Source organism: Paenibacillus montaniterrae, assembly GCF_018403185.1.
Taxonomy (GTDB): domain Bacteria; phylum Bacillota; class Bacilli; order Paenibacillales; family Paenibacillaceae; genus Pristimantibacillus; species Pristimantibacillus montaniterrae.
In genome coordinates this window covers 57672-115152 of the sequence record NZ_BOSE01000004.1, presented here as the reverse complement: position 1 = coordinate 115152, position 57481 = coordinate 57672, and the positions used below count along the sequence as shown (strand labels likewise).

General features: G+C 46.0%; 56 protein-coding genes, 2 tRNA genes and 1 other annotated feature (2 of these 59 only partly in view). Of the genes, 42 read left to right on the top strand and 16 right to left on the bottom strand.

Annotation, left to right across the window (positions count from 1 at the left end; all coding sequences use genetic code 11):
* The 4 genes in view from yqeK to KJS52_RS12115 are tightly spaced (at most 55 nt apart) and all read left to right on the top strand, a layout consistent with a single transcriptional unit that may run on beyond the window.
* A protein-coding gene (gene yqeK / locus KJS52_RS12130; RefSeq protein ID WP_213515395.1) for a bis(5'-nucleosyl)-tetraphosphatase (symmetrical) YqeK crosses the window boundary here: on the top strand, window positions 1-448 show its 3' portion. It extends 119 nt beyond the left edge of the window; the window shows 448 of its 567 coding nt (coding positions 120-567); the start codon falls outside the window, past its left edge; it ends in the stop codon at window positions 446-448.
* A gap of 55 nt (window positions 449-503) precedes the next feature.
* Window positions 504-851, top strand: a complete 348-nt coding sequence (rsfS, locus tag KJS52_RS12125; RefSeq protein ID WP_213515393.1) for a ribosome silencing factor — start codon at window positions 504-506, stop codon at window positions 849-851.
* A complete protein-coding gene (locus KJS52_RS12120; protein ID WP_213515391.1) occupies window positions 848-1771 on the top strand; it encodes a CvfB family protein in 924 nt (307 codons plus the stop codon). The genes rsfS and KJS52_RS12120 overlap by 4 nt, the downstream gene beginning before the upstream one ends.
* Window positions 1768-2517, top strand: a complete 750-nt coding sequence (locus KJS52_RS12115; protein ID WP_213515389.1) for a class I SAM-dependent DNA methyltransferase — start codon at window positions 1768-1770, stop codon at window positions 2515-2517. The genes KJS52_RS12120 and KJS52_RS12115 overlap by 4 nt, the downstream gene beginning before the upstream one ends.
* Before the next feature lie 134 nt (window positions 2518-2651).
* Here KJS52_RS12115 and KJS52_RS12110 read toward each other — a convergent pair whose 3' ends face one another.
* On the bottom strand, window positions 2652-2873 hold the full coding sequence (locus tag KJS52_RS12110) for a hypothetical protein (RefSeq protein ID WP_213515387.1): 222 nt from the start codon (window positions 2871-2873) through the stop codon (window positions 2652-2654).
* A 312-nt stretch (window positions 2874-3185) separates the two neighbouring features.
* Between KJS52_RS12110 and nrdI the strand changes: the two genes are divergently transcribed.
* The 5 genes from nrdI (at window position 3186) to KJS52_RS12085 (ending at window position 8235) form a co-directional block, all read left to right on the top strand.
* The gene (gene nrdI / locus KJS52_RS12105; RefSeq protein WP_213515385.1) at window positions 3186-3545 is read left to right on the top strand and encodes a class Ib ribonucleoside-diphosphate reductase assembly flavoprotein NrdI; all 360 of its coding nucleotides are present in this window, start codon (window positions 3186-3188) and stop codon (window positions 3543-3545) included.
* On the top strand, window positions 3532-5616 hold the full coding sequence (gene nrdE, locus KJS52_RS12100; RefSeq protein WP_213515383.1) for a class 1b ribonucleoside-diphosphate reductase subunit alpha: 2085 nt from the start codon (window positions 3532-3534) through the stop codon (window positions 5614-5616). The genes nrdI and nrdE overlap by 14 nt, the downstream gene beginning before the upstream one ends.
* A 40-nt stretch (window positions 5617-5656) precedes the next feature.
* Window positions 5657-6613 carry a class 1b ribonucleoside-diphosphate reductase subunit beta gene (gene nrdF / locus KJS52_RS12095; RefSeq protein WP_213515381.1) on the top strand — a complete coding sequence of 319 codons (957 nt, stop codon included), beginning with the start codon at window positions 5657-5659 and terminating at the stop codon, window positions 6611-6613.
* 128 nt (window positions 6614-6741) lie between these two features.
* Entirely contained in the window at window positions 6742-7650 is a 909-nt protein-coding gene (gene hprK, locus KJS52_RS12090; protein ID WP_213515379.1) for an HPr(Ser) kinase/phosphatase, read from the top strand.
* Between the two features lie 129 nt (window positions 7651-7779).
* The gene (locus tag KJS52_RS12085) at window positions 7780-8235 is read left to right on the top strand and encodes an effector binding domain-containing protein (protein WP_213515377.1); all 456 of its coding nucleotides are present in this window, start codon (window positions 7780-7782) and stop codon (window positions 8233-8235) included.
* A 103-nt stretch (window positions 8236-8338) separates the two neighbouring features.
* Here KJS52_RS12085 and KJS52_RS12080 read toward each other — a convergent pair whose 3' ends face one another.
* Window positions 8339-9493 carry a GGDEF domain-containing protein gene (locus KJS52_RS12080; protein WP_213515375.1) on the bottom strand — a complete coding sequence of 385 codons (1155 nt, stop codon included), beginning with the start codon at window positions 9491-9493 and terminating at the stop codon, window positions 8339-8341.
* A 107-nt stretch (window positions 9494-9600) separates the two neighbouring features.
* On the opposite strand from KJS52_RS12080, the gene KJS52_RS12075 reads away from it, so the two are divergent.
* Window positions 9601-10728: a glycosyltransferase family 4 protein gene (locus tag KJS52_RS12075; protein WP_213515373.1), complete on the top strand. Its 1128-nt coding sequence runs from the start codon at window positions 9601-9603 to the stop codon at window positions 10726-10728.
* 103 nt (window positions 10729-10831) lie between these two features.
* On the opposite strand, the gene KJS52_RS12070 is transcribed toward KJS52_RS12075, so the two are convergent.
* The gene (locus KJS52_RS12070; RefSeq protein ID WP_213515371.1) at window positions 10832-11881 is read right to left on the bottom strand and encodes a YkvI family membrane protein; all 1050 of its coding nucleotides are present in this window, start codon (window positions 11879-11881) and stop codon (window positions 10832-10834) included.
* Window positions 11882-12083: 202 nt separating this feature from the next.
* On the opposite strand from KJS52_RS12070, the gene KJS52_RS12065 reads away from it, so the two are divergent.
* From KJS52_RS12065 to KJS52_RS12045, 5 genes are all read left to right on the top strand, one after another.
* Window positions 12084-12656 (top strand): xanthine phosphoribosyltransferase, encoded by a 573-nt coding sequence (locus tag KJS52_RS12065; RefSeq protein WP_213515369.1) that lies wholly within the window; start codon window positions 12084-12086, stop codon window positions 12654-12656.
* A 77-nt stretch (window positions 12657-12733) separates the two neighbouring features.
* The gene (locus KJS52_RS12060) at window positions 12734-13060 is read left to right on the top strand and encodes a hypothetical protein (RefSeq protein WP_213515367.1); all 327 of its coding nucleotides are present in this window, start codon (window positions 12734-12736) and stop codon (window positions 13058-13060) included.
* 77 nt (window positions 13061-13137) lie between these two features.
* Entirely contained in the window at window positions 13138-13365 is a 228-nt protein-coding gene (locus KJS52_RS12055) for a hypothetical protein (RefSeq protein WP_213515365.1), read from the top strand.
* Between the two features lie 14 nt (window positions 13366-13379).
* Window positions 13380-13757, top strand: a complete 378-nt coding sequence (locus KJS52_RS12050; RefSeq protein ID WP_213515363.1) for a TFIIB-type zinc ribbon-containing protein — start codon at window positions 13380-13382, stop codon at window positions 13755-13757.
* Between the two features lie 197 nt (window positions 13758-13954).
* The gene (locus KJS52_RS12045; RefSeq protein ID WP_213515361.1) at window positions 13955-14755 is read left to right on the top strand and encodes a divergent polysaccharide deacetylase family protein; all 801 of its coding nucleotides are present in this window, start codon (window positions 13955-13957) and stop codon (window positions 14753-14755) included.
* Here the strand turns inward: KJS52_RS12045 and KJS52_RS12040 are convergent.
* Entirely contained in the window at window positions 14732-15574 is an 843-nt protein-coding gene (locus KJS52_RS12040; RefSeq protein ID WP_246563478.1) for an N-acetylmuramoyl-L-alanine amidase family protein, read from the bottom strand. The two genes, KJS52_RS12045 and KJS52_RS12040, sit on opposite strands and share 24 nt — an antisense overlap.
* A gap of 95 nt (window positions 15575-15669) precedes the next feature.
* Here KJS52_RS12040 and KJS52_RS12035 point away from each other — a divergent pair, with 95 nt between their 5' ends.
* A complete protein-coding gene (locus tag KJS52_RS12035; protein ID WP_246563475.1) occupies window positions 15670-15858 on the top strand; it encodes a YqzE family protein in 189 nt (62 codons plus the stop codon).
* On the opposite strand, the gene KJS52_RS12030 is transcribed toward KJS52_RS12035, so the two are convergent.
* From KJS52_RS12030 to KJS52_RS12020, 3 genes are all read right to left on the bottom strand, one after another.
* Window positions 15855-16715: a hypothetical protein gene (locus KJS52_RS12030; protein ID WP_213515359.1), complete on the bottom strand. Its 861-nt coding sequence runs from the start codon at window positions 16713-16715 to the stop codon at window positions 15855-15857. The genes KJS52_RS12035 and KJS52_RS12030 overlap by 4 nt on opposite strands.
* Before the next feature lie 121 nt (window positions 16716-16836).
* A complete protein-coding gene (locus KJS52_RS12025; protein WP_213515357.1) occupies window positions 16837-17760 on the bottom strand; it encodes a YqhG family protein in 924 nt (307 codons plus the stop codon).
* Between the two features lie 12 nt (window positions 17761-17772).
* Complete coding sequence (locus tag KJS52_RS12020) at window positions 17773-19485, bottom strand: DEAD/DEAH box helicase (protein WP_213516138.1); 1713 nt, start codon at window positions 19483-19485, stop codon at window positions 17773-17775.
* Between the two features lie 239 nt (window positions 19486-19724).
* Here KJS52_RS12020 and KJS52_RS12015 point away from each other — a divergent pair, with 239 nt between their 5' ends.
* From KJS52_RS12015 to KJS52_RS11975, 9 genes are all read left to right on the top strand, one after another.
* Window positions 19725-22511, top strand: coding sequence for an adenosylcobalamin-dependent ribonucleoside-diphosphate reductase (locus KJS52_RS12015; RefSeq protein ID WP_213515355.1), 2787 nt, complete (start codon window positions 19725-19727; stop codon window positions 22509-22511).
* Window positions 22512-22808: 297 nt separating this feature from the next.
* On the top strand, window positions 22809-23462 hold the full coding sequence (locus KJS52_RS12010; RefSeq protein ID WP_213515353.1) for a hypothetical protein: 654 nt from the start codon (window positions 22809-22811) through the stop codon (window positions 23460-23462).
* Between the two features lie 156 nt (window positions 23463-23618).
* Window positions 23619-24485, top strand: a complete 867-nt coding sequence (locus KJS52_RS12005) for an alpha/beta fold hydrolase (protein ID WP_213515352.1) — start codon at window positions 23619-23621, stop codon at window positions 24483-24485.
* Between the two features lie 208 nt (window positions 24486-24693).
* Complete coding sequence (locus KJS52_RS12000; protein WP_213515350.1) at window positions 24694-25359, top strand: GntR family transcriptional regulator; 666 nt, start codon at window positions 24694-24696, stop codon at window positions 25357-25359.
* Window positions 25360-25379: 20 nt separating this feature from the next.
* Complete coding sequence (ilvD, locus tag KJS52_RS11995) at window positions 25380-27071, top strand: dihydroxy-acid dehydratase (RefSeq protein ID WP_213515348.1); 1692 nt, start codon at window positions 25380-25382, stop codon at window positions 27069-27071.
* A gap of 211 nt (window positions 27072-27282) precedes the next feature.
* The gene (locus tag KJS52_RS11990; protein ID WP_213515346.1) at window positions 27283-28836 is read left to right on the top strand and encodes a spore germination protein; all 1554 of its coding nucleotides are present in this window, start codon (window positions 27283-27285) and stop codon (window positions 28834-28836) included.
* 6 nt (window positions 28837-28842) lie between these two features.
* Window positions 28843-30045, top strand: coding sequence for a Ger(x)C family spore germination protein (locus KJS52_RS11985; RefSeq protein WP_281425592.1), 1203 nt, complete (start codon window positions 28843-28845; stop codon window positions 30043-30045).
* Between the two features lie 5 nt (window positions 30046-30050).
* Window positions 30051-30287, top strand: coding sequence for a hypothetical protein (locus KJS52_RS11980; protein ID WP_213515342.1), 237 nt, complete (start codon window positions 30051-30053; stop codon window positions 30285-30287).
* Between the two features lie 37 nt (window positions 30288-30324).
* Window positions 30325-31434, top strand: coding sequence for a GerAB/ArcD/ProY family transporter (locus KJS52_RS11975; protein ID WP_213515340.1), 1110 nt, complete (start codon window positions 30325-30327; stop codon window positions 31432-31434).
* Between the two features lie 25 nt (window positions 31435-31459).
* Here the strand turns inward: KJS52_RS11975 and KJS52_RS11970 are convergent, their stop codons facing one another.
* Window positions 31460-33007 (bottom strand): histidine kinase N-terminal 7TM domain-containing diguanylate cyclase, encoded by a 1548-nt coding sequence (locus tag KJS52_RS11970; RefSeq protein ID WP_213515337.1) that lies wholly within the window; start codon window positions 33005-33007, stop codon window positions 31460-31462.
* 128 nt (window positions 33008-33135) lie between these two features.
* Window positions 33136-33343: a binding site (T-box leader), on the top strand.
* A 64-nt stretch (window positions 33344-33407) separates the two neighbouring features.
* On the opposite strand from KJS52_RS11970, the gene tyrS reads away from it, so the two are divergent.
* The 4 genes from tyrS to KJS52_RS11950 all read left to right on the top strand — a co-directional run bounded on the left by tyrS (window position 33408) and on the right by KJS52_RS11950 (window position 37766).
* Entirely contained in the window at window positions 33408-34673 is a 1266-nt protein-coding gene (tyrS, locus tag KJS52_RS11965; RefSeq protein WP_213515335.1) for a tyrosine--tRNA ligase, read from the top strand.
* 144 nt (window positions 34674-34817) lie between these two features.
* Window positions 34818-35504 carry a response regulator transcription factor gene (locus KJS52_RS11960; protein WP_213516136.1) on the top strand — a complete coding sequence of 229 codons (687 nt, stop codon included), beginning with the start codon at window positions 34818-34820 and terminating at the stop codon, window positions 35502-35504.
* Entirely contained in the window at window positions 35504-37255 is a 1752-nt protein-coding gene (locus KJS52_RS11955) for a sensor histidine kinase (RefSeq protein WP_213515333.1), read from the top strand. Before KJS52_RS11960 ends, KJS52_RS11955 begins: the two co-directional genes overlap by 1 nt.
* The gene (locus KJS52_RS11950; RefSeq protein ID WP_213515331.1) at window positions 37239-37766 is read left to right on the top strand and encodes a hypothetical protein; all 528 of its coding nucleotides are present in this window, start codon (window positions 37239-37241) and stop codon (window positions 37764-37766) included. The genes KJS52_RS11955 and KJS52_RS11950 overlap by 17 nt, the downstream gene beginning before the upstream one ends.
* 71 nt (window positions 37767-37837) lie before the next feature.
* Here the strand turns inward: KJS52_RS11950 and KJS52_RS11945 are convergent, their stop codons facing one another.
* On the bottom strand, window positions 37838-38056 hold the full coding sequence (locus tag KJS52_RS11945; protein ID WP_213515329.1) for a DUF2536 family protein: 219 nt from the start codon (window positions 38054-38056) through the stop codon (window positions 37838-37840).
* Between the two features lie 96 nt (window positions 38057-38152).
* Between KJS52_RS11945 and KJS52_RS27715 the strand changes: the two genes are divergently transcribed.
* Window positions 38153-38287 (top strand): hypothetical protein, encoded by a 135-nt coding sequence (locus KJS52_RS27715; protein WP_281425591.1) that lies wholly within the window; start codon window positions 38153-38155, stop codon window positions 38285-38287.
* Window positions 38288-38382: 95 nt separating this feature from the next.
* Here the strand turns inward: KJS52_RS27715 and KJS52_RS11940 are convergent.
* The 3 genes from KJS52_RS11940 to KJS52_RS11930 form a co-directional block, all read right to left on the bottom strand.
* Window positions 38383-38458 (bottom strand) — tRNA-Thr (locus KJS52_RS11940).
* A gap of 22 nt (window positions 38459-38480) precedes the next feature.
* Window positions 38481-38556, bottom strand: a tRNA-Thr gene (locus KJS52_RS11935).
* A 232-nt stretch (window positions 38557-38788) separates the two neighbouring features.
* Window positions 38789-40081 carry a hemolysin family protein gene (locus KJS52_RS11930; RefSeq protein WP_246563473.1) on the bottom strand — a complete coding sequence of 431 codons (1293 nt, stop codon included), beginning with the start codon at window positions 40079-40081 and terminating at the stop codon, window positions 38789-38791.
* A gap of 375 nt (window positions 40082-40456) precedes the next feature.
* Here KJS52_RS11930 and KJS52_RS11925 point away from each other — a divergent pair, with 375 nt between their 5' ends.
* The 3 genes from KJS52_RS11925 to thiI all read left to right on the top strand — a co-directional run bounded on the left by KJS52_RS11925 (window position 40457) and on the right by thiI (window position 43665).
* On the top strand, window positions 40457-41179 hold the full coding sequence (locus tag KJS52_RS11925) for a lytic transglycosylase domain-containing protein (protein ID WP_246563470.1): 723 nt from the start codon (window positions 40457-40459) through the stop codon (window positions 41177-41179).
* A 117-nt stretch (window positions 41180-41296) separates the two neighbouring features.
* Window positions 41297-42448, top strand: a complete 1152-nt coding sequence (locus KJS52_RS11920; RefSeq protein ID WP_213515325.1) for a cysteine desulfurase family protein — start codon at window positions 41297-41299, stop codon at window positions 42446-42448.
* Window positions 42445-43665: a tRNA uracil 4-sulfurtransferase ThiI gene (gene thiI / locus KJS52_RS11915; protein ID WP_213515324.1), complete on the top strand. Its 1221-nt coding sequence runs from the start codon at window positions 42445-42447 to the stop codon at window positions 43663-43665. The genes KJS52_RS11920 and thiI overlap by 4 nt, the downstream gene beginning before the upstream one ends.
* A 577-nt stretch (window positions 43666-44242) precedes the next feature.
* Here the strand turns inward: thiI and KJS52_RS11910 are convergent.
* Window positions 44243-44944 carry a TerC family protein gene (locus KJS52_RS11910; protein ID WP_213515322.1) on the bottom strand — a complete coding sequence of 234 codons (702 nt, stop codon included), beginning with the start codon at window positions 44942-44944 and terminating at the stop codon, window positions 44243-44245.
* 818 nt (window positions 44945-45762) lie between these two features.
* Here KJS52_RS11910 and KJS52_RS11905 point away from each other — a divergent pair.
* The 5 genes from KJS52_RS11905 (at window position 45763) to KJS52_RS11885 (ending at window position 50478) form a co-directional block, all read left to right on the top strand.
* A complete protein-coding gene (locus KJS52_RS11905) occupies window positions 45763-46428 on the top strand; it encodes a TerC family protein (protein ID WP_213515320.1) in 666 nt (221 codons plus the stop codon).
* A 169-nt stretch (window positions 46429-46597) separates the two neighbouring features.
* Window positions 46598-47077: a hypothetical protein gene (locus KJS52_RS11900; protein WP_213515318.1), complete on the top strand. Its 480-nt coding sequence runs from the start codon at window positions 46598-46600 to the stop codon at window positions 47075-47077.
* Window positions 47078-47110: 33 nt separating this feature from the next.
* Window positions 47111-48952: a translational GTPase TypA gene (typA, locus tag KJS52_RS11895; RefSeq protein ID WP_213515317.1), complete on the top strand. Its 1842-nt coding sequence runs from the start codon at window positions 47111-47113 to the stop codon at window positions 48950-48952.
* A gap of 67 nt (window positions 48953-49019) precedes the next feature.
* Entirely contained in the window at window positions 49020-49307 is a 288-nt protein-coding gene (locus tag KJS52_RS11890; RefSeq protein ID WP_213515315.1) for a YlaH-like family protein, read from the top strand.
* A 67-nt stretch (window positions 49308-49374) separates the two neighbouring features.
* Entirely contained in the window at window positions 49375-50478 is a 1104-nt protein-coding gene (locus KJS52_RS11885) for an LCP family protein (RefSeq protein ID WP_213515313.1), read from the top strand.
* 194 nt (window positions 50479-50672) lie between these two features.
* Here the strand turns inward: KJS52_RS11885 and KJS52_RS11880 are convergent, their stop codons facing one another.
* Complete coding sequence (locus KJS52_RS11880) at window positions 50673-51260, bottom strand: YhcN/YlaJ family sporulation lipoprotein (RefSeq protein WP_213515311.1); 588 nt, start codon at window positions 51258-51260, stop codon at window positions 50673-50675.
* Between the two features lie 99 nt (window positions 51261-51359).
* On the opposite strand from KJS52_RS11880, the gene KJS52_RS11875 reads away from it, so the two are divergent.
* Both KJS52_RS11875 and KJS52_RS11870 read left to right on the top strand, forming a co-directional pair.
* Window positions 51360-52697, top strand: coding sequence for a PhoH family protein (locus KJS52_RS11875; protein ID WP_213515309.1), 1338 nt, complete (start codon window positions 51360-51362; stop codon window positions 52695-52697).
* Window positions 52698-52894: 197 nt separating this feature from the next.
* Window positions 52895-54256, top strand: coding sequence for a type 2 periplasmic-binding domain-containing protein (locus KJS52_RS11870; protein WP_213515307.1), 1362 nt, complete (start codon window positions 52895-52897; stop codon window positions 54254-54256).
* Window positions 54257-54351: 95 nt separating this feature from the next.
* Here KJS52_RS11870 and KJS52_RS11865 read toward each other — a convergent pair whose 3' ends face one another.
* A complete protein-coding gene (locus tag KJS52_RS11865) occupies window positions 54352-55473 on the bottom strand; it encodes a coiled-coil domain-containing protein (protein WP_213515305.1) in 1122 nt (373 codons plus the stop codon).
* A gap of 162 nt (window positions 55474-55635) precedes the next feature.
* Window positions 55636-55872, bottom strand: coding sequence for a DUF2626 domain-containing protein (locus KJS52_RS11860; protein WP_213515304.1), 237 nt, complete (start codon window positions 55870-55872; stop codon window positions 55636-55638).
* Window positions 55873-56155: 283 nt separating this feature from the next.
* On the opposite strand from KJS52_RS11860, the gene KJS52_RS11855 reads away from it, so the two are divergent.
* Both KJS52_RS11855 and KJS52_RS11850 read left to right on the top strand, forming a co-directional pair.
* Entirely contained in the window at window positions 56156-56800 is a 645-nt protein-coding gene (locus tag KJS52_RS11855) for an RsfA family transcriptional regulator (protein WP_213515302.1), read from the top strand.
* A gap of 127 nt (window positions 56801-56927) precedes the next feature.
* Window positions 56928-57481, top strand: partial view of a ketopantoate reductase family protein gene (locus tag KJS52_RS11850; protein ID WP_213515300.1) — the 5' portion only. Its footprint extends 409 nt past the window's final position; 554 of the gene's 963 nt are visible here — the first part of the coding sequence; it begins with the start codon at window positions 56928-56930; the stop codon falls past the right edge of the window.

Here is a 57481-nt window from a genome sequence, read left to right as displayed (position 1 = left end):
CGAGCGAGCAGAGCTGGCGGCCATTATCCATGATGTAGCGAAGTTTTGGCCAGTTGAGCAGCAGCGCAGCTATATTGTGGAGCATCAGCTTGATACAGAGCTGCTGCAATACAATAAGGAATTGTGGCATGCGGAGATTGGCGCGCATGTAGCATGGGCACAATATGGAGTAGAGGACCAGGGCGTACGCGATGCGATCCGTTATCATACCTCAGGTCGCGCCGGGATGAGCAAGCTGGAAAAAATCGTATGGCTTGCTGATTACATTGAGCCCAATCGCAGCTTTCCAGGTGTCGAAGAAGCGAGAAAACTTGCGGAAATTAGCTTGGAGGAAAGTATTTTATTCGGACTTAATGCAACCATAATGATATTAATAGAAAAACATCGCATCATCTATCCAGGCACGCTTGCAGCACGCAACAGCTTGCTTGCTGCCAAGCTGGATTAGTCTGTTGGTACTGGATCAAAAGCAGCATGATTATAAAAAATTTAGGAGGTATTCTATGAATGTAACGATTGAAAAAATTCTTGATGTTGTAGTGGACGCGGCGGCAGATAAAAAAGCGCATGATATTGTGGCGCTTGACCTGCGCGGTGTATCTCTGGTCGCTGATTATTTTGTCATTTGCAGCGGAAACTCGGATACTCAGGTGCTGGCGATTTCTACTGAAGTCCGCAAGCAGGCAGACAAGCTCGGCGTGAAAATTCGCGGCGTAGAAGGGGAAAATACGGCTCGCTGGGTGTTGATTGACCTTGGTGACGTTGTCGTGCATGTATTCCATAGAGAAGAGCGCGAATACTACAATATCGAAAAAATATGGTCTGATGCAAAGGTTGTGGACTTAGTATGAGCTTTGTAGCAGGTACGCTCGATACGTTAAAGGTGGCGCGCGAGGTTTCTCCCTACGGCTACTTTCTTAGCGATGGGGCAGACGAGGTGCTGCTTCCATATACTGAGCTTGTAGGCTCCAAGCCGCATGCAGGCGATATGGTAGAGGTCTTTCTTTTTTATGATTCGGAGGATCGCATCTGCGCTACGATGAAAAAGCCTTACATCACCTTAGGCGAGATGGCTCGTCTGGCTGTTGCGGACGTGCACCCGAGACTCGGCTGTTTCTTGGAGATCGGCCTTGGGCGCCAGCTTCTGCTGCCGATAAGCGAGCTGCCAGAAAAGGTGGAGTATCGACCTGTGCCTGGCGATGAAGTATTTGTCATTCTTACTCATGACAAAAGCGGACGGCAAATCGCAAGGCTTGCTCAAGAGCAGGATCTGGCGCCGCTAACCTTCCCGGCACCGGCTGCCTGGAAAAATCAGTGGGTCGAGGGCTGGGTAACAAAAAGCTTGCAAATGGGGTCATTTGTCGTTATTGACGGCGGTGTGGTCGGCTTTGGCGCTTACGGTCTTATACCTGGCTCCGAGCGGGCAACGAGCTTGCGTCTGGGACAGCGTGTGCGGGCAAGGGTGACGTTTGTGCGCGAGGATGGGCGTGTTAATCTGTCCATGCATCAGCAAAAGGAATACGGGCGGCTGGAGGACGCTGAGCGCATCCTTGAATTTTTGCAGCAGCGTCCTAACGGCGGCATGCCTTATTCCGATGAAACGGAAGCCGACCTGATTCGCAACCGTTTCGGCATTAGCAAAAGCGCATTTAAACGGGCGCTGGGCAAGCTGATGCGCGATGGACTGGTTGTGCAGCAGGGAAGCTGGACTTATTTGACAGAGCATGCGCCGAAGAAGCAGGCATCTGCGACTGAGGGTGAGGATGAGTGAGCGCATATAACGACTTTGCAGCGGTCTACGACCGCTTGATGGAGGATATGCCCTATGATCAGTGGCTGGACTTCGCCAAGCAAATTTGGGGGCGTTATGGCCAGCCTGAGCATGTGGTCGACCTCGGCTGCGGGACAGGAACGATTGCGCTAGGGCTTGCTCGTGATGGCTACCAGGTTACAGGGATAGATCTGTCTGCCGCCATGCTGCAGGTGGCTGACGCTAAGCAGCAAATGACGCTGCCGACGAGCGGATCAGTGCGCTGGCTGCAGCAAAATATGAGCAGCTGGCAAACGGATCAGCCAGCCGATTCTGTTATTTCGTTTTGTGATTGCTTTAACTATATTGTGGACGAGGATGAATTGCTCGCAGCTCTTCAAGCTACGTACAGCGGCTTGAGGCAGGGGGGCAGCTTTATTTTCGATGTCCATCCGATTTCGCGCTTTGAGCAATATGCGGAGCAAGCGCCGTTCGTATATGACGAGGACGGCATTGCGTATCTTTGGACATCCCAATATGATGAGGAAGAGCATATTATCGAGCATCAGCTTGCTATTTTCGTAGCAGAGGAGGATGGCCGCTACCGGCGAATTGACGAGTTGCATGTTCAAAGGGCCTACCATCCGATGTGGCTGCAGGGCGCGCTGCGTGAAATCGGCTTTACAGAGGTAAACATTTTCGCCGATTTTCAACTGAAGCCCTATGACGAGCAAGCAGAGCGGCTCTTTTTTGTAGCGATAAAATAAAGCCTGACAACTTGTCAGGTTTTTTACTTTGTTGCAGGGCGGAAATTGTCATCTTCTGTCAAGAGCTGCATTGACTATTGCTTTTGTCCTAGCTGTTCTATCTGCCTTAGCTGCTCTATTCAGCTCTAGTTGTTCTACTCTCGCAAAGCATCCGTCAGCTTGCTATGCATACTAGATGTTGTGGTTCCCTTTATTCCCTTGCTTGCCCGTAATTTGTGCACGGAGCGCTTCAATTGCTCGTTTTCAGCTGCCAGCTGACGCATGTAAGCAAGCAGCGATTCATCTCTTTCGTCACATTTCTGGAATAAATCCTCAACCCTTGCTAAAGCTTCCTCTAACGTTTGAATTGTTCTCATAAGATCCCTCCTGGCGATTAGCAAATGCTACTATCACATGATAGCTGATTTTTTAAAAATCGTCGAGACGAGTCAAAGCCACGCCAGTATTGGGCTCGTCGCTTTGAAAATATTTTCATAGGTTAAATTTGGTCAGATTCAATTGACTACTCCTATATCTTGATGTATTATCTTATTCAGCGACTACATCTAGTACAAAATGTAGTCCAAGCAGTAGTCAGCATGATTCGAGCTACAAGCGCATCTGCCTGTTCCTTAATGATAAGGTAGAGCGCTTTTTGATTGCTATATATGGGTGAAGGAGAGAGTGAAATGTTAGTTGTATATGATTCCAAAACGGGCAATGTAAAGCGTTTTGTGAAAAAGCTGAATATGGATGCGGTGTCCATTGATGAAATGCCGAAGGTGGACGAGCCCTATGTTTTAGTTACATATACAACAGGCTTCGGCCAGGTTCCGCCAAAGGTGTCAGACTTCTTGCAGCACAACCACAAGATGTTGAGAGGGGTATCTGCAAGCGGCAATCGCAATTGGGGGACCGGATTTGCCAAAAGCGCCGACACGATCGCTCAAACCTACAATGTACCTGTTATCCTGAAGTTCGAGCTTTCTGGAACGAATCAAGACACGCTACAATTTATCGAAAGGGTGCAATCCATTGAAGCATATTGAGTTGAACAATGAGCTAATGCAACGCGGGGCTGATGGTTTCTATCAGCTGGAGAAGGACAAGGAAGCGGTAGCCGCTTTTATGGAAGAGGTCGAGGCCAAAAGCATGAAATTTGGCTCTTTCGAGGAAAAAATAAACTATTTGATCGAGAACGACTTCTACGACAATGTCTATGAAAAGTATACATATGATCAAGTGAAAGCAATCTTCGATTTGACCGCTTCAGAAAACTTCCAGTTTCAGTCTTACATGGCAGCTTCCAAATTTTATAAGGATTATGCTCTGAAAAGCAATGACAAGAAGTACTATCTGGAGCAATATCACGAGCGTGTGGCGATCGTAGCCCTGCATTTGGGCGAAGGAGATTTTGAGCGTGCGCAGCGGATTGCCAAGGCGATGATCGAGCAGCGCTTGCAGCCTGCTACACCGACCTTCCTTAATGCGGGAAAAAGCCGTCGCGGCGAAATGGTATCCTGCTTCCTGCTAGAGATGGATGATTCGCTCAACTCTATCAACTACGTGCTGGGAACATGCATGCAGCTTTCCAAAATCGGCGGCGGCGTCGCCGTCAATCTATCAAAGCTGCGCGGCCGTGGTGAGCCGATCAAAGGCGTTGAAGGGGCTGCCAAAGGGATTATGCCTGTGCTTAAGCTGATGGAGGATGCATTCTCCTATGCTGACCAAATGGGGCAGCGCAAAGGCTCTGGAGCTGGCTACTACAACATTTTCGGCTGGGACGTTATCGAGTTCCTGGACTGTAAAAAAATTAATGCTGATGAAAAATCTCGCATTAAAACATTATCAATTGGTCTAATTATTCCTAATAAATTTTACGAGCTTGCTGCTCAAAACAAACCATTGCATGTATTTGCACCGTTTTCTGTCTATAAAGCGTATGGTCAGCATTTGGACGATATGGACCTCGATGAAATGTACGAGGAGCTTCTTGCCAATGATCAAGTAAAGAAAAAGGTTGTCATGAGCGCACGCGACATGCTTACCAAAATCGCTTCGATCCAATTGGAATCCGGCTATCCATACATTATGAACAAGAGCAATGCCAATAAAATGCATGCATTGAAAGATATCGGCTCAATCAAAATGTCGAATCTATGTACAGAGATCTTCCAATTTCAGGAAACGTCTGAAATTAACGATTACGGCTTCGACGATGTTATCCGCCGCGATATTAGCTGCAATCTTGCATCACTGAATATCGTAAACGTCATGGAACGCAAAGCGATTAAAGATTCCGTGCACGTCGGCATTGAGGCGTTGACGACGGTGAGCGACTTGTCTGAAATCGACAATGCGCCAGGCGTGCGCAAGGCCAATGACGAGCTTCATTCCGTAGGACTTGGCGCAATGAACCTTAACGGCTTTTTGGCGAAAAACAAAATCTCTTATGAGAGCGCGGAGGCGCGTGAGTTCGCTGGCGTATTCTTTATGATGATGAACTACTACTCGCTTGAGAAAAGTATGGAAATTGCCAAGGAGCGCGGCGAAACATTCAAAGATTTTGATCGCTCCGAGTATGCCAAGGGCACGTACTTTGACCGCTATCTGGAGAAGGACTTCCGTCCACAGCTGGAGCGCGTTCAGCAGCTGTTTGAAGGCATGCACATACCTGGTCCGGAGGATTGGGCACAGCTTAAAGAAAAGGTGCAGAAGCATGGCTTGTACCACGCATACCGCCTTGCTGTCGCACCAACCCAAAGCATCAGCTATATTCAAAACGCGACCTCGAGCGTAATGCCGATTGTCGAGCATATCGAGACTCGCACCTATGCGAATTCAACAACGTATTATCCGATGCCGTATTTGTCACAGGATAATTTCTTCTTCTATAAATCAGCTTACAATGTCGATCAGTTCAAACTGATAGATTTGATTGCTGAGCTTGGTCAGCATGTGGATCAGGGGGTGTCTACTGTTCTTCATGTCAATAGTAATGTATCGACGAGAGAACTGGCACGCTTCTATATCTATGCTGCGCAAAAAGGCTTGAAATCATTGTACTATACGAGAACAAAACGACTTTCGGTCGAGGAATGTACAAGCTGCGCTGTTTAAGGCGCAGCTATATTTCATCTTATAAAGGAGTATGCTGAGTATGAAAGCAGTAAACTGGAACCGTCCTGATGACGATTTTACACAAACATTCTGGCAACAAAATGTGATGCAATTTTGGACGGACGAAGAGATTCCGTTATCAGATGATAAAATGGACTGGGAATTAATGACGACTGAAGAGCGTACATTATATAAGCATGTATTGGGCGGATTAACGCTGCTTGATACTGTGCAAGGCGGCGTCGGCATGCCTAAAATTTTGGAGCATGTGGAAGGCCTTCAACGCAAGGCTGTGCTGGGCTTTATGGCGATGATGGAGCAAATTCACGCCAAATCGTACAGCAGCATTTTTACAACGCTGGCCTCCAATGAGGAAATTGATGAAATTTTCCGTTGGGTGGAAACGAACCCGCAGCTTCAGAAGAAAGCGACGATTATTGCGAACTGGTACAACAGCATTCACACGCCGCAGGATTTATATCGTGCGATGGCGGCTTCCGTGCTATTGGAAAGCTATTTGTTCTACAGCGGCTTCTTCTATCCGCTTTACTTGGCTGGACAAGGCAAAATGACAAGCAGCGGCGAAATTATCGACTTGATTTTGCGAGATGAGAGTATTCATGGCTTGTATGTAGGCGTATTGGCTCAGGAGCTAGCTTCCAGCTTCCCGCAGCAGGAGCAGGAAATGCTGGCGCAGGAAGTGCTTGATCTGCTGCTTGAGCTGTACGAGAACGAGGTTATTTATACGGATGAGCTGTATTCTCCGCTAGGCTTGCAGGATGAGGTTAAAGCTTATGTTCGCTACAATGCCAACAAAGCATTAATGAATTTGGGACTTGAGCCGCATTTCCCGGAGGAACCGATTAACCCGATCGTATTTAATGGCATTAGCACGCATACGAAGCAGCATGACTTTTTCTCGAAAAAAGGCAACGGCTATATTCGTACATTGAACGTAGAGCCATTGACAGATGACGATTTTGTCTTTAATTTTTAATATATAGGCTTGCACGTCGAAAATGATCGCTCTCGTACTTAACTACGAGAGCGTTTTTTGACCGAAGCGGAATATATAGTTTGCAGGCTTGGTAAAGGCTAGAAAAGTTTTTAGGGGGAGAACAGGCGATGAAGATGATTCAAGTTCAAGATCTGGTGCAGCGATTTGAACTGGAAGTTTTGGCAGGCGCTTCACAGCTTGATCGCAGCATTACGAAAGCGAGAGTTTATCGGCCTGGCTTGGAGTTTGTCGGATACTTCGATTATTTTCCACAGCAGCATATTCAAATTCTCGGGCGCAAGGAAATTACGTATCTGCACCGTCTGACAGAGGAAGAGCGCAATCATCATATCGGCAATATCGTTAAATACCATCCGCCTTGCTTTATCGTAACAGCAGGGCAGGATGGATTAAAATACTTGAAAAAATATTGTGAAGAGGAGCAAATTCCTCTATTGCGCACGAGCGATGATACCGCTATGTTTATCGGCAAGCTGGATCATTATTTGCTCAACATGCTGGCGCCTGAGCAATCGATTCATGGCGTCTGCATGAATGTGTCAGGCATTGGCATTATTATTCGCGGTAAATCCGGCGTTGGCAAAAGCGAAACGGCGCATACGCTTATTCGCCGCGGACACCGCCTGGTTGCTGACGATATTATTGTTTTGAAGAAGCTGAGCCAGCATACGCTGCTTGGCTCGCATAATGAGAAAACAAAGGAGTTTCTTGCCCTGCGCAGTGTCGGCCTCGTAAATGTAGTCAGGCTGTACGGCCGCAAGGCGTTTCAGGATGAGACGCGCATTACGCTCGATATTGAGCTGACGCGCTGGAAGGAAAACGAACTGAACAATGATCTTGACCTTGAGCCATGCTTTGTTGAGTATATGGGCGTCAAAATTCCACATATTGAGATTCAGCTGCAGCCTGGGCGCGACGTGGCTGGCTTGATTGAAGCTGCTTGCAACAACTGGTATTTAAAGCAGCAGGGCTATAGCGCAATGGAAGATTTTATGAAGCGACTGCAAATGGAATAATTGCGTAAAATGAGGGGGATGCTTATTAAGTAGCTTAATAGCTATCCTTTTTATGGCAGTTTATGCTACAATATTGTCCGAAGACTAGCTAGATTGATGGTACTGAAGGTATAGGAGGGGGAGTATAGCATGGAGGCTTGCTCAATTGTATATAAATCTGCTCTGCATCTTATTGGTATTCCTTATTGCGGACCGTATTCAACGTTTCCCGATGAATCGATTCGCCTGCAGTCTGATTTTCTGGCAAGACGGCATGAGTTGGATCATGTTATACAGCCTAATATCCTGTATTGCCCTTATTTCGGCAATGAAGCATTTGCGACATATTGGGCTTGCTTCGAGTGGGAATATTCCGAAGAGGCGCTGCCAGATGGATTCGTAGCGATTACAATCCCTGCGCATCGCTATGCTGTTGTTAGCATTTCCTCGCAACGAATAGGCGAAGGATATGAATTATTAAATACGTGGATTCATGATAATGGCTACAAAAAGCTTGATTTGGCCGTTTCGTTGGAAATTTTTTATTTGGAGGCTCAGCGTTGGGAAGAAGAGATGGTTGATTTGCTCATTCCTATTGCTGATTAGATCGTATGCAAAAGCTGCCTGAAGCGATTCGACTTATGACAGGCGCATGAAGCAATTATGTGCTTTATTGCGCCCAAGCGTCATCGCCAGGCAGCTTTTTTAGTTATGCTTTATTTTTGTAGGCGGCAGGTATGGAGCGATAGCTGGTTACTTTGTTTTTGCCTGTCGATTTCGAATAGTACATCGCTTCATCAGCCAGCTTCACAAGGGAAGCAAGCTCCGCACTTTCCTTCGTTGTGCAGAAGCCAACGCTAACGGTTACGATTGTTTCTTGCTCTACACGCGCTCGTATTCGCTCGGCGATCGTTTGCGGCTTAACCTTATCAATTTCAATGGCGCCGAGCAGTTCTTCTCCGCCATAGCGGCCGGCAATGCCGTGTGGGGCAACCTCATCTCTAAGGATAGAAGCAACCTGCTGCAGCGCTTGATCTGCGGCATGATGGCCTTTAGTGTCGTTCAAGCTTTTAAAATTGTCTATATCACAAAAAATAACGGCAGCTGGCTTGCGTGCAATCATCTCGGCAAGCTTTTTTTGAAAATGCCTGCGTACATAAAGACCTGTCAGCCCGTCTAAAATGGCAGATTGATAGGTTGTGAGCAAACGCTCCATAATCCATTCCAGCAGCAGATAGAAGAGCAAAAAATAATAAAGCACAGGCAAAGCCATAACAAGCGCACCCAGCCACGGCTGCGAATGCTCAAATACGTATTGGTGGAGCATAAGTGCGATCTGATAGCTGAACATGACGCATAAGCTAATAAAATAAGCAGCGGGCATTTCAATATGGCGAGTGACGACTAGCATTGTAATGATGAGAATAAACATATAGAAGTCGAGCACTGGAAAGCCGAGCGCTTTAGTGCCGCCAATCTCATATGGTGCCAGCAAGAAGCTCGCGGCAATCGCTATTGCTGCTCCCAAAGACAGCAATAGAATTGGTGCAATCCTTATGCGAATTCCGATTGCATACATTTTCATAAACACAAAATTAATGATAATGAAGGAAATCGTACCTGCAATTGTCGAAATAATATAAAGCGACTCAGGAACAGCCTGCAGCGAGCTTGCGGCATAAGCGTTCAGCAGCTGAGGAATTGCAGCAGTACCAAGGCCGCAAATAAGTATAATAAACACTTGCTTGTGCCGGTAGCGGCGCATTATTTTAATAGAGGTCAAAAGGCAAATTACCGTTACAATAAAACAGATGAAGGGTGCCAGCGTTGATAATAAATGTGGGTTGGCCGTAAAAATGGTCATATGTAAAACCTCTGAGTCGTATTTATGTTTACCGAAACATATGTTCTACTATATCATATTTTGTCGTATGATAGAACGGTTAAAACAGAATTAAGGAGCTGGTATCAGTGAATATTTTACAAGCATTGTTCTTCCCACCTGAACAGCCGGGAGGCGTCTCCTCAATGGTTCCGTATATTCAGGAGCGCTTTAATCAAATGGATTACGAAATGGAGCTTTTCTCGCTGCCGAAGCGCATCCGCAACAAGGGCAACGAGCCAGTTAGCTTCAAAACGTTCGATCATACGCCTTATCTAGGAAACACGCTAGTCGATAAATATATTCAAACCTATCGCGACTATCTGTGGTGGACACAGATGCGCATTAAAAAGAAATATGATCTTATTCATGCTCATCATCCGATTGCAGCTATGGTCATGAAGCGAGTATTTCCTGATACGAAGCTTATTCTGACGCTGCATTCCAGCTATGAGCGAGAGCTGATTTTGAACAAAAAGATCGAAGCTGGCGGGCCTGAGCATCAATTTCTAACGAGCATTTACCGCGAGCTTGAAGTAACCGCAGATCGGATATTAACGGTTTCTCATGCCTTCCAAACCTACCTGCATCATTATGTGGAGGATGCAGGGCGGATCAAGGTTATTCATAACGGCTTTGATGAGAAACGCTTTCGGCCAATCGCCCATGAAAATGAAGTGACACAGCTTATTTCAGTATGCCGTCTTGTGCCTGCCAAAGGGCTGGATGTGCTGCTGAAGGCATGCGCCCGCATTAAGGAAAAGGGCCATCCGTTCGTGCTGCATCTGATCGGCGACGGACCGATCCGCAAGGAGCTGGAAGCGATGGCGCAAAGTCTTGGCTTATATGACGATATTATTTTTTATGGCTATATGCTCCATCCCGAGGAGTTTATGCCATTTTTCGACGTGTTCGTGCTACCATCGCGCGCTGAAGCATTCGGCTCGGTGTTCGCCGAAGCGGCGCTTTGCCAGCTGGCGCTTGTTGGCACGAATGTTGGCGGAATTTCGGAGCAAATTGAGCATGGTGTTAACGGTCTGCTAGTCCCTGTAGAGGATGACGAGGCGTTGGCTGAAGCGTTGGAAACGGTCATTATTGATCCGGACTATCGCTATCAGCTTGCCCGTGCAGCCTCGGATAAGGCGAAAAAGGATTATTCGCTGGAGCGGGTTATTGCCCAGCTTAAAAAGGTGTACCGCGAGGAAAAAAGCAAATAAATTAATTGATGCCTGTCGCTGTTGTACGAACAGACAGCGCAATAACCAAATCAGCACCAGCTCCATGCGCAATATGGAGGTTGGTGCTGATTTGGTTGAGCGGTTATTTTTGAATCGGTTCTAGCCGCTTGCGGGCGATAAGGATAAACCAGCCGAGACTGATGAAGCCAAACAGCGGATAAAGCGTTGCCAGCAAGTTGCCAAAGCCGATTTGGCTCATAAAATAACAGCATACAATCGCACAAAAGATGATGAGGCTGGTTGGAAGCTTGGAGCGCTCATGCACCTGCAGAGCCAGTCCATAAATATCGGCAAGCAAGGTTGTAAAAACTTCGGCAAAAATAATGGTGACATAAATATAATAAACGGCTACACTCATATTTCGCGCGATGCCACCCATCGGGATCGCAAATTGCTGAACGCCGGGCATATGTGCTGACAGCGCAATATGGCCGACAATGAGCATAAAGCCAATGCCTAATCCGCCAAGCAGTGCGCCTCGTTTAATAATTTTCGGATTTTTGGTTTGTGCGCCAATCGGGACCAGCACGGCTTGCGCCAAAGCTAAATTAAAGGCAGTGTATAGAAAAGGTGTGCTGAGTGAAGTCCAAAGGGGATAGTCGGTCTTAATCGTGAGAAAGCTGGATGTGTTCGGCATCTGCAAGGTATCAAAAAAAATAATCAATGTGAACAGCAGCATAATCGGCACTACAATGGAGTTGACTGCAATGATCGCATGCATGCCGCGCAGCAGTAAAAAAAAGCAGGCGATCCCTGTCACAATCAAGCCCAATTGATAAGATAGGTCGAAATTTTCCTCAAAAACGGTGCCGGCGCCGGCAAGCATCACTGCTGATACGCCGAGCAGCACGACGAGCATAAACAAGCTTATAATAAAGCCTAATTTTTCACCAAACAGCGCGATGTTAAGATCCTCATACGATTTTGCCTTAATCTGATAAGCGAGCAGCATCACCTTGTAGCCAAGCCAAATAAATAAAAAGGTGGAAAATATAATCGCGTACGTTCCCCAGCTGCCGAATCTGGTGAAAAACTGCAAAATTTCCTGTCCGGTTGCAAATCCAGCCCCTACAATGGTGCCCATATAGATCGCCGCTATTTGAAATGATTTAATCCAATCCTGTAGCTTCATAGCCTTCCCTCACTTTAACTATACTATTAGCCAGTATATGAGAGCAGTCAGACAAGCATGACAAGCATATTGCAGAGATGTACACCATATTGCACCATATTGCATTAACAAGGCAAATATTTGTAGATCTGTTCACACCGCTTGCTAGATTAGCGTACATGTGGTATTTTACTGAAAAGAGCATGTAGCGGAGGGATTCGTCATGGAACAATTAAAGCAAAAAATTTTACAAGAATCTGCAATCGTATCAAACGATGTGTTGCGCATGGATTCGATCATTAATCAACAGGTTGATCCTTCGCTAATTATGGAAATTGGTAAAGAGTTCGCAGCACGCTTTAAAGCGGACAATATTACGAAGGTGTTGACAATTGAGTCCTCTGGCATACCAGCAGCGTTTGCAGCGGCTTATCTATTAAATGTGCCGCTAGTATTTGCCCGGCGCAAGCAAACAGTCATTAATGACCCAGATTCTTATGTGGAGCGTGTGCCATCCTTTACGAAAGGCATGGTATCAGATCTCGTCATCTCCAAGCAATTTCTGAACCGCGACGAGCGCATCCTGTTTATTGATGATATTATTGCCAATGGCGACGGTGCGCGCGGCGTAGTTAAAATTATTCAGGAAGCGGGCGCAGAGCTTGTCGGAATGGGCATTGTCGTGGAAAAGGCATTCCAGGCGGGAGCTAATTATTTCCGTGAGCAGGGCATCCGGGTAGAATCATTAGTGAAGATTGCTTCGCTCGATTCAGGCGAAATCGTGTTTAAAGATTAATTTCCAGCCGAATATGGTTGAGAGAACGTTCCAACTTCTTATATAATGGATGTAATTAGCGAAGGGGGGCGTAAGTAATGGAACATTTAACGGATCAATTTATGAATAGCAAAATTGCTAGTGCGAAAAACTCGTTCGAGCGTGCATTGGATTGCAAGCATACAGAGTTTGACGATTTATACCCATATATGATTGAGCACCCTCAATTTTTCTGGTATAAGCGATATGTGGCGTGGTCGGAGTTACTTACGATCGTAAAGCTGTGCGAGGAGCTTTCCATGTCATGGAAGGAGCAATTTTCCGAAAAGCAAATTGCGTACATTGAAGGACGCGTCATGTCCTCGAAAGTGTTGGATGAATGGTATGAAACAAATGACTCCAAAGAGCATGCAATAAACGAATAAAGCAAAGACAAAGTCTTAATGAATGCCTTAAGTGTTCGTTAAGACTTTTTATTACGATATAGATTCAGGAGGCAATTATGGTATCTGAGGATCAGCTCAATGCATTTCGCCTGTCGGGTGAGCTTGTCAGAGTCGTGCGCGATAGTCTTGAAAGCAATGACGTGACAGGAATAGTTGTGGCGTGGGACGATGACTCTGTTATGATTCGCAAACGAAATAAACGAGTCGTAAAGCTAAGTCGCACGTATATTTATATTGCAGCTAGTGAAGAAAGACCTAATGTAATAGATGAGGTTAATGAGTAAAGGAGATGAGGATGATGTTTTGTCCTGTTTGTGACGGCATAAGTTTGCGAGAGGTTGAAAAAAACGGAGTATTGATTGATGTTTGTCCTTCCTGCAAAGGGGTTTGGCTTGATCGCGGAGAACTGGACAAGCTGATGAAGGATGTGCATGCAGCGCATGAGGAATATGATCAGCTGCAGTCCTATGTTTCCGATCCGCGCAGAAAGCCGTACCCGTCTGCTCCGGTGCATAATCCGATGCCGCATAGTCAGCATAGCTACAATCCGGCATACCGCAAAGACTATTATGATCCGCATAAAAGCCACAAGCATTATGGCTACGACAAATATGGCAGGCCAATTAAGAAAAAGAAAAAATCGGTATTTAATGTGCTGGAGGACTTGTTTGATTAAAGGTACGACTGGCATGCTGCGATAAACAAAGAATATCGAGGAAGCAGATGGCGAGAGGGCAGAGGCTGCCGCTTTCGCTATCTGCTTTTTTGTGTTGTGTTGATGGGTAATGCCTCATTTTATGGGATTCCTTTACATAAGCGAATTGACAGTTGGACAACATAATACAATAACTTATGTTCTAAGGAGATGACACAATGAACCGCAAGCTCTTCATGCTTACACTTCTTACTCTTATCACAGCGTTTTATGCTGCGCCAACAGCTATCGCCCAGGGCGAGTTGCAAAATCAATCTCTGGCAGAGCATACGATGGCGATCGTTATTGATGATCTTGGCAACGATATGGATGGCACCCAGGCTATATTAAAGTTGGATGTGCCGTTAACGGTAGCAGTGATGCCATTTTTACCGAGCACCCAGCGCGATGCAGAGGCAGCGCATGCAGCAGGACATGAAGTGATTTTGCATTTGCCTATGCAGCCGAATAAAGGTTTGAAAAAATGGCTTGGACCAGGGGCGCTAACCTCCGATTTGACGGATGAGCAAGTACGAGAACGCGTAGAAGCAGCAATCGACCAGGTGCCGCATGCTATCGGCGTCAATAATCATATGGGCTCGAAGATAACGGCAGATGAACGAATTATGCGCATTGTTTTGCAGGTGTGCAAGGAGCGAAATTTATTTTACTTAGACAGCAGAACAACCGACAAATCTGTAGTTGGCAAAATCGCCAGTGAGCTGGGTGTTCCCTATGCGGAAAACTCCTTGTTTCTTGATGATGAATATACGGCGATGCATGTTCACAAGCAGATGAAGAAAGCGATCGCGCTTATGAAAAGCAGGCCAACAACCGTCATTATCGGACATGTTGGCATGCCAGGCAAATATACATCGAAGGAGCTTGCCAGATCGATTCCGACTTTGCTGCAGCATGGCAAGCTGGTTTATTTGAGCGAGCTTATTCGCAACAATTTAATTAACCCAGAAGTAATGTAAGATGCCGCCTGCTATCGTTTCGGCAAGTTCCGTCTGCCCAGAGGGGGAGGTAAGTCGGGCACGGTCGTTAGCATTGCTAATAAAGCCGAGCTCGACCAACACGGCTGGAGACTTTACATATTTAAGCACATAGAAGCTTTTTACAGCAATTGGACGTTTATTGGCCGCATATAGATCGTTCAATTGCTCTTGTACATGATAAGCGAGCAGGGCACTTTCTCCGTTGGGCTGATGAAGCACAAGCGGTCCGCGCGCGCTTTTGTTAGGGACAGAGTTGACGTGTAAGCTGACAAAAATAAGATGCTTGATTTCTCTGGTCAAGCCCATGCGCTGCGACAAATCCTTCAAATGACGAGAGGAAGTGCGATGCCAGCGATTATCATCGCTTAACGCATAGTCATGTGTACGGTTCAAAATCGTTGGAATGCCGCGGCTTTGCAGAATAGCATACAGCTTTTTGGCAACTGCCAAGTTTATATCCTTTTCATAAATCGTCCCGTAAAATGCGCCACCATCAATCCCGCCATGCCCTGCATCAATAATGACGGCTGTTGCCGGCAGCAATTGCTCGATATGCTCAGGAGGAGCTTGCTGACGCTCAGGCTGCTGATAGCCATACTGCTCCAGTATGCTTTTATCATATAGGTCAGCTGTTAATTCACCCGCATTAGCACTTGAAGAATTCGAAGCATAAGCGAATAAGATCAGTAAACTGCAGGCAGCAATACGTGCTGCCTTAATCCATTGAATTTGATCCATATTGACACTGCCTTTCTTGTTGTCAAATATCCCCGTAATAAGCTTAGCTTGGCTAGCCATTTGTCATTTCATACATCGATTGGATTTGGAACGATTGGGAATACTGATAGTAGGGAAGGGCAGAAACAAAAAAGTTTTAAAAGAGGTGTGTGACAATGGGAAAAATTACAGGACAGGAGTATGTGCAGTATTTAACTGAGCAGCTTGTTGAATATATGGATAAGCCTGTGGAGCAGCGCAAGCAGGCAAAAAAAGAAGCCAAAGCTCAAAAGGAGCAGTGGCTTACGCGATGGTTTGGCGTGGGTGGTACCAGCTTATATCTATGGTTAAAGAAAAAGGGCTAAAAGTCCATTGCGCTATAAAATAATCCCTGCTCCATCAATGTATCATAAGCAATATAACGAATCAGCGACTCATTGCTGTCCTGCAGGGCAAGAAAAAGATCAACCTCATTCCACTCGTGAAAGCCTGTAACGGAATAAACTGAAAAAATGGCATGGTCCCAGCTTTCTGCCGTATATTGCAGATGGCTGTCAAGCTCTAGCAGCATTTCAACCGAGGTGTCATCCTCGAACGCTTTATTCAATGGCTCGCGAGTTAGCCATGGCATCGTCTCATATGGGTCAAAGTATTGCAATGTATAGGAGCCGGTAATAAGGGCAGGCAGCTTGAAGGTGCCATGCCCTGCTTTTGCTTGCTCAGCTAGCTTCTGCTGCTGCTCGATACGCTGCACCGTAATAGGAAAAGCCTCCTGCATAAACGGCTCAATAAAGCAAGTGATCGTTTTCTTTTCTGCTTGCACAATGCTGTGGAATGGACCAAAATAGCTGAAGGATGCGACATGATCGGCTAGAAACTGCAAGGAAGCTGCGTCGCCGCTTCCATATTCGCTTAACATATATCCTCCAGCTTCTTTGGCATGGATAATCATATACCCGACAACTTCATTATTGTTTTTTACAAGCACAAGCCAGCCATGAGTTCCGGGCCCCAGTGCTGTAATTGAAAGAGTTGCTTTTTCCCAATGCTCAAAGCCTTGCTGCTTGGCCAGTTGCTGCTGCCACATTTCCGCTGCAGCAGAAAGCTCGCTTGCTTTAGCTGCATGAGCGGCTGCTGATGTAAAGCTATTGGCTGACATGAAGCCAGTGAGCAGCAAAGCAGTGAGCAGCTGTATCGCGATCAATTGCAATTGTTTTTTCATTCCATCACCTCTCTTGTATAGTAGAGGACATGCTCTGAAAAGGCTGTTGCATCTTGTCATGCCTTTTTGCGAGCAGCAGCTTCTTTTTTTGTAGACTAAGGTCGTTAACCTCAGATGTACGTCAATCAATGCCATCGAGATGAAATAATCCGCAGTTAATGACGGATGCCGTAATGCGCGGCTCGTACTGCCATCTGATTTCTTCCATCCGCTTCTGCTGCAGCTGTAAAATTTCCTGTTCCTGCTCAGCTTCGGCATGCTGCAGCAAGGGCTTATAAAAGCTGTCCAGCCGCTCCAGCTCTTCCTTCAGCCTCGCTTGAGCTTGTACTGCCCAATCATAATCGTAGCTTTTCAGCTTACGCTCAATATAGGCTTCTGCGATCGAAAGTGCTTTATTATAGGAAATGCCATTTTTCGCAAGATGAACATTGGCTGGAATGCGCGGTGACAGCCGCATTGCTTGCAGGCGATCATGAAAATGCTCCACGCAATGGCCGGTAACAAGTGAAATGCCAAGGCTGAACAACTCCTCGCGCTTGCGATCACAGCTGAGCTCGACCACATAATTGACAGCGAGCCAGGCAGTGTACGGACGCGAGGCGTAAGGATGCAAGGCGCGCTGCTGCGGCTCCTGATAAAGGCAAACAAAGCTGCCATTGCGCTGTGTCGAATCGAAAAGCTGCTGCAAACGATTGGAGCCAAAATGCAAATGCTCCTTCGGAACGCGCATAATAGGCTTGGGTGCAAACCCGAAGACGCGATCTAACGCCTTATCCTCTGCAGATAAAGCTGGAGCTGGATCGACAGACTGCTCATTGAGCATCTGATTATATTTTTCCTCGTCAAAAACGAACAAAAAGCTCATCGTTTCCGGCGTTTCATTCAAGCGGTCAATAAAGCTCCAATAGTAAGGCCGATTCGTCAGCTCTCGGTCGGCTTCAGGCGATAGCTTTACTTTAATGTGGTATGGTGATTTCTCCATAATGGTGCACTGTGTCGCTTCCAAATAACGCTGCACAAAACGTTGGACCTGCTTTGTATTCATCTTTATTCACCTCTATTGTAAACGTGCCTGCTCTTGCTGATAGGTGCTGAATCCCGCACCGATGCTATCAATTTCTTCACTTAGCTGCTGCTTGTCAGTAGCCTGCAAAATAGCTTTAGCCAGTCTTTGCTCGATTGACCCGTCGCGCGATTCCATCCGTTCAATGATATGATCGAGCTCCCCGATCACAAGCTCGAACAAATTGATCTTTTCATGCAGCAAATGCAAAATATGCTCTTCAATCGTGTTCATCGTGCATAAATTGTAAATATTTACATCCTGGGTTTGACCAAGACGATGCACGCGACCTATCCTCTGCTCTACCCGCATCGGATTCCATGGCAAATCAAAATTGATCATGTTATTGCAAAACTGCAGGTTGATGCCTTCACCGCCCGCTTCAGTAGCAATCAGCACCTTGGCCTTGCCGCGGAACAGATCCATCATCCAATCCTTTTTGCCGCGATTCATGCCGCCGCGATACGGTACGGCCTTGATCGCATGCTTATCAAAAAACTGCAGCAAATATTCCTGGGTTGCGCGATACTCGGTAAACAAAATAACTTTGTCCGGACATTGATTCACAATTTCAAGCGCTTTTTCAGCCTTCGTATTGGACGTAATCGCGCGAATGCATTCGACCAGCTCCCAAATTTTCGGCCGCAGCGGGGAATCCTCACTCGTTTTCTTGAACATATTGACCAATGTTAAAAATACGGCATCGCGGCTGCTGCATACTTCCCGCTGCAGCGTGACAAGCGACAAAATACTGCTCAAATCCATGCCGTCCTGTCTCGCTTGCTGCTGGACGAAGCTGGTTACCGCATCGTACAGATTTTGCTCCTCGGGAGAAAGCTGCAAATTAATATTGCGAACATTTCGCTTCGTAAAATGAATGCCGCCGTCGCTGCGACGATTGCGAATCATGATCGAGGACAGCACATCCTGCAGCTGATCCTCATTTTTCGGAAGCCGTTTATCGACAACGTAATTGCTGTTGAATTCACCTTGTCCGCCCAACTGACCGGGCTTCAACAAGGAAATCAAATTAAACAGCTCATCCAAGTCATTTTGAATTGGTGTTGCCGTAAGCAGCAAGCAGTATTTTTTGCTAAGCTGAACGGCAAACTGGTAATTGGTCGTTTTTTTGTTTTTTAATTTATGCGCCTCATCGATTATGATCAGGTCGTAATCCGTCGCAAGCACCAGCTCACGATGCGGTTCGCGCTTGGCAGTATCGAGCGAAGCTACGACGATTTCATTGCCCCAGCTATGCGCTTTTTTTTGTGCAACGGCTTGAATGCCGAACTTGGCATTAAGCTCACGCACCCATTGCAGGACAAGCGAGGCAGGCACGAGGATGAGCGCCTTTTTGACTAGTCCCCGCACCATATATTCTTTCAAAATCAATCCAGCCTCGATCGTTTTGCCTAGTCCCACTTCATCGGCCAAAATTGCCCGTCCGCCCATTTCATGCAGGACGCGCTTCGCCGTATCGAGCTGATGCTGCATCGGCTCGAAGGCAGGAAGGCTGCGCAGACACAGCAATTCGTCGAAGGAGCCAATTAGCGTCGATTGTCTCGCTTCGATCGCAAGCTGATACATGCTCCATTGATCCCAGGGACCATTTTGCTCGATGCGCTGCTGCAGCTCATTAAACCATTCACGCTGAAAGGTGAGTGTAACCGCGGGATGAATTGCTTTTTGCACATCCAGCTGAGTCATTGCAGGATTAGGTATAATTCGATTATTCATAGCTGCTCCTTTATTAAGGCGTCCTCGGAGTTCTTAGACACGCCCTAGTAATACTTAGCTCTATTATTGCCCAAACGCTGGTAAACATAATCTTGTGATTTAGGGAAAGCTAAGCAACGAAATCGTTCTAAAGTAATCTTTGAAATCTATATGTAGTATGTTAAAATTAATTTATATACTATATATTGAATTTGGTGAGGAGTGAGCTGATGAGTACGTTGCAGGGCTTAAGCGAAAAAATATTTTTGGATCGATATGCGCGCAAAAATGCGGATGCCTCGAAAGTATTGCCTGGCGATACCGTATTGGTGTTGCTCAAGGATGATCTTTCATTTCCGGTGAAGGAGGCAGGCGAGGTAATCGCACGCCGTGGCGATGAGGTCGAAGTGAAAATGCGCAGCGGTGAAATCGTCACAACTACAATCACGAAGCTTACCCATACCGTAGAGAATGATCCGGAGCAAATGTGGGATCGACTGGCAGCGGCAATGGCTTCTGTAGAGTCAGAGCAACAGCAAGCGCTATGGCAGGACCGTTTTCGATATATACTGGATGACTGGAAGCTTGTGCCTGGCGGAAGAATCGCAGCGGGTGCCGGTGCAAGTGATGAATTAACGCTGTTTAACTGCTATGTTATCCCGTCGCCGCATGATAGTCGCGGCGGCATTATGGCTACCTTGGCAGAAATGACGGAAATTATGGCGCGAGGCGGCGGGGTTGGAATTAATCTGTCCTCGCTTCGGCCGAAGCGAACGATTGTCGCAGGAGTAAATGGCTCATCGAGCGGTGCCGTTTCCTGGGGCGGTCTGTTCAGCTATACGACGGGCTTGATCGAGCAAGGAGGCAGCCGACGCGGCGCGCTTATGCTGATGATCAACGATTGGCATCCTGATTTGCTTGATTTTATTACGGTAAAGCAAACGATGGGACAGATTACGAATGCGAATTTGTCAGTATGCGTGAGCGATAGCTTTATGGAGGCGGTGAAGCAGGATAAGGAATGGCAGCTCGTATTTCCTGATACAACCGATCCGCAATATGATGAGCTGTGGAAGGGCGATCTTGAAGAATGGCGCAAGCTGGACAAGCCAATTATCGTACACAGCACGGTCAAGGCGAGAGAGATATGGCATACAATTATTGAATCGGCCTGGAAGTCGGCTGAGCCTGGCGTTGTCTTTATGGAGCGCTACAACAATATGTCCAACAGCTGGTATTTTAACCCGATCATTTGCACCAATCCTTGCGGCGAGCAAGGGCTGCCTGCCTGGGGCGTATGCAATCTGTCGGCGCTTAACCTGTCCAAGTTTTATGATGACGAGCAGCACGATGTCGCTTGGAACGAGCTTGCCAAAGTAACGCGCTGGTCGGTGCGCTTCCTGGATAATGTGATCGATCGCACACCGTATCATTTCGCAGAAAATGAACAAAACCAGAAGAAGGAGCGCAGAATTGGCCTCGGCTCAATGGGACTTGCCGAGCTGATGATCAAGCTGAACATTCGCTATGGCTCGCCACAATCATTGCAGTTTCTCGATAAGCTGTACGGCTTTATTGCAAGGGAAGCCTATTTAGCGTCAGCTGAAATTGCCGGAGAGAAAGGAAGCTTTCAAGCGTTTGATGCGGATCTATTTCTGCAAAGCGGCTTTATGAAAAATATGATTGCCCAGTTTCCAGAAGTAGAGCAGGCGATTCGCGCTGCAGGGATGCGCAATGTGACGGTTATTACGCAAGCGCCAACTGGCTCTACGGGCACTATGGTCGGCACCTCGACCGGCATTGAGCCGTACTTTGCCTTCCAATATTTCCGCCAAAGTCGGCTTGGTTATGACGCGCAATATGTGCCGATTGCCCAGCAGTGGCTCGATGCGCATCCGGGCGAGGAGCTGCCGGACTATTTTGTTACAGCAATGAGCTTGACTGCCGAGGAGCATATTCGGGTGCAAGCTGCAATTCAGCGCTGGGTCGACAGCTCCATTTCCAAAACAGCCAACTGCCCAAGCGATTTTACAATCGAAGAAACAGAGAAGCTTTATGAGCTCGCTTATGAGTTGGGCTGTAAAGGGGTAACGATTTATCGTGACGGCAGCCGCGACGTGCAAGTATTGTCCACCGCTCCGCAAAAGAAAGCGACAGATGCGCCGCTGAAGGAAGAGCAAGGTGATCAGGCTGAATATTTGCAAGATGCGCTAGAGGAGGCGCAGCAAAATGCGCATGAGGGGCAACAACAGCAAGGTGCACAGGAGGAGCTGCAGCAAGGTGTGCAGACGGAACAACAGCAAGGTGCACAGGCGGGGCAGCAGCTGGCAATCGGCACAGATGATGCAAGCTCAAGCCGTCAGCCAGCAGTCGGCACAGTGGATGCAAACTCAAGCCATCAGCCAGCCGTTCAGTCAAGTGCGGCTGACCGCCAATACAAGCGCCGCCCGCAGGTGCTGCAAGGTGCAACCTATCGGATGAATACGCCGCTCGGTATGGCCTACATTACAATCAATGATCTCAACGATGTGCCGTCAGAAATATTTCTGATCGTAGGCAAGGCTGGTTCGGATGTATTTGCAATGGCTGAAGCGCTTGGGCGCGTATGCTCCTTGTTTTTGCGTTATGGCGATCACGGCAACAAAGTGCAGCTATTAATTAAGCATTTGAAGGGCATTGGCGGAACAGGCGCAATCGGTTTTGGGCATAATCGCGTCGAGTCGATTGCCGACGCAGTAGCAAAAGCGCTGGAAATGCATGTGCAGGCGAAGGGAGATGCACATCAATCTGTGCAGCAGTCTGTGCATCAATCTGCTCAGCAGCCTGTAGAGCAGTCCAGTAGCCCATTAGCAGTGACCGGGTATGCAGCACCAGCACCTGTCGAGCAAGCTGCTGCCGCCGAACGAGCAATTGTGCACCGTGAAAGCATCGATCTATGCCCGTCCTGCGGCTCAGCCAGTCTAATCAACACGGAAGGCTGCAAGCAGTGCGCTAACTGCGGCTATAGTAAATGCTAAGCTAAAGCTTTCTACCATTAAAAGGTACATCTTGTAATTTAGATGTGCCTTTTTTTTGCTAATCAATTGCATTATGAGTTGATTAAATGAATGATGAAGTGATACGATAAAAATGGTTGTTTCCAAAAATTTCAAGGCAAGGATGCTCTAGAGCTTCGAGAAAGTAAATCCTGTTTCCGAAGGTGATTCAATATGAAGACTATAAAGATGATTATGATTTCTGTAATAATCGTTATCATCATATGTAGTATCACCATTACCTTTTTGACGAGTATATATATTTGGTGGTCAAAGAACTTGAAAGAGCAGTCTAAACTCTCAAATCTTGCATTTTCTTACTTGCGTGCTGCCGAGATTGATCCCCAAGAGATGACAAACGACATTATGAAAGCAATTGGTCAGCCTAATGCTATACCGATTGTATCGATTGAAGACAGCTTTAGGGTTGTATTATATAACAGCCCTAAAGAGATTAATTTAGAATTACATTCCTTTACAGGAAGATTTAGATTTCTTGTCCCAGGGACGGATACAGTAAAAGACTATCAATTTAAATACCATACTCAAAGCAAAGAATATGTAATTATTGATGTTACCGGGTCTAGAGGTCAACTCTCAATTGATCAAGCAACTAGTTTCAGGCTTGTCGACTTATTCAGTGCTATACGAGACTTTCCAATAGAGTCGTACCGGGAGTTTACCAAATTTGGAAATGAAAAAACTGACCTATACGGAATAACTTTTAATGATGGCCTGAAAAATGCCGAAGATTTCTTCTATGACAAAAATGGTTATGTTCAAAAGAATGAAAATAAAAATGAAATACCATTCATAATAATCCATCTTAAGTGGGGGGAAATACGCGATCATACTCTTAATTATAACGATCCTGATCGTTATTCCGGTTTTGGTGGAGAAGGTAGGACGAACTTGTTTTATATCCCGGAGTGAACATCCCTCTTTAACTCTCCTTAAAGTAAAACCTTCAAGTGCTACAACAACATAATGTACACGCCACTCCTGATAGATAAAGGCCATGAAGTAAATATCCGAAAGCTTGCATCAATGTCATATGATAGTTATAGAAATCTTTTAGGAGTGGTGAGCATGGAGAGGAACATCAAGCTTCAAGATGGAACAGAAATAAAGGTTGGTTTAGTAGGGAATCCCGACTCGAAAACGATCATGCTTCCAGTTGCCAAGGAAGCGGTATATGGACAAGAAGCTGAAAGCTTAAGGCTATGGGGAGTAGATCCCGAATCAGGTAAACATTTTGTTGAGGGGTTAGTGGACGAGTTTCAGCTAATCTATTTCGACTACGAAGGACACCGTTTGCGGCATTCGAATCCGGACCATCTTACGCCTGAAAACATCGTAAAAGATCTATTAACGATTGCTGATGCAATGAACGTTAGCAAATTCAGTTACTACGGCTATTCTTGGCTGGCTTTGGTTGGCTTGCAATTAGCGATTCGGACTGACCGATTAGAAAGCTTGATTATGGGTGGTTTCCCGCCAATAGACGGTCCATATAAAGAAATGATGGTTGTAACAAGTAAAACGTACGAGCTAGCTTTACGTAATCAAAACTCTTCTGACAGTGAAGAACAAAGCGATGTCAGCCCTGAAAAGGTTGATTGGGATCAAATATCGGTAAAAATCAATACCGATCAAACGAGGCAGTTTGTTACGATGTACGAGCATTTGATGGAATTTGATGATCGGAAAATTCAACATCACATCGTGATCCCGCGACTGGCGTTTGCCGGGGAACAAGACACGATTGTTTATGGACAAAACTTCGGTAATGTAACCGTTGATATTGTTGGTATTCTGCAAAAAAACAGACAACTATTAGAACAGCTTGGTTGGCAGGTCGAAATTTTAGAAGGATTAGATATGGACCATGCCAAAGCTATGCAGCCTGCAACGGTATTACCGTTGATCAAGCCTTGGTTGATCAACAATTTATAAAGAGTCTATTGGATAACAAGCTATTGACGATAACTTTGCGCTCCCCTTATTTCTGAGCATCAGAAATAAGGGGATTTTTTTATGGTAAGACTAAACAGTCGATTCAGTCGCGCTTTCCGTTTACCGAAAATGTGATTAAAAAGCACTTGTATTTTATATATGTATGCGATATATTGGATACAAATATTACGATACAAGGATGATGATGATGCCAGTACCAAAAAATTTTGTGACGCCGGTCAGGATGACTGCCAAGGAAAGAGCCTACTCGCAAATTCAGCGCTGGATTATTGACGGCACCTTGCAGCCAGGGGAAAAGCTGATTGATGCTGAATTGGCAGAGTCGCTTGGCGTCAGCCGCACGCCTATTCGCGAAGCGTTTCAGCTGCTTGAAGTGCAGGGACTCGTCGCCACTCACCCGGGAAAGGAAACAAAGGTAACGGAAATCGGCAAGGAGGATATTTTTAAGCTGTATACGACAATGGCAGCCTTGCAGGCTGTTGCAGCAGAGGTTGCGGCTAACGTCATTATTCCGGAGCAAATTGAGCAGCTGCGCGCGATCAATCTGGAATTTGCGCAGGCGATCAATAGCGGCCTGGCCTATCAAGCGATGGAGGTGGATGAGCAGTTCCATAATCTTGTCGTGGAGCTTGCAGACAATCCTTATATCGCATCGTTTACTGCTTCGCTGCAAATTCATATTCGGCGCTTTAAATACGCATTCTTAAATCAAGCGATCACAACAACTCAAGCTTCAGTCGAGGAGCATGCCGCTATCATTGAAGCGTTTGAGCAGAAGGATAGTGCTCGAGCAAAAGCGTTGATGGAGCAAAATTTTATCCGCCCGATGCAGGAGCTTAATGGGTTATTCTAAACGAGAAGGGAGCAAGAACGATGACAAATTCTAAAGATTTGCGGATTCGCAGTAAAGTAATAAGCGAGGGCGCCAACCGCATGCCCAACCGGGCAATGCTGCGCGCAGTAGGCTTTACCGATGAGGATTTCAAAAAGCCGATGATCGGCATCGCCAGCACCTGGAGTGAGGTCACGCCATGCAATATGCATATTAATGATTTAGCGGTGCATGCAAAGCAAGGAGCGGGCAGCAATGGCGGAGCTCCGCTTATTTTCAACACGATTACAGTGTCAGACGGCATTTCGATGGGGCATGATGGCATGAAGTTTTCGCTGCCAAGTCGCGAAGCGATAGCAGATTCAATCGAAATTGTAGCGGGTGCCGAGCGCTTTGACGGAGTCGTTGCGATCGGCGGCTGTGATAAAAATACACCAGCTTGCTTAATGGCAATCGGTCGCATGAACATCCCTGCTGTATATGTGTACGGTGGAACGATTCAGCCGGGCAAGCTGGATGGGCAAAATGTGGATATCGTAACTGCTTTCGAAGCGGTCGGACAATATCATGATGGAAAAATTAACGAGGAGCAGCTTCATAAAGTGGAATGCAGCGTTTGCCCGGGACCAGGCTCTTGCGGCGGCATGTATACAGCTAATACGATGGCGGCGGCAGCAGAGGCAATGGGTATGAGCCTGCCGGGTTCTTCTTCTACTCCGGCCATAGCGCCAGAAAAAGCTGTCGAATGCGCTGCAGCAGGCAAGCAGGTTATTGCGCTGCTCGAGCAAGGGATCTATCCGAAAGACATTATGACGAAAAAAGCGTTTGAAAATGCGATTACAGTCGTGATGGCGTTAGGCGGATCAACTAATGCATTTTTGCATCTGCTCGCAATTGCACATTCGGTCGGGGTAGATTTAACTTTAGATGATTTTGAGCAAATTCGTCTGCGCGTTCCGCATCTGGCAGATCTGAAGCCAAGCGGTCGTTACGCGATGCAGGATTTGAACGATATTGGCGGTGTGCCGGGTGTGATGAAGCTGCTGCTTGCCGAAGGACTGCTGCATGGCGACTGTTTGACCGTAACAGGCAAAACATTGGCGGAAAACTTAAGCGAGGCAGCTCCACTTCAGAATGAGCAGCAAATTATTCGCCCGTTGGATAACCCGCTAAAGCCGAATGGACCATTGGTTGTGCTGAAAGGCAATCTCGCGCCTGAAGGAGCCGTTGCCAAAATGTCGGGGATGAAAAAGCTGCGCTTTGTCGGTCCAGCCAAAGTATTTGACAGCGAAGAGGAAGCAACGGAAGCGATTGTACGCGATGAGATTAAAAAAGGAGATGTTCTGGTTATTCGCTATTGTGGACCAAAGGGAGGACCAGGCATGCCGGAAATGCTGTCCGTAACGGCATTAATTGTCGGCAAGGGGCTCGGGGGCGAGGTTGCGCTTATTACGGATGGTCGTTTCTCGGGCGGCTCGCATGGCTTCGTAGTTGGCCATGTTTCGCCTGAAGCGCAGGTAGGCGGACCGATTGCGCTATTAAAGAGCGGGGACATCGTTACAATCGATAGTGAAACCCAGCAAATAATGTTTGATGTAACGGAAGGTGAGCTTGCCGCTCGGGCGCAAGCATGGTCAGCTCCTCCGCTTAAAGTTAAGTCAGGTGCCTTGGTCAAGTATGCCAAGCTCGTTTCCTCAGCTTCGAAGGGTGCAGTAACAGACAGCTTCGATTAACTTAAAAGTGTAAAATAGGTGACCACAAAGCGGGTTATTCAGATTGTCAGCTCACTGACTTTTTGGATAGCCCGTTTTGCTATATAGAAAATAAAAAGCTTGCAAGTGAGCTTTTAGGTTTTCATATTTTCAAGAATATTTAACAGTCAAGCTGGTTAAGTTAACCGTACCCGATTTCTAAAATTTCACATGAATAATTGGAGTGAAAGCGATGGAACGTGTAACGGATAGCATAAACGAGAATGCAGAACACTCCGGCATTCAGCAGAAACAGAAGCAGCCACTGCAAAGCGAGCTGCAGGCTAATATTGATTTGCTGCTAGGCTATGCTGGCTATAGCGATGATATTGTCATACGCCGTTTCGGAGGAGATCATGGGATAAAAGAAGCAGTTATTCTTTATGTGGAAGGCCTTACGGATCGAGATACATTAATGAATAATATTATTAAGCCCTTGCAATTCCGCAAGCCGTTCGCCAGCTCGGTCATTGACGAGCTAAAGCAGTTGGTATCTGCTTCTGATCTGAAGGAGGCTGCGGATACTGATTATATCCTGCAAGCACTTTTCAGCGGCGATACGATTATTTTAATGCATGGTGAAGCAAGCGCACTTGTCGCAAGCTCTAAAGGCGGAGAAAAGCGACCTGTATCCGAGCCGGCCACACAAACGATTATTCGCGGCCCGCGTGAATCATTTACTGAAAATTTGTCTACCAATACCGCTTTAATTCGCAGAAAGGTGAAGGATGCAAATTTATGGCTGGAAACGATGCAAATCGGCAGAGTAACCAAAACGAAGGTTGGCATCATGTACATACAAGGATTGGTCCAGCCATCCATTATTACTGAAATAAAGCAGCGGCTCAATCAAATCGACATTGATGGCATTTTAGAAGGCGGATATGTGGAGGAGTTTATTCAAGATAAAACATTTACGCCATTTCCTACAATTCAAAATACAGACCGCCCAGATTCATCGGCTGCAGCCTTGCTGGAAGGAAGAGTTGTTATTATTATTGATGGCTCGCCGTTTGTCCTGTTAGCGCCGGCCTTATTCGTGCAATTTTTTCAGGCAAGCGAGGATTATTATCATCGCTGGGATATTTCAACCTTGATCCGTGGCTTGCGTTTTTTATCGTTTGCGATTGCATTGCTTGCTCCTTCGTTATATGTGGCCGTTACGACGTATCACCAGGAGCTGATCCCGTCCTCACTGTTGTTTGCCCTTGCTTCTCAACGCGAAGGGGCGCCTTTTCCCGCTTTTATTGAGGCCTTCATTATGGAGATTATGTTTGAAGTACTTCGTGAAGCAGGGATACGCATGGGAAGAGCAGTTGGCTCCTCTGTTTCAATTGTCGGCACATTAGTGATCGGGCAAGCTGCAGTTGAAGCTGGCCTGGTCACAGCGGCAATGGTCATAGTCGTATCTTCGACGGCTATTGCCAATTTTGTTTCTCCTTCCTTTAATATGGGGATCTCGACGCGTCTGCTGCGCTTCGGCTTTATGGCGCTCGCTGCTTCGCTCGGCTTGTATGGCATTACGATTGGATTAATTATACTGGCGCTGCATCTATGTCATTTAACTTCATTCGGAATTCCCTACATGAGCTCATTAGCGCCGTATTATAGCAATGATCAAAAGGATGCTTTGTTTCGTTTTCCTCATTGGCTAATGAAGAAACGTCCACAGCGGTTAAGTAATTGGAACGAGGAGCGTGAACAAACCGTCTCAGTACAGCAACATCAGATGAGAGATAAGGATTGATTGTATATGCGGTATGCAATACGATGGCTGGTCTTGCTTTTTTGCATTATGATCCTGACCAGCTGCTGGGATCGCCAAGAGCTGAATGAAATCGCAATCGTCGTCGGTATGGGGGTCGATAAAATAGATGATGATATTTTGTTGTCTGTGCAAATTGTCAACCCTGGCAATGTTGCTGCACAAACAGCAGGGAGTTTGGAAAGTGCTCCTGTCATAACCTACACACAACGCGGTAAATCCATTTTTGAAGCAATTCGCAAGCTGACCAAGCTGTCTTCGCGCAAGCTATATTATTCTCATTTGCGAATTGTAGTGTTTAGTGAACAGGTTGCTAAAGAGGGAATTTCTCCACTGCTCGATTTTTTGGCGCGCGATCATGAATTAAGAACCGATTATTATGTTTTAATAAGCCGTAATACTGAGGCTCAGCATATTTTAGAAATTACGACGTTAATGGATCGCATTCCTGCCAACAAGCTGTTTTCCTCTTTGGAAACTTCACATTGGGCGTGGGCGGCCACCGGCAAAGTGACGATTGACAGGCTTATTGAACTGATTGCCATGGAAGGAGATGAAGCTGTCCTTACTGGCATAATCATAAAGGGAGATATGCAAGAAGGAGAAACAATGGAAAATACACATCGGCTTGCGCTGCGCACTCTGCTGCAATATGATGGCATGGCGTTTTTCAAAAAGGATAAGCTGGTAGGCTGGCTAAACGAGGATGCTAGCAAAGTGTACAACTACATAAAAAATAGTGTAATAAGCAGTGTTGGCGTATATGCTTGTCCCGAGCAAGAAGGGGAAATGACGGTTGAGGTAACTGACGCGAAAAGTCGGGTAAAGGGCATGGTGCGCAATAACCAGCCAAAAGTGAAGGTGAGCTTGAATATAGAGGTCAATGTAGGCGAATTGGAATGCAGCATGGATTTAACGCAGGAGCATACGCTGCAGCAAATCGAGCTGACGCTGGAGGAATCATTCAAAAAAGTGGTGGAGGATACAATAGCCGAAATGCAAACGAAATATCAAATCGATATATTCGGATTCGGAGAGGCCATTCATCGCGCCAACCCTTCATATTGGCTGGAGCATAAGGAGGAGTGGAGCGAGCTGTTTGCCAAGCTTGATGTTCAGGTCGACATGGATTTCCATGTTCGAGCAATTGGCGGATTCAATCGCTCGGTTCCGATGCAAAAGGAGGAGTAGTGTTTATGCTAGGCTCTATATCCATGATCGCTGTTGCTTTGCTAATTGCTGTTGCGACATTCCCTGCGCTATGGAAAGCGAAGCAGCGGAAGGAAATCGTTGTAGCTTCTATTATTTTGATAGTTGCAGTGATTTCGGGCGTAGGTTATCTCAATAAGCTCGTTATATTCAATCCCATATTCATCATCCGCTCCACTTTTGAACCGATCGGGCGTGCTATATCCGATCTTTTTCAAGCTTAAAAGGGATTTGGCTTAAATAAGATTTAGGTGGTTTAATATGAGGCATATTCACCCAAGACAATATATGATTCTAACGGTTCTCTATACGATTGGCACATCGCTGCTTATCATCCCTTCTTTGCTGGCTACAGCGGTTGAGCATGATGCCTGGCTTGGAGCGGTATTTACAGCGGTGTTTAATATGCTGTACGTTTTCGTTTATGTGCTGCTACTGCAGCGATTTCCAGGCCTAAGCCTGGTGCAAATCGCAGAAAAGTTGCTCGGCAAATGGCTCGGCTCGGTAGTAGCGTGGCTCTATATCAGCTTCTTTCTGCTGCTCGCAGTATTGCTGCTGCAATTTCTTGGTCAATTTATTCATACTTCGATTTTGCCGTCTACGCCAGTGTGGTTTATTTACTTCACATTTATGATTGTGATCGTCATCGGGCTAGCCTATGGAGTTGAGGCATATGGCCGATCTGCAGAGCTGTTTTTTCCAATTGTGCTTTTATTTCTTGGCTTGATCATGATCGCGCTTGTATTTGAAATTGACGTGTCGCGCATGAGGCCAATCGGCGAGCGCGGCATGTCCCCGATCCTCTTATCGGGCTTAAAAATGTCAACGTTTCAGGAGCAGATTTGCTTAATGATGCTTGCTCCGTTAGTTGCCAATAAAGGCAAGCAAACGGCTGCCCGCGCGCTGGTAGTTGGAACTGCGATTGGTCTCTTGGTGCTAATTGCGATAACATTGCTAACCATTTTAATACTTGGCAGCTATAATACAGCTCATTTTGTTTACCCGGTATATGTGCTAGTTAAAAAAATCAGCATTGGTGATTTTTTTCAGCGGATTGAAATATTGATGATTGCAATATGGTTCCTCACCGTATTTGTTAAAATAGTCGTTACGATGCATGCTGGCTTAATCGGAATGACTCAAACATTGAATTTGAAAAGCTGCAAGCCGCTTATTCTTCCAGTTGGGCTGCTTATTGCGATCTATGCGATGATCGTATTTCCTAATACAGCCACATTTTTTGAGTTCGGTCGAGAAAGCTGGTTTTCATATGCGCTATCGTTCATTTTTGTTCTTCCAGTAAGTTTTCTTATTGTTGATATTGTTAAACGTTTTGTCGGGAGCCTGTTCAAGCATGAGGTGTCGGAGTAAAGCTTGGAGCAGCTGAGCCTGCTTCCTACTTTACAGCAACCTGATTGCGGCCATTGCGCTTGGCACTGTAAAGAGCTTGATCCGCTTCTATCAGGAGCGCCTGCAAGGTTTGCCCATTGCCGGGTTGCAAATGTGCAATACCGAAGCTCGCCGTAGCATTCAGCTTGAGATTGTTGACATATAGCGGCTGACTGGCAATATGCAGCCGAGCTGCATCGGCAAGCTGTCTAACCTGATCCGAGCTGTATTCCCATAGCGCAACTATAAATTCTTCTCCGCCATAACGAGCGAGCAGTGCGTCTTCTGGCAGTATATGTTTGCAGCATTGCACGACATGAATGAGCAGTTGATCTCCCACATCATGCCCGTAGCTGTCATTTACAAGTTTAAACCGGTCAATATCGAATAAAATGAGTGAAAACGGCTGCTTTTTTGCTTGTGCTTGCTGAAGGAGCTGGCTGGAAATTTTGAAAAATTGAGTACGATTATATATTCTCGTCAATCCATCATAATAGGCCTGGTGCTCCAATTCCTGCTGCAGCTGTTTTAATTCCGTCATATCAATCATCATAATTAGACTGCCAGCGCTGGCTCTCTTGCCTTGCTGAAGCTGAGAGGTACGAGCTTGGAAATAGCTGATGCCATAGCCATTGTCCAAAGAAAAATCAAAGGAAGCCTGCTCTTTGAGAGGAGATAGTGGGAAATTCATGTCTGTCAACTGCTTCCACACCCTATCCAGCTGAAGACCTATCATAGAATGCTGCATAGCTGGAAACATCTTTTTAGCGGCTGCATTAAAGTCAATAAGCCGCTGCTGTGAATCAAGCACAATAACGCCTTCGCTCATATTGTCAAATATCGTTTCCTTCGCGATAGGCAGCAAGGATAGCATATTCACTGATAAAATCGCCCAGATATAAAGTCCGGAAGAAATGCACATCACAATTGGTACAGGATCGATTCCAGCAGGCGTAGCGCCAATTAAATAGAGAAAGGCTGTAGCCATCGGGACAAGATGACCGCACATTAACACGAGATGCTGGGCTCGATAGGCACTTTTTATATGTTTCAGGCGAACTAACAGCAGAATAAAGGCATAAAACATACAGCTGAAAGTGAAAATGCCCTGCACAACATACCAAGGTCCGATTTCGATATCAAGTAGGGGGAGGCCGTATTCAGCATGTGGCTGAATGGATTTATAGTATAGATGGTGAGAATCATTGGTCGCAACGAGCAGCAATGTGATGGCAGGCAAAATAAAAAGGGAGGCAATTTGCTTACGATTCCATTGTTTGCCTAAAAATTGCAGGACGATAACTAGGCCTAATGAGGCTGCTGCCGGCATTCCGATATATTGTATCGTAGTCCAGAACATAATTTGCTCCATGGAGCTGCTGGTCAAGCCGATTGCATAGGAAAAGCAATAGATGGTTAGAGCGAGCGTATACAGCATGAAGGAGGTTGCGCCTTGAAAGCGCTCTTTGCGTGAAAATGCATAAACAAACAGAAAAAAATTAAGCACGCCCGACACGCAAATGAGTGCGATATAGGCTGTTACGGTTGACTCCATTAAATTCAGCTCCATTAGACAAATATATACGTTCCTATATTACCACATATAGCAAGCACAAATAAGCAGCTCCTTTGCAGTTGACAACTATTTTATGTTTGGCTATACTGACTGTAATCTTATAGTTGAACTTTACGATGAAAGAGCGCAGTAGCAGCTTTGTCTCTGTTCCAGAAAGTCAGGGGTGATGCAACCTGATACATGCAAAGCTGGCGAAATACACTCTGGAGTAACTTGGGTAATGCCAAGCGGCACTAGCGACCGATATCTCGCAAAGAGCGGCGCAGCTTCAGCTGCGCAATATGGGTGGTAACGCGGTTAATGATCGTCCCTTTGTCTGCACTGCAGATGAAGGGACGTTTTTTTATTTTTGTAAAAGATGAAACAGGGGTGCTATGAAATGAATATTATTGATGAATTGGAATGGCGCGAAGCTATCAACCAGCAGACAGATGCTGAAGGGCTGCGCAAATTAACGAGTGAAAAGTCCGTATCGCTATACTGCGGGGTCGACCCGACAGGCGATAGTATGCATATTGGTCATCTCATTCCATTTATTATGCTGAAAAGGTTCCAGCTCGCAGGTCATCGCCCGGTCATTTTGATCGGCGGCGCTACAGGAACGATTGGCGACCCGAGCGGCCGTACCTCCGAGCGTTCCTTGCAAACGCTGGAGCAGGTGCAAGCCAATGTCGAGGCGCTTACGGCACAAATGAAAAAGCTGTTTGTGACAGATGGCGACAATCAGGTGCGCCTCGTAAATAACTATGACTGGATTTCAAAAATTAACGTCATCGAGTTTTTGCGCGACTTCGGCAAAAACTTTAGCATCAATACGATGCTGGCGAAGGATGTTGTATCGAGCCGTCTTGACAGCGGCATCTCCTTTACCGAATTTTCGTACCAAATTTTGCAGTCGCTCGATTACCTTCATCTGTACCAGCATGAGGATGTGCAGCTGCAAATTGGCGGCTCTGACCAATGGGGCAATATTACGTCGGGGCTTGACCTGATCCGCAAAAAGGAAGGCGCGGAAGCGAAAGCATTTGGCTTGACGATTCCGCTTATGCTGAAGGCGGACGGCACGAAATTCGGCAAAACAGCTGGCGGCGCAGTTTGGCTTGATCCGAATAAAACGACTCCATTTGAATTTTACCAATTTTGGGCCAATACAGATGACCGCGATGTCGTCAAATATTTGAAATACTTCACCTTCCTCAGCAAGGAAGAAATCGATGCGTTGGCGGAAAAGGTAGCAACCGAGCCTCATAAGCGTGATGCGCAAAAAGCGCTTGCGGAAGAAATGACGCGCTTTGTACACGGCGAAGCAGCGCTGGAGCAGGCGAAGCGGATTACTGCTGCATTGTTTAGCGGCGATATTCGCTCCTTGACTGCCGAGGAGATTGAGCAGGGCTTTAAGGAAATGCCAACCTATACAGCTAATCGTGAGGAGAAAAATTTGGTTGATTGGCTGGTGGAGCTTGGCATTGAGCCATCTAAGCGTCAAGCACGCGAGGATGTAAGCAAGGGCGCAATTACATTGAATGGTGAAAAAGTGACCGATCTTGCCTTTACGGTAACCGCTGATCAAGCGATCGGCGAAAAATTTATCATTATTCGCAAAGGCAAAAAAAGCTACAGCCTCGTTCGCCTAGAGCAAAATTAAGAGATATAAGATGTGTACACATTGCGTACACATCTTTTTTTTATAATCGTGATACAGCAAGAAAGGAGCTGGTTGCGCGATTATGGAATGATATTGATAGAGGCGTACAATAATAAGATGAGAGATGCGTTTGGAGTGAAGCTTATGAATCGAACCCTTCTACTTGTAGAAGATGACGTGCATTTGAGAGAAATTATCCATGATTATTTTGCTGTGGATCACTGGGAGGTTGTTGAAGCGGACAACGGCGCAGCCGCGCTGGAAAAGTTTGATGATCAACAAGGTCAGCCCTTTGATTTAGTTATTCTCGATATTATGATGCCGTTGCTGGACGGATTTGCAGTATGCCGTTATATTCGCAAGCGTTCGGATGTCCCGATTATTATGATTACAGCAAGGGAAGCAGATGATGATCAGGTGCATGGCTATGAGCTTGGAGCAGATGAATATGTAACCAAACCATTAAGTCCCAAAGTACTGGTTGCGAGAGCCAATGCTTTAATCAAACGGGCAGAAGGAACTGTGGGAGCTGAAGATCATCGCTTAACGTTCGGGGAGCTGTCGATTCAGCTGCAAGCTCATCAAGTGAAGGTGCAGGATCAAGAAATATACTTGTCTCCCAAGGAATATGAGCTGCTCGTATACATGGCTAAGCATAATGGAAAGGTACTCAGCCGCGAGCAGCTGCTGACTGCGATATGGGGCTTTGATTATGACGGAGATGATCGAACGGTTGATACCCATATTAAAAAGCTGAGAGCCAAGCTTGGCGCAGAAGGACGTTTCATTAAAACTGTCATTCGCACGGGCTATAAATTCGATACAGCATGATGAGACGACATTCATTAGCGCGCAAGCTATTTATGATCACCTCACTCATTATTATTGGCTTGCTAGCCATTGTGCTCGTTTTTGAAAGCTTGTTTTTTGAACGCTTTTACCGATCAGTCAAGCAGCATGAGCAGGAGAAAGCGATTCATAAGCTTATCGAGCAAGTAGAACCACTGCAGGCGGATGAACAGGCAATTGCCTATGCGATCGGCTCTGCCATGAACGAATATGATGCCAGTATTGCGCTATTAAATGAAGAGTATAGTATAAAGCCGCTGGATATTTATGTGATCCATATGCAGGCTGGCGAGCATGAGATCGAAATCGTTATCAATGAAGAAGGAATACAATACGATGAGCTGCCTAAAAAACTGGCTCCGGGCGAAGAGCTCGTTGTAGACGGCATCTATATGGATCAACACGACACCGTTTTGCATCCGGTCTATTTTTATCCTGAAACGGTAAAGCCGGAGACTGGCTTGGTGCGCGTTCAAGGCACCATTACGAAGCTTTTGCTGCCAGAGCAGCGTTCCTTCAATCCCATGTATCAGGATATGCTCATTGCCGATATGCTGCAAGCCTGGAGACCATGGGAGCTTCCAGAGTTAAATGAAGACAGCTACGCTTACGCGACGACGCAGTGGCGCGATTCATGGAGCGGGGTGCCATATATTGCGACGCTTGGCAAGCTGCAGCATTCCAGCTCCTTCATCGTAATGATGTCATCACTGCAGCCTGTAAATGAGGCGATTTCCATGCTTCGCAAGTATGTGCTCGTTTTATTTCCTTTCATCGTTATAATCGTCATCGTACTGGCGGTGGTGTACTCGCGCTATATTGCAAAGCCGCTAGTCAAAATAAATGCATTTGCTGAAAAGCTCGCGCAGCTGCAATTTTCTGCGGAACCGCCGATCCAGACACGCGATGAATACGGGCAGCTATCTCGGCATCTCGTAACGTTATCGCAAAATTTGCAAAGGGCACTAGAGGAGCTAACAGAGAGAAATGAACAGCTTCAAGTGGAAATAGCAACGAAAATACGCTTGGAGGAGCTGCGCAAGGAGCTGGTTGCCAATATCGCCCATGAGCTGAAAACACCGCTTGCAGTAATGAAAGGGTATGCGGAAGGGCTGCAGGACGGAATAGCCGACCATAAGCGAGAGGCTTATCTGACACATATCGTCCGTGAGGCGGATGTGATGAATGAGCTGATTATGGACCTGCTGGAGCTTTCCAAATATGAAGTGAATGCGATAACGCTGAAGCTAACGCATTTTGATATTGTAAGGCTGGTGCAGGATGAAGTGGGTACCTTTGCCATTCAGCTAGCAGACAAAGCATTACAGGTCGAGCTAATTACAGATGAGCTTAGTCAGCCATTTGTGATCGGAGATAAAAAGCGAATAAAGCAGGTTATTGTAAATTTGTTAAGCAATGCGGTGCGTCATGCCGAACCAGGCTCGCAGCTTATCCTTACCATAAAACCTGTCGCGTATAAAAAGGTAGAAATAGAACTATACAACGAAGGCCGTCCGATTCCACAGCAGCATTTGCCGCGAATATGGGACAAGTTTTATCGTGTCGAGCAAGCACGGGATCGACGCTCGGGCGGTACAGGGCTTGGACTTACAATCGCCAAACATATTTTGCAGCTGCATCATAGTCAGTTCGCAGCAGTTAACAAAAAAAATGGTGTAGCATTTTATTTTACACTAACAGAAGGAAGTGCAGAGAATGAACATGAAAACTAAAAGCTTAATTGGCTTTATCGCCTTGGCAATTATGCTGAGTGGGTGCGGCACGCCTAATAATGAGGCAAACGGAGGTACTCCAAGCGCTCCAAGCACTCCAAGCACACCGTCGGCAAATGAGTCGCAGCTGCCAGCGAATGAGGACAAGGCAGAGCCAACGATGGAGCCAGCAGCGAGCAGCGATGATATTCATATTGTCATTGATCAAACTGAAAAACCGATTGAAGGCGACCGGAACAGCTTTGACTTTTCTGTGCAAAAACGCCCCGATGGCTATGCTTTAACGTCAATGGAATGGAGCTCGGCTAATCTTTCTGTTGTAAACAGCTTACAGGAAGCGATAGAGCACGGTGCCAACGGCGAGAATGGCTTTTATATTAGTGGAAATGGTCAGTTTATGGGCTTTTTCTACGATAAAGCATTAGCCGGTGAAACCGGGAAAGTCAGCTTTACCTTTACTGATGAACAAGGGAATGAGTTAATCTGGAGTAAAGAGGTTACGCTGCTTTAATACACCTATTTAAAAGCGCTCAGTTTGGTCATCATAATGACGATACTGAGCGCTTCATTATATAGAGGTAATTATGAGCGGCTTGATCGCAATTTATAATGTACGCACGCGGTATACAGCATCTTTTCATGCAGCGGATGAAAAACGGCTTGATGCTGAACTGCGGCAGGCTCAAGCATAAGCGCTTTATTGTTGTCAATTTGCTGGGCGATTTTGGCCTCCAGCTCTTGTAGTGTAAAAGCTTCATAAAATTCAATTTTGGTTTCCAGCAAATCAAGTCTGAATTCCATATCAATTCTCCTTCGTTCGAAAATTGTTCAAATTTCCATATAATTTCGTTGGCGATTTCGTGTACACTGACAGTAGATGAGAAAGGAGGGGGAGCAATGGCTGATGTACCGGGTTCAGTTTGGTTTTTTAGTATTGTCATTATAGCCCTAATTACCTGGATCACGCTTTGGGTTACGAAAAAGGCCTATTCTAAAAAATGGGATGAAACGGATAAAGAAGAAATTCACTAACTGTCGCTTTGCGCGGCAGTTTTTTATTTGTCTCACTGGTGGTCAAGATGCAAAAAAACTTCTTCGCCAGCGGCAGAAGAAGCATTCGTCGTAAATGGTGCCGCCTAGAGGACTTGAACCCCCAACCTACTGATTACAAGTCAGTTGCTCTACCAATTGAGCTAAAGCGGCGCAGCGATATGTAGTTTGCGAATGGTGCCGCCTAGAGGACTTGAACCCCCAACCTACTGATTACAAGTCAGTTGCTCTACCAATTGAGCTAAAGCGGCACAACAAATTCGTCGAACACAAAAGGTATTATCACATAGAAAATAAAAGAAATCAAGACCTCTTTGCAAAGATTAAATTTTCCGAAAATTTAATACAAACTGCATATTCAAATAGCTCTACTATTTTGCTCCTCCGCTTATAAAAAAGCTATGCACACCCAGCTTTTTATAGCATGGTATGCATAGCTAACATGATTTCAATATGATTTAATATGATTGCAATATGCCTTCATTAGGCAGTTTCTTCACTTGTCGCTTCTGTTCGCTCATTAATTTGCATCTCAATTTTACGAATGCGGTTTTTGCTCGTTTCGCGTACGATAAACGTTAAGTGCTCATATTCCAGCTTTTTGCCTGGCTTTGGCTCCTGCAGGTTGCTGTAAATCCAGCCGCCAATCGTTTCAACTTCCTCTTCCTCGAAGGAAACACCGGTTAGAGCATGCAGCTCATTAAGCAGAACCTTGCCGTCCAGCAAATAACAATTTTCATCCAGCAGCTCAATTTCCTTACGCTCGTCAGTGTCAAATTCGTCGCGAATTTCACCAACGATTTCTTCTATAATATCTTCTATCGTGATAAGACCTGAAGTTCCGCCGTATTCATCGACTAGGATTGCAATATGCACCCTTTCCAGCTGCATCCGCTTAAGCAGCGTTTTGACTGGAGTAACCTCTGATACGCTCAATACAGGATGGATCAGTGACTTAAGATCAAAATCACCCTTATTGTACTCAAGAAACAATTGCTTCGTATTAATCATCCCGACGATGTTGTCCTTGCTTTCCATCGCAACCGGGAAGCGGGTGTACTGCTCCTTGCGAATAATCTCGAGATTTTTTTCCAAGGAGTTATTGGTGTACAGGCAAACCATATCGGTGCGGGGCACCATAATTTCTTTTGCCAGCAGCTCGTCGAAGGCAAAGATGCGGCTTACATAGCCATATTCCGTGTTGTTGATTTTTCCACTCTGATAGCTTTCATTCAAAATGATTTGAATTTCTTCTTCCGAATGCGCTTCCTCATGCTCCTTGGCAGGCTTTAATCCGAACATTCTGACAAGTGCATTGGCTGAGCCGTTTAAAGTCCAGATAAACGGAAACAACACCTTGTAAAATAAAATAAGCGGTCGTGCAATCAGGAAGGATATTTGCTCCGCTTTTTGAATGGCCCATGTTTTCGGGGCAAGCTCGCCGACAACGACATGCAAAAAGGTAATGACAATAAATGCGATACCGATCGATAATGGATGGCTCAGACTTGTTGGCATACCAAGATCATGGAATACTGGTGTTAAAATCGCTTCGACGGTAGGCTCACCAAGAAAACCAAGACCTAATGCGGTACAAGTGATACCGAGCTGACAGGCGGATAAGTAAGCATCCAGATTACTTGTAATTTTTTGAACTGAAAAGACTCCTTTTTTTCCTTCTAGCACCAGTTGATCAATTCGACTTGAGCGAACCCGAACGATTGCAAACTCGGCTGCAACGAAAAATCCAGTTAAAAAAATTAATAAAGCAATCATGAATAACTTCAGACCTATGTCCATTTCTAATCTTCACTATCCTTTATCTTTAAATTTTATTCCTTATTGTATACTATAGCGAATAAAACAGTTCCCTATCAACTTAAGAAAGCTTGTGAATCCGCGTAATTAAGGTGTAAAGGGCGTGAAAAGGCGAAATAAAGGAGCAAACAGCGGTATTTTACCCGTATAGCATCCGGTTTTCGCTCATTATCTTTAATTTGCGCAATTATTGGTTAAATTTTACTGTTGATTTTATTTTACTATACGTAAGCTAAAATATGGTATACTATGTTTGACTCATTTTGCTCTTTAAAAAAATACCGGATTTTTCGATATAAATTGTAATAGCAACGCATGAGTGGAGGAAATCAGATGGATGCAAATGCGATGAAAGCAGCTAATCTTCAGCAGTTAAGGTCGCAGCTTGATTATTACACGGGGAAAAAAACAGCCAGTCGTAATCAGTCAACGTTTGAGCATGTGCTGCAAGGCCAGGCTGACATAAAAGTTTGGGACCCCAGGCTGGCGGAAGGCGTGCAAGGCGAACAGCAGCCAATATGGGGACAATTGCAGGCAGCCGGGAAAGGCATCAGCTATGTGCAGCGCTATGGAGAGTTCGAAGCGAGCCCTGTATACAGCGGCATCGCGGCAGCAGAAGCAGGCTCAGCTTTGCTAACGAGCAGCTCGGTCAACAGCAGCTTTGATGCAATTATTGAAGCAGCTGCCAATAAGTACGGTGTTAGCGCTGATTTGATTCAAGCCGTTATCCAGACGGAGTCAAACTTCAATCCGAACGCCGTTTCTCCAGCGGGAGCAAAAGGATTAATGCAGCTTATGGATGGTACTGCGAGAGGGCTTGGCGTAATGGACTCATTTGATCCGGTGCAAAATATAGATGGAGGCACTCGCTATTTGGCGATGCTGCTGAAAAAATATAATGGTCATGTCAGTGTTGCGCTTGCAGCCTATAACGCCGGTCCAGGAAGAGTGGACAGGCTTGGTATTGCAAATGAGCAGCAGCTGCTGGAAAAGCTGCACACACTGCCTGATGAAACACAGCGCTATATTAGTAAAGTTCATGCCGCTATGGCATAATAAGAAAACGGGAATGCGGCTTCCACGTTAAGGTGCTTGAGTGGGGGTTTCGCAGCTCCCGTTTTTGTTGTATATTGTACGTTGTATATTGAAACTGCACGGAAGAAGGAATAGATGATGCTTTATTTTGACCATTGTGCCTCAACGCCTCCGCATGAGGATGTCGTACGTACGATGATGGAAGTGATGACCAAGCACTATGCCAATCCATCTTCACTGCATGGCGGCGGCGTAGCGGCAGCCAGATTATTGGAAAAGGCAAGAGAACAGCTTGGTCAGCTTATGAATACAAAGCAGGGACGCTGGATTTTTACATCTGGCGGGACCGAGTCAAATAATTTGGCGATTAAAGGAGTTGCGAGAGCATTGCGCTCACGCGGCAATCATATCATAACCAGCAGCATTGAGCATGCGTCGGTTTACGAGGTGATGCAGCAGCTGAAAGAGGAAGGCTTTGACATAACCGAGCTTCCAGTAAGCCGAGAAGGCCATGTTCAGCTTGAAGACGTCAAGTCGGCCATTCGCGATCATACGATTCTGGTCAGCATTATGCATGTGAACAACGAGCTTGGAACCATTCAGCCAATTGCCGAAATTGGCGAGCTGTTAAAGTCATATCCAAAGCTGAAGTTCCATGTCGATGCCGTACAAAGCATCGGCAAGCTGCCAATTGATATTGAAGGCTGGGGCATTGATTTGCTCAGCGGCTCAGCTCATAAGCTGCGGGGACCGCGCGGTGTTGGCTTCCTCTATGTACGCAACGGCTTGCCGCTTGCTGCTCAGCAGGCTGGCGGCTCGCAGGAATTCGATCTGCGGGCAGGCACAGAAAATATTGCTGCGATTGTTGCAAGTGCCAAGGCGCTGCGCCTGGCAATCACGAAGCAGCCGCAGCTTGCGGCGCAGGTGGAGCAGCTGGCCGCTTATTTAAAGACTAGGCTGGCCGAAATTGCTGAGCTAAAGCTGAATGGAGGAGCTCCGCAATCGCCTTTTATCGTTCATTTTTCGTATCCGGGAATGAAGCCGGAAGTGATCATTCATATGCTGGAGCAAAAAGGGATATTAGCTTCTACGCGTTCAGCCTGCTCATCCAAGGACGACAAGCCGAGCCGTGTGCTGCTGGCGATTGGTGCAACACGCGAGGAAGCGGCGGGAGGCATTCGCATCAGCTTTGGCGAGGAGCACACGAAGCAGGATGTTGATCAGCTGGTGCTCGCTCTGCAGCAAATTGTGGCATCACTTAAACCGCTTGAGAGGGGAAGTAGACATTGAATTATGATCGTATCGTACTGCGATATGGCGACCTGACGATGAAAGGGCGCAATCGCAAAGTATTTGAAGATAAAATGCTGAAATCTGTAAAACGGGCGATGAAGCCGTTTCCTGAGGTGACCTACTGGCGCACCTATGGCCGCATGCATGTGCTGCTTAACGGCGCGCCTCATCAGCCTGTTATAGATCGCTTGAAGGATTTGTTTGGCATCGTTTCCGTTAGCCCGGTTATTTCGGTGCCGTCGGAGCTTGAAGCGATTCAAGCTGCGGCTCTCGACATTATGGCTTCCCTTAAGAAGCAGCCAGCAACCTTTAAAGTTAATGCGAAGCGCGCCTGGAAAGGCTTCCCGCATGGCTCACATGAGATGAATCATCTCGTTGGCGGTCATATTTTGCCGCGCTATCCTGAATTGCGAGTAGATGTGCATCATCCCGAGCTTGAGCTAAAGCTTGATATTCATGAGGAAGCTACTCATTTGTATTGGGAGACGATCCCTGCAGCTGGCGGCTTTCCATATGCAACAAGCGGTAAGGCGATGCTGCTGCTGTCCGGCGGTATCGACAGTCCTGTTGCAGGCTGGCTCGCTTTGCGCAAAGGCTTGGAGCTTGAGGCCGTGCATTTTCACAGCTATCCATTTACAAGCGAGCAGGCAACAGACAAAGTAAAAACGTTGACGCGCCGTCTTTCCTATTATGCTGGTGTGCCGATTCGTCTGCACCTTGTGCCGTTTACAGATATTCAGACGAAGATTGCTCACGGCAATCAGGAGAACTTAACGATTACGCTAATGCGCCGTGCTATGCTGCGCATTACCGAACTGCTGGCCGAGCAAGTGAAAGCGAACGGTATCGTAACAGGGGAAAGCCTTGGTCAGGTTGCCAGCCAAACCTTGTCCAGCATGAACGTAATCGGTCGCGTCGCAACGCTGCCGATGATCAAGCCGCTTATTACGATGGACAAGCAGGAAATTATTGAAATTGCACGCCAAATCGACACGTACGAAACTTCAATTTTGCCGTTTGAGGATTGCTGTACATTGTTTTTGCCGAAATCGCCAAGCACCAATCCAAATTTGCGTGTCGTCGAGCGTGTGGAGCATAGCATGGAGGATTATGATCTGCTTATTAAGCAGGCAGTGGAGAACACGGAAACAATTCTGCTAAGCTTTAATGAGAATAATAATGAAGCTTCACAAGATGAAGAAAACTGGTTTTAAGTGGAAGTTAAAAAGCTGGACTTTGATGATGCGGTTTTGCGTTGTAGCTTAGTCGGCGTCGAATCTTGAACGCTAGCGAAAACTGCGGTGCTCACGTAGCTTATTGCCTACGCTGCGCTCCTCGTTTTCTACTAGCGTCCAAGCTTCTTGGTCCTGAAAGCCCAGCTGTCGCTAATGAATCTGGATAACGTTATTTGTGATTAAAGTCGTTTTCTCTACTCTAATGAATGTACAGCGTCTTATTTGGCGGTTTTCACTGTAGTTGAGGCTGTTTGCTGTTCTTAAGGTTATGAATATTCATTAGAATTTCCAGCGACGCTAATCCGATCATTTAGCGTTACTCAGATTCTTTATACCTTTTCTTTACGCTTGCTTAGAGAATTGCAGACAATCCCGAGTTTACTTTCACATACTTTTAGCCCAAAAAGCACCTATTGCTTCAACTGCTGCTGGTAACCAGGCAGTTGTAAGCGATAGGTGCTTTTGTATTTGCAGAGTTTCTTAAGTATATTGGGTTGAAGTTTAGCATAGTATGACTTGAAGCTCGGTCATGCAGTTGCTAAGAGCTTGGAGTTCATTATGATGCTGCGTGTGATTGTTTTTCTTGCTTGCGCTTGTTTACGACATAGCCGCTTACCAGCACGAGCGCAATTACGATGATAATGAAAATCCAATACAAGGTATTATGACTTTCAAAAAATGATTTAAGGTCCAGCACCTTGGCTTTTTCGCCCGTAATCATTTTAGCAGCTGTGAAGGCCAGTACGGCTCCACCTATATAAAGAATCCAGTTGAATCGGTTCACCAGTTTTATGAAAAGCGTACTGCCCCATACGACAACCGGCACACTAATGATCAAGCCGATGACGACAAGCATCATATGGCCGCTGGCTGCACCAGCTACTGCGATGACGTTGTCAATGCCCATTGCGGCGTCGGCAATGATGATGGTGCGAATCGCCTGCCATAATGTTGTTCCGGCTTTAATATCATCATGCTGATCCTCTTGGACAAGCAGCTTGAAGGCAATCCATATTAGCAGAAGGCCGCCAGCAAGATGCAGCCACGGCAAATCGAGCAGCCTTACAACTAACAGCGTAGCTAAAATTCGTATCGTAATGGCCCCGACTGTTCCCCAAATAATTGCTTTTTTTTGTTTATCAGCTGGCAGGTTGCGAGCAGCTAGTGCGATGACGATTGCGTTATCGCCAGCAAGCACAAGATCAATAAAGATAATGTTCAGCAACGAAAGCCACCATTCTGCTGAAGTGATATCCATGAGTCGGTTCCTCCTTAAATATTCTGGCTTCATTGCCTATACTTCCTGCAGGAAAAGTATGTGGTTAGCCAAAGCTATAATAAATTGTCCATAAAGAAGCTTACACCAAAAAGTGTCAGACGTGAAGTGAAATTTTATAGGCTGTCATCATAAATGGCCAAGCTTGCTCATACCCCTATTAGAGGAAGTTCAAAAAGCTCGACTTTGATGACGAAGCGATCGCGTTGTAGCTTAGTCGACGGCGAATATGTCACGCTAGCGAAAACTGCGGTGCTCACGTAGCAAGTGCCTACGCTGCGCTCCTCGCTTTCTACTAGCGTGCCATCTTCTTGGTCCTGAAAGCCGAGCTTTTTGAACCTTTATTTGAATAGGAAGTTCAAAAAGCTGGACTTTGATGACGATGCAGCTTCTCTGTAGTGGATTCGACGGCGAATCTTGGACGCTAGCGTAAACTGCGGTGCTCACGTAGCTATAGCTCTACGCTGCGCTCCTCGTTTACTACTAGCGTCCAAGCTTCTTGGTCCTGAAAGCCCAGCTTTTTGAACACTCACTTAAAGAGGAAGTTCAAAAAGCTGGACTTTGATGACGATGCGATCGCGCTGTAGCGGATTCGACGGCGAAGCTTGAACGCTAGCGAAAGACTTATGCTTTCGAAGTATGTTTTCTGCGAAAACATTTGAGGTGCTCACGTAGCTATAGCTCTACGCTGCGCTCCTCGTTTACTACTAGCGTCCAAGCTTCTTGGTCCTGAAAGCCCAGCTTTTTGAACACACTCACTAGCAGAAGCCGAATAATTGCTACTTGTAGGAGGGGAAGCTTTGGACAGCCTCATTATTTTTGTTCAAATTATGTTAATTAATTTGTTATTAAGTGGAGACAATGCCATTATTATTGCAATGGTAAGCAATCAGCTTCCTGCCAAGCACCGCAATGCTGTCATCTGGTGGGGAACGTTGGCTGCGGTGCTGCTGCGCTGTATGCTAGTTGCAATCGCCTTGCCGCTGCTTAATATCCCATTTTTACAAGCAGCTGGTGGTTTGGTGCTGCTCTATATCGCGATGAAGCTGCTCGTTGATTTGCAAGGAACAGATCATGCAACGCCTGCGGTCAAATCGGTATCGCTCATGAGTGCAATAGGTACGATCATTACCGCTGATCTTGTTATGAGTCTGGATAATGTTCTGGCTATTGCAGCAGTTGCCAAAGGCGATCTTATTCTTATTATGCTCGGAATTGTGCTCAGCATTCCAATGATCATTTGGGGAAGCAAGCTGCTTGACAAGCTGCTAAAACGATTTGCTTTTCTCAGCTATGTTGGCGCGGCCTGTCTTGCCTTTGCTGCGGGGGAGATGATTATTAAGGATCAAGGGCTGCAATCGATGATTTTGTACAAAATGGGTGAGGATCTTACGATCATACCGCTTATGTGCATTCCGCTCGTTATTATTGCTGCAATTATGAAGCAGCGCCTGCAGCACCGATAAATGGTGACTTGAAGAAGATTGACTTTTAGAGCATATTCCTGTCTTTCACTAGCATAGGAATATGTTTTTTTGTGCAAACCTGATTAGAAGCCTAGTTTTTTTGTTACAATTCCGTTAAACTAATAAAGATCGAATTTTGAATAAAGGTAGTAAGGAGCGGAATGCTGGGATGATAAACAAATATTCCGCTGGGATTTTATTGTTAATTGTTGGTGTTATAATTTTGTTAGGCAAAGCTGGATTATTTAGTTTACTAGGTATGATGTTCTGGCCAATACTGGTATTGATACCTGGCATTTTAATTCATGTGCTTTACTTTGGCAGAGTGCTTCCAGCAATAACATTGGTTCCAGCCGGTATGTTGGTTGTATATGCAGTATTGTTTATTTTTTGTAGTTTTCTCGGATGGGACAGTTTGCGCTATCTTTGGCCGCTGTTTATTTTTGGCGTTGCCGTTGGTTTGTTCGAATATCATTTATTCGGATCGCCGAAACAGCGTTATATAAAAACAATTGCCATTGGTCTTGGTGCGGCATCTCTTATTTGTCTGTTATTAATCGCAACGTGGGGCTGGGGCATTTATGTTGTAGCACTGCTATGTGTACTGGCAGGCCTTTATTTGATGTACGGATCACGCAGACGTTGGTAAACATAAATTGAAAAGATGGAGTGGAAGCATTTAATGAAGGCTAGAGAATTATTACGCAATATCGCAATTATCGCACACGTTGACCATGGCAAAACAACACTGGTCGACAAACTGCTGCAGCAGTCGGGAACATTTAAAGAGCATGAAGCAGTTCAGGAAAGAGCGATGGACTCCAATGACATTGAACGCGAGCGTGGCATTACGATTCTCGCCAAAAACACAGCAATTAACTATAAGGACTATCTGATTAATATCGTTGATACGCCAGGGCACGCCGATTTTGGCGGTGAGGTAGAGCGTATTATGAAAATGGTCGATGGCGTATTGCTTGTTGTAGATGCATTTGAAGGCTGCATGCCGCAAACAAAGTTTGTACTGCGCAAGGCGCTTGAATCGAACCTGACGCCTATCGTCGTTGTAAATAAAATCGATCGCCCTAACGCTCGTCCGCTAGAGGTTATTGATGAAGTGCTTGACCTGTTTATCGAGCTTGGCGCGAATGACGAGCAATTGGAGTTCCCAGTCGTGTATGCTTCGGCATTAATGGGTACTTCCAGCCTTGATCCGGAAAAACAGGATGAAAATATGTTGGCGCTATATGAAACAATTGTCGAACATATTCCGTCTCCTAAAGAGAGCACGGAATTACCATTGCAGTTTTTAGTTACGTTGCTGGATTATAATGAGTATTTGGGACGTATTGCGATTGGCCGCGTTAATCGCGGGATCATTAAGCAGGGCCAGGCTATCGCGGTTATTAATCGTGAAGGAACTGTCAAACAAGCGAGAATTGAAAAGCTGTTTGGCTTCCAGGGGCTAAAGCGTCTTGAGATCGAAGAAGCAGGTGCGGGCGATATCGTTGCGATCGCTGGTATTAAAGAAATTAATATTGGCGAAACGATAGCAGATCCGGCTAATCCTGAGCCGCTTCCTGTCTTGCAAATTGACGAGCCTACGCTGCAAATGACGTTTTTGGTGAACAACTCGCCATTCGCTGGTCGCGAGGGCAAATGGGTAACCTCGCGCAAGCTGCGTGAGCGTTTGTTCAAGGAGCTGGAAACGGATGTAGCGTTGCGCGTTGAGGAAACGGAATCTCCGGACGCATTTGTCGTGTCGGGCCGCGGTGAGCTTCACTTAAGTATATTGATCGAAAATATGCGTCGTGAAGGCTATGAGCTGCAAGTATCCAAGCCTGAGGTTATTGTCAGGGAAATCGATGGCGAGAAATGCGAGCCGTATGAGCGCTTGCTTATCGATGTGCCTGAGGAAAGCATGGGCGCGGTTATGGAGTCGCTCGGCACGCGTAAAGCGGAAATGGTCAATATGGTTAACGAAGGCAATGGACAAGTAAGATTGGAATTTATTATCCCGGCACGCGGCTTGATCGGTTATCGCACGATGTTCTTGACGTTGACTCGCGGTTATGGCGTCATGAACCACGCGTTCGACAGCTACGGTCCTTATGTTCCGAATACGGTTGGAGGTCGTCACCAAGGCGTTCTTGTGAGCAGTGAAAATGGCGTCAGCACATTTTACGGCATGCTTAGCGTAGAGGATCGCGGCATCCTGTTCCTTGAGCCGGGCACTGAAGTATATGAAGGCATGATCGTAGGCGAGCACAACCGCGACAACGACATTATCGTCAACATTTGCAAGGAAAAGCAGTTGTCGAATGTTCGTTCAGCAGGCAAGGATGATACCGTAAAGCTGAAAACACCGGTATTGTTCTCGCTAGAGCAGGCGCTCGAGTATTGTAATGATGATGAATACTGCGAGATTACGCCTAAATCTGTGCGTCTTCGTAAAAAGATTTTGAATAAGAGTGAACGTGAGCGTGCTGAAAAGCATCGCAAAATGGCGCAAGCCAATTCCTAAGAGTGCGAGTTCAAAAAGCGCAACAAGCTTTTTGAATATGCTCTAATAGCTTTGGGGAGGCGTAACAATGCAAGCTTGGTTAAGTGATCACCCGCTCGTTTCATATCTGCTCATTCTCGGAATGACCTTCTTTATATTCCAAAATGTGTTTCGGCCGCAGCAGGTGAAGCTGCCGTTGTTGAAGGCGATTTTTATGTATTTGACGATGATTGTTGGCTCGGCGATTTTGCTTGTTTTGCAAATCGACAAGCTGCCAATTATCCAATGTATGGCGGTTGCCATAGTGATGATGGTAATGCTCCGCGCTCGCCAAATTTATGATAAATGGAAAAACAAATCAACCACGGCTGATTAAACCGTTCTAATCTGATGCGAAGGATTGGCAGCACCAATTAAGCATAACGGTGCTGCTTTTTCTTTTCGTGCTGATTGTAGCAGATGGGGAAAGAGAAGGTGAGAAAATGGCTAGCAATAAGCCGCAAACAAATCAAAATAATCAACAAGTAACAGCAAGTCGAGTAGCAACTAAAGGTTCAAAGAAAAAAAAGAAGCGCCCTGTCCTTAAAGCATTTTTATTTATTATCATATTTGCGCTATTGGTTGTAGTAGGCTATGGCGCATACATAGTAATAAAGGGCAATGAAGCGCTAAAAGACATTAGTATCGCTAATAACGTAGATGATGGTGGCGGTAAAGTAACCATTCCTGTAAAAGATTCGGTTAAGGCAAAGCCGGTTACAATGGTCTTGCTAGGCATTGACCAGCGCAAAGGCGGCGGTGGCTTGAATACCGATGTTATTATGGTTGCAGCGCTTAATCCAACGACTAAAAAAGGCGCTGTTATCGCGATGCCGCGCGATACAAAGATAAACTATCAGGATCGCACGCGCAAGGTCAATGCATTTTATGCCAATTTTTATACTGCTGCGCAAAAAAATGGCGCCGATAAGAATGAAGCAATGCGACAAGCTAAGGATGGCATGAAGCAGCTATTAGGTGAGTTTTATGGCGTACCGTTCCAGTATGCCGTTTCGGTTAATTTCCAAGGCTTTATGGATGTTGTAGACGTGCTTGGCGGCATTGAAGTCGATGTTGATATGCGCATGCGCTGGACCGATTCGCATGATGGCACCAATATTGATTTGCATCCGGGATTGCAGCCGCTTGACGGCAAGCAAACTTTGGACTTTGTCCGCTTCCGCCAAAGCAAGGATAACCCTAATGCATCCAGCGATTTCGAGCGCAATACGCGGCAAACAGTCGTCATCAATGCAATCTTGAAAAAGATGATGTCGCTTGGCGGAGTTACGAAAATCGGCAATGTGATCGAAGAGGTTAGTGAAGACGTGCATACCGATATGCCGAGTGAGGAAATTACTCGCTTGCTAACAACCTATTACAATATCAATATGGATAATATTACATTTATGACCCTGCAAGGAAAATGGTCAAACCCTTATGTTGAAGCTGATGCGCAATCATTAGCTGAAGCACAGCAATTATTGCAATCGATAATATCAGAATGAGTAAACGAAACCTATCATATACTGTAGTAGTTAAGCATCCGTCGTCATGAACAATGTGAGGAGGCAAAGCGATGTACGGTGTAGGAAAGGTTGCGAAAAGCAAGTTTAGCTTACAAGTAAAGCCTAGTACAAGCGACTAGGCTTTTTGTGTTTTTCCTAACGCTATTTAAGCAGCAGTAATGCTTGCCGAACGCTTATTCACCTTTCAGCTTTTGCTCATGCTCTTCGATCATTTGCTCTGGAGTATGATACTTTCCTTCATCGTTTTTGTTGGTCGCTTCAATTTGATTGTCATTAGCTCCCGGCATTAAATCTGTCGGTATTTGCGGCACGATGCGGCCAACAATATCTGCCAGCTCTTCAATAAAGCCTTGAACCGGACGACCAGCTCGTATATCGTCGCCAATTTCGGCAATACGCTCACCCAAATCAACATCGGCGGTGACAATTGCGTGTACGCCGTACGGATCTTTTCTGAATGCTTCAGAAACAGAATACTTAATCGTTCCTACACGGGATCGTTCAAGCTTGGGGTCTACATTAATCCCGACGATAGCGGTATTGCCAATCACCACGACATGGGCGTCCTCAACGCCTTCAATGCCTTTGGCGAGATTCTCCAGGTGAAGGGCAGCCTCCTCTTGATTGTCAGCTACGGCTCGAGGCTTAACTTGCTGCGTTTGCATCGAATTATTATTGTTGTTGGAAGGTGGGGTTGCCTGCGAGTTACAGCCAGCTAACGATACGAGCATCAGCGCTAATACAACTAGTTCCTTTTTCATATGATTCACCTCGCGTTATCAACATACTTATTGCCCAATGTAGTGTGCGCTTAGCTGCAGCTTTCTATGTACAATGACGTTGAATGAGGAGGGAGCTCAATGAGCCAAATTATAGTCCTTGATACAAATGTGCTGCTGCATGACCCGCAAGCAATTTTTGCGTTCCCTAAGGATGAAGTGGTCATACCTGCGATTGTTTTGGAAGAAATTGATTCCAAGAAGCGCCTTGCAGATGAGCTGGGGCGCAATGCCAGATCAATTTCCCGTTTATTGGATAAAATCAAGGAGGGCGGACAGCTGCACAGCGGCATTGAGCTGCCGAGCGGTGGAACGATTCGGGTTGAGCTGAATCATCGTAATTTTGCTCAGGTGCAAAATCTGTTCGGCGAAATTACGAATGACCATCGAATCATTGCGGTAGCCATGAATTATCAATCGGAGCAGCAGCAGGTCGAGGAGACCAAGCGCAAGCAGGTTGTGTTGGTCAGCAAGGACGTGCTGATGCGAATTAAAGCGGATGTGCTGGGCCTTGCAGCGAGAGATTATGTAGCAGATCCGCATCTCAACAAGGATGAACGATATAGCGGCTTTTTTACACTCTATGTGCATCCTGCTATTATTGATGAATTTTACACCTTTCGCTATCTGCTAATAAACAATCTCGGGCTGAAGCATGTGTTGAATCCGCATGAGTTCGTCATTTTGAAGGACGAGATGGGCACGACCAAGTCGGCGCTGTTAAAGGTTAATGCTGCTGGCACGAGGCTGGAGCCGCTTTATTTGAGTAATGATCCAATCTGGGGAATAACAGCGCGCAACGCACAGCAGCGGATGGCGCTTGAGCTGCTAATGAATGATGAAATTCCGCTTGTGACGTTGACCGGCAAAGCAGGAACAGGAAAAACGCTGCTGGCACTTGCCGCGGGGCTATTAAAGGTAGAGGATGAGCATAAATACAAGAAGCTGCTGATTGCCCGGCCGGTTGTGCCGATGGGCAAGGATATCGGCTATTTGCCTGGCGAGAAGGAGGAGAAGCTAAGGCCTTGGATGCAGCCGATTTATGATAATTTGGAGTTTTTGTTCGATACTAAAAAATCAGGCGACATTGAAAAAATATTGATGGGCTTAGGCAGCATTCATGTGGAAGCATTAACCTATATTCGCGGCAGATCGATTCCTGGGCAGTTTATTATTATTGACGAAGCGCAAAATTTAACAAGTCACGAAATTAAAACGATAGTTTCGCGAGTCGGAGAAGGCAGCAAAATTGTACTTGTCGGAGATCCGGAGCAAATCGATCATCCTTATCTGGATTCACTAAGCAACGGGCTTACGTATTTGGTCGAGCGCTTTAAGCAGGAAAGCTTAAGCGGCCATATTGCGCTGGAGAAAGGCGAGCGCTCCAAGCTGGCGCAGCTGGCAGCGGATTTATTATAAGCTCATCGTGCACTCGAAATACAAATAAGCAGAAAGTCATCCTTGAAAATAGGTCAAAGGATGGCTTTCTGTTTTAATCTTATAGGTGGAGGTTATGGGATAAATTTACTATAAAAGTCTAGTTTGGTATGTAAGCGATATACATTATCAATAGTTATGTTATACTAGTAATATCCGATGCGAAAAGGAGACGAGCTGTGTTTACTAGAAAAACGATTCCATTTATCGTTGGTTCAATTTTACTAGTAGCTGTTGCTTTTCTATTTTTAACAGATGAACTTGATTGGACCTATGTGTCTGATTTGTATAAAGATGAGCCGGCCGTGGTCGTTGTGCCTGAGGAGGAGCCTGTACAGAATGTCAAGCTCGAGGTAGCGGTGAATCTTGATGCGCAGCAATATGATGAGCTTATAAGCTTGGCTGAGCAAGTCCATGAAAGCTATCCGCAGCTTGATGTGCGCATAACAAACTACTTCGAAGAAGGACTTAGCTACGAGGACTGGGAAACACGAGCGAGGCTGGGAGAGCTTGGAGACATTCAGCTCGTGCAAAATGAGTGGGTTGTTCCGCTCGCGATCCAGGGGCTGTACCAGCCTGTTGATCGATTGATGAACAACGATGTGCTGAGCGACCAATTGCCAGGTATTGTCGATGCTTTGAAATGGAATGGCTATATTTGGGCTGTGCCTTATGAAACGAACCCGTACCTGCTTTTTGTGCATCAGCAGGCTGCAGCAATGCTTGAAGACGGTGAACCTGCTGCAACCGATCCGCCGCAGCAGGCACAAAACAGCACTGGACAGCAGCAGGAGTCAAGCAGCGAGGCTAATGGAGCGGCGAATGAAGCAAACTCTGGCGACAGCTCGGAGAGCGAGGCCAATCAAGCCAGTTATTTGTTGAACTGGAGCTTTAAGCAGTGGCTGGAACGCTATGAGCAGGCTGATGATTTTGCGGGCCCGTTGCTGAATATAGATCCTGAACAGCTTACAAGTGCGCTCGTATGGCTGGCGTTATGGCATAATGCCAACGATGAGCCGATGAAATTAGCCGAGCTGAGCGAGCAGCAGCTTGAGATGCTGCACTACTTAACGGAGCATACGGCAAACATCGAGCCGTCACTAAAGCTTAGTGAAAGTGAGAGTGCCGCTCAGCGGCCGTTTCTCTATTTGACAACGGCAAAAAATTATTTTTCACAGCGCGCCTTGATCGAACAAAACTATGAGCAGAAGCTGCTGATTGCACCGCTGCCGTGGATGAACGGCAAAAGCTTTATGCTCAGCGCAAGCACCTCCGCCGGGGTGAAGGCTGAAGCTGCAATGCAATGGCTAGAAGTCGTTAATCGCTTTCAGCCTCAGGATACGATTATCCATCGCAAGCAATACTCGGCTTACAGCAGTGATTCCGTACAAATTAAGCTTGGTACCCAGCTGCAGCAAAAGCTGCTTAACAGACAGCTTTTTGAAGTCGATCCCAAGTGGGTCATTCGCTATGAGCAGCTTCAGCAGCAATGGAAAAAAGCATCTACCATTGAGCAAAAGCTCGGTATATTTCAACAATAAAAGCAGCTCCCTTTGCCTTATGCAGCTATTATCGCTGTACGGACATAAAGGTGCTGCTTTTTAGATTGCAATATGCTCCGAGTTGATTTGGCGCATTACAGGGCAAGCTTCAGCTTGATCTGCAGCTGCCCATCGTTTACCTCTACTGCTGTTGCACGAAGCAGCTTTAATATTGCACCAGGATAAAAATTAAGGTCGAATTGCTGCTCCAGCTCCTGCCGGGTTGTATCTGGCAGTGAAAAACCGTTGAACAGCAGCTCGTCTATTGTGAAGCGAATAAAGTTTGAAGGCTCATCGACAACATCGTAATGTCCGGTAATTTCTATTGCAAGCTGCTCATTTTCTCCCTTAGCCGTTATCTGCCCGTCAGCAAACTGAAAGGCAAAGGCCTCGAACATCGGGTCGTAGTCTCGCAGGTATTCATTGAGCGCGTCCTGCGGCAGCGTGATCGTATAATTAAATCCTTTATTGCTTATGTATTCCTTGTTTTTTTGCAGCCATGCCGGCAGCTCGTTCATAGCCCGAGCCAGTGCATTAAAGTACGTTTTTACTTGCTCGATGCCTTCCTTTTGCCAAAATTCGGTTAGCTGCTCGATCAATAATGCAACCCGTTCAGCGTCGGTACGGTTACTCAGCTGCTCGTCTATTTGCTGCTCAAGCTGAAGCACGCGCTCGCGCTGACGCTGCAGCTGCTGCTCCATCGCCTGCAGCTGCTCCTGCTCGACAGCATGCTGCTCGTACATGCTTCGCAAGTCTTCGTATTGCTCGATATAAGAGGTAAGTAGTTCGCGATCCTTGCGCAGTATATATTCAATCAGCTCCAGTGAAAGCAAAAACTGCTCGAAGGAGTCCGCCTTCAGCAAGCTTAGATAGATTCCGCTTCTTTCTCCTTTATAATAAGCGGCCAGCACTTTGCCCGCCTGTGTTCGTTTCTGCTCAATGTCTACTTCCCGCTCATACAGAAGCAGCTCTGTGTCAATAAGCTGCTCCTGCAGCGTTTGCAGTCTGGCTTGAATGCGCTCGATTTCTTTATCAATTTCGACCAGCGACAGGCTGGATTGCAAAATTTGCTGCAGCTCCTCATCCTGCTGCTCGAGCAGCGGGGCAGTTGGTTCAGTTGCAGGCTCAGCAATAGCTGTTGAATGGGCAACGAGCAGAAGCGAGAGGATGGCAAAAAGACAGACAGCTAGCTTAGGTTGTCTAATTAATACATTCAAAGCGCCCTTCCCCCCTTACTCCATTGTATGCATCGGCCATTTCTAATATATCTAAATCGGACAGAATGCAAACAGGTCGTACAAGAGGAACTTGTACGACCTGTTTGCATAAAAGAAAATGTTCAAAAAGCGGGCTTATTGAACGCTTTCGTAAGGCTGGGTTTAGAACGGTATGCTCATCTTGAAGACTGACCAATATGTGAATCCAACAAACGAGATTACCATATATCCCCAAAACATTGCTATGTAAGTTTTTTCGGAGAACTTCAAATAGCCAAGAAATACGAACGCGGCTGCTTGAGCCAAAAATAACAGTGAAAATTCGTACATATGACCTGCAAATGCCATTAGACCAATTACTAGACACCAAAAGCCTAGCACACGATACATACGTGCCATGCAGCAACCCCCTTTCTTGTTGAACGACCCAAATTCCTAAGTTACATTATATCGCTAGGCACTCAAAGTGTAAACTATCCCCATGTCGAAAAAATGAATTTATTTCGTCTTTATTGTGAACTTGTTCATAGTATGTTCATGAATATGAAGTTTTATGTATGAGATTTTTTGAAAATGGTTATACAAAATAGTAACCAATAGATTCTATGAACTCTACTAAGAACATAGAGATAAGTAAGTGCCTTTTGATTTATTTTGAAATGTTTAAGGAGGTAATATAAGCATGACAGCTATTAGACAGGATGCATGGACGCCGGACGATGATCTTATGCTCGCCGAGGTGACATTGCGTCATATTAGAGAAGGGAGCACGCAGCTTTCTGCCTTTGAGGAGGTTGGCGAGCGTATCGGCCGCACCTCAGCTGCCTGTGGATTTCGATGGAATAGCTTTGTTAGAAAACAATATGAGGAAGCTATCCAAATTGCAAAGCAGCAGCGTCATAAGCGCAACTATATGAAAAAACAGGCTGCGTCGCTGCCCCAGGTTTCTTCTGTTTCTGTATATGAAACAGAGGAGCGTACAGTAAAATCAGAGCCATCATTTGAAGAGAGCCTATCAATTGATGCAGTTATTCGTTTTTTACGTGAGTGGAAAACAACCTATCAGGAGCTGTCTCGTCAGGTACGCAGCTACGAGAAAGGCATAAGAGAGAAAGAGGAAGAGCTGCAAAGACTGCGTCAGGAAAATGAAAGATTGACTAAGGAAGTCAATAGCGTTCAATCCGATTACCACGCGGTTAATGATGATTACAAAACTCTTATTCAAATTATGGACCGGGCGCGTCGCTTAACAATTCTAAATACAGAGGAAGAAAACAAGCCTAAATTCAAAATGGATGCGAACGGCAATCTTGAACGAATTGAATAGGAAAGAGCAAGGCGAAAAAAGTGCTGCACATAAGGGCGGGTTTTCATACACGCGCTAACTGTAGCGCTTTTTTTGTTGTTCATGTATGCTGGTATAAAAGAATCAAAGCATTCGATAGGAGAGCAGAATGAAATTTGATATTGTCGGTACGGGTTCAATCGGATTATTGTTCGCTGTAAAATTGCTGCTTGCCAATTATGATGTGCAGCTGTGGAGCCGCACAGAAGAGCAGGCGAAATTGCTAGAGGAGCAAGGCATCGTCTTTCAAAGTCTAGGGGATGGGAGCAAGTCTCTGCTTAAGCCGGCCTGCAAAGCAATTGGCAGCGAATCTGCTGAGCATGATGAGCTGCGAGAGGCTGCCGATTCCCGCTATATGGTGTTGGCCGTAAAGCAGCATCATTTAAATGAGCAGCTGCTGCATGAGCTGGACAAGCTGGCTCGCTCAGGGCGTTATGAAGCGGTTGTTGCGATGCAAAACGGTGTTGGCCATATCGCCAAGCTTGGTTCTCGCCTGCAATTGCCTGTGCTGACGGCAGTTACGAGCGAAGCGGCAAAGCGGCTGGATCAGGCAATTATTGCACATGCAGGCCAAGGCAAAACATGGATTGGCGATGAGCTTGGACGAGATAGAGACAATAAACATCAGAAAAATATCGAGGAAGCACTGCAAAAGGCAGGATT

Coding starts and splice junctions, on each gene's coding strand:
- KJS52_RS11985 (WP_281425592.1), top strand. CDS start 28,843: ATGCGGTATGCAATACGATGGCTGGTCTTGCTTTTTTGCATTATGATC.
- KJS52_RS12005 (WP_213515352.1), top strand. CDS start 23,619: ATGGAGAGGAACATCAAGCTTCAAGATGGAACAGAAATAAAGGTTGGT.
- KJS52_RS12035 (WP_246563475.1), top strand. CDS start 15,670: ATGGGAAAAATTACAGGACAGGAGTATGTGCAGTATTTAACTGAGCAG.
- KJS52_RS12060 (WP_213515367.1), top strand. CDS start 12,734: ATGGAACATTTAACGGATCAATTTATGAATAGCAAAATTGCTAGTGCG.
- KJS52_RS11900 (WP_213515318.1), top strand. CDS start 46,598: ATGATAAACAAATATTCCGCTGGGATTTTATTGTTAATTGTTGGTGTT.
- KJS52_RS12020 (WP_213516138.1), bottom strand. CDS start 19,485: ATGACTCAGCTGGATGTGCAAAAAGCAATTCATCCCGCGGTTACACTC.
- KJS52_RS11970 (WP_213515337.1), bottom strand. CDS start 33,007: ATGGAGTCAACCGTAACAGCCTATATCGCACTCATTTGCGTGTCGGGC.
- KJS52_RS11960 (WP_213516136.1), top strand. CDS start 34,818: ATGAATCGAACCCTTCTACTTGTAGAAGATGACGTGCATTTGAGAGAA.
- KJS52_RS11860 (WP_213515304.1), bottom strand. CDS start 55,872: ATGGCACGTATGTATCGTGTGCTAGGCTTTTGGTGTCTAGTAATTGGT.
- KJS52_RS12085 (WP_213515377.1), top strand. CDS start 7,780: ATGGAGGCTTGCTCAATTGTATATAAATCTGCTCTGCATCTTATTGGT.
- hprK (WP_213515379.1), top strand. CDS start 6,742: ATGAAGATGATTCAAGTTCAAGATCTGGTGCAGCGATTTGAACTGGAA.
- KJS52_RS12015 (WP_213515355.1), top strand. CDS start 19,725: ATGAGTACGTTGCAGGGCTTAAGCGAAAAAATATTTTTGGATCGATAT.
- KJS52_RS11890 (WP_213515315.1), top strand. CDS start 49,020: ATGCAAGCTTGGTTAAGTGATCACCCGCTCGTTTCATATCTGCTCATT.
- KJS52_RS11975 (WP_213515340.1), top strand. CDS start 30,325: ATGAGGCATATTCACCCAAGACAATATATGATTCTAACGGTTCTCTAT.
- KJS52_RS12110 (WP_213515387.1), bottom strand. CDS start 2,873: ATGAGAACAATTCAAACGTTAGAGGAAGCTTTAGCAAGGGTTGAGGAT.
- typA (WP_213515317.1), top strand. CDS start 47,111: ATGAAGGCTAGAGAATTATTACGCAATATCGCAATTATCGCACACGTT.
- KJS52_RS11930 (WP_246563473.1), bottom strand. CDS start 40,081: ATGATTGCTTTATTAATTTTTTTAACTGGATTTTTCGTTGCAGCCGAG.
- KJS52_RS12120 (WP_213515391.1), top strand. CDS start 848: ATGAGCTTTGTAGCAGGTACGCTCGATACGTTAAAGGTGGCGCGCGAG.
- KJS52_RS12025 (WP_213515357.1), bottom strand. CDS start 17,760: ATGAATACAAAGCAGGTCCAACGTTTTGTGCAGCGTTATTTGGAAGCG.
- KJS52_RS12000 (WP_213515350.1), top strand. CDS start 24,694: ATGCCAGTACCAAAAAATTTTGTGACGCCGGTCAGGATGACTGCCAAG.
- tyrS (WP_213515335.1), top strand. CDS start 33,408: ATGAATATTATTGATGAATTGGAATGGCGCGAAGCTATCAACCAGCAG.
- KJS52_RS12080 (WP_213515375.1), bottom strand. CDS start 9,493: ATGACCATTTTTACGGCCAACCCACATTTATTATCAACGCTGGCACCC.
- KJS52_RS11980 (WP_213515342.1), top strand. CDS start 30,051: ATGCTAGGCTCTATATCCATGATCGCTGTTGCTTTGCTAATTGCTGTT.
- KJS52_RS11855 (WP_213515302.1), top strand. CDS start 56,156: ATGACAGCTATTAGACAGGATGCATGGACGCCGGACGATGATCTTATG.
- KJS52_RS12070 (WP_213515371.1), bottom strand. CDS start 11,881: ATGAAGCTACAGGATTGGATTAAATCATTTCAAATAGCGGCGATCTAT.
- KJS52_RS12045 (WP_213515361.1), top strand. CDS start 13,955: ATGAACCGCAAGCTCTTCATGCTTACACTTCTTACTCTTATCACAGCG.
- KJS52_RS11910 (WP_213515322.1), bottom strand. CDS start 44,944: ATGGATATCACTTCAGCAGAATGGTGGCTTTCGTTGCTGAACATTATC.
- KJS52_RS27715 (WP_281425591.1), top strand. CDS start 38,153: ATGGCTGATGTACCGGGTTCAGTTTGGTTTTTTAGTATTGTCATTATA.
- KJS52_RS12030 (WP_213515359.1), bottom strand. CDS start 16,715: ATGAAAAAACAATTGCAATTGATCGCGATACAGCTGCTCACTGCTTTG.
- KJS52_RS11955 (WP_213515333.1), top strand. CDS start 35,504: ATGAGACGACATTCATTAGCGCGCAAGCTATTTATGATCACCTCACTC.
- ilvD (WP_213515348.1), top strand. CDS start 25,380: ATGACAAATTCTAAAGATTTGCGGATTCGCAGTAAAGTAATAAGCGAG.
- nrdF (WP_213515381.1), top strand. CDS start 5,657: ATGAAAGCAGTAAACTGGAACCGTCCTGATGACGATTTTACACAAACA.
- rsfS (WP_213515393.1), top strand. CDS start 504: ATGAATGTAACGATTGAAAAAATTCTTGATGTTGTAGTGGACGCGGCG.
- KJS52_RS12065 (WP_213515369.1), top strand. CDS start 12,084: ATGGAACAATTAAAGCAAAAAATTTTACAAGAATCTGCAATCGTATCA.
- nrdI (WP_213515385.1), top strand. CDS start 3,186: ATGTTAGTTGTATATGATTCCAAAACGGGCAATGTAAAGCGTTTTGTG.
- KJS52_RS11920 (WP_213515325.1), top strand. CDS start 41,297: ATGCTTTATTTTGACCATTGTGCCTCAACGCCTCCGCATGAGGATGTC.
- KJS52_RS11990 (WP_213515346.1), top strand. CDS start 27,283: ATGGAACGTGTAACGGATAGCATAAACGAGAATGCAGAACACTCCGGC.
- KJS52_RS11950 (WP_213515331.1), top strand. CDS start 37,239: ATGAACATGAAAACTAAAAGCTTAATTGGCTTTATCGCCTTGGCAATT.
- KJS52_RS11925 (WP_246563470.1), top strand. CDS start 40,457: ATGGATGCAAATGCGATGAAAGCAGCTAATCTTCAGCAGTTAAGGTCG.
- KJS52_RS11880 (WP_213515311.1), bottom strand. CDS start 51,260: ATGAAAAAGGAACTAGTTGTATTAGCGCTGATGCTCGTATCGTTAGCT.
- KJS52_RS11875 (WP_213515309.1), top strand. CDS start 51,360: ATGAGCCAAATTATAGTCCTTGATACAAATGTGCTGCTGCATGACCCG.
- KJS52_RS12055 (WP_213515365.1), top strand. CDS start 13,138: ATGGTATCTGAGGATCAGCTCAATGCATTTCGCCTGTCGGGTGAGCTT.
- KJS52_RS12050 (WP_213515363.1), top strand. CDS start 13,380: ATGTTTTGTCCTGTTTGTGACGGCATAAGTTTGCGAGAGGTTGAAAAA.
- KJS52_RS12040 (WP_246563478.1), bottom strand. CDS start 15,574: ATGGCTAGCCAAGCTAAGCTTATTACGGGGATATTTGACAACAAGAAA.
- KJS52_RS11945 (WP_213515329.1), bottom strand. CDS start 38,056: ATGGAATTCAGACTTGATTTGCTGGAAACCAAAATTGAATTTTATGAA.